Origin of the sequence: Psychrobacillus lasiicapitis (genome assembly GCF_006861795.1) — a bacterium.
GTDB classification, from domain to species: domain Bacteria; phylum Bacillota; class Bacilli; order Bacillales_A; family Planococcaceae; genus Psychrobacillus; species Psychrobacillus lasiicapitis.
The window spans coordinates 57,672-115,342 of the sequence record NZ_VDGH01000001.1 but is presented as its reverse complement, the minus strand read 5'-3'; the positions used below and the strand labels follow the sequence as shown (position 1 = coordinate 115,342).

Below are 57,671 nucleotides of genomic sequence, written 5' to 3'. Positions count from 1 at the left end.
GAAAAGATGATTCGCATCCCAAATAGCCTGTAAAGCTTTCTCCATCATGTCATTTTCTATATAAACAATGGATAAACAAACCAAAATATAAGCAGATAGCCAATAGTCATTCCCTTTATTTGTTTCTACTAGGCCACTTTCCCCGTAAGAGAGGGCTTCTTGAAACAATCCTTGCCTCGACTTTAAAATAGCCAGACCCATAAAAGGCTCTGCTTTTCCTCTAGATACATTCAATTCTCCCATACCTTGAACTGCTCTTAAATAATAATTCTCGGGGGTTTCTAAGTCGAAGGGATTGTCTAATATTTCGGCATGTCCTCGTCGTATCCAACCGACTGCCTCGACAAAGCTAGATTTTTCACGGATACCTGTATCAATCCCTTTCATAGCAGAACGTTTTGCCTCTTCTATATTTCCTGTTAAAGAGTATATAAAGGAAAGAAGTACTTCCGTTTCTCTATGTGAATCCGGTAAGTTGATCTCATCATTAATTCTATTTCTTAATAGTACCTCGGCTTCATTCAGTAACCCGGTTCTAAGGAGGATGCGTGCATCTAAGTTCCCTTCTTTAAGTATCGAGGCATCCAATTCCTCTTGTCGAACCCAATCACTTGCCTCATTTGCCTTACCTAAGTTCACTAGATTTTCAGCTAACAAACGTTTTAATACAATTCTTTCGTGACTCTCCATTTCTGGGCTGTTTTCTGCCCACTTCACCGCTTCCTCTAAATAAGGCTTTGCAAGAGCAGGTTGAATCGTATCTAAATAGATATGGGCCAGCCCTACATTTGCCCGGCTTAAATAGAGGGCATTTTTGTTCTCCATCGCAAAAGCTAAGCAAGTCTCATAGGCTTTTCTAGCTTTCTCATAAAATGCCCTATAACGGTGGCATTCCCCTTCATAAAAGAATAGCTCATAGAACTTTTCTCGTCTTTTATCCGAAAGATGCTCTTTTAGCAAATCTAAAAACCAATCAAATTGCCCATCTTTAATGATGAATTCGGCAAACTGAGTGATTATTGTTCCGAGAAAATAATCATCATTTGCTTTTACTGCATGATAAATGGATTGAATAATATTTTGCTGTTCGCTAAAATAATAAGCAGCTCTTTTATGGGTTTCGTAATACAAAGTATAATCTTTTTGCAGCCATTTCGTTTCTAAAAATTGCTGAAACAATGCGTGAAAGCGATAAGATCCTGGGTTACTTAAGGTTTGAATAAATGCATGACTACGTGATAACCTCTCTAGATCTTTTGCTGCATTTTCACCAAAAAATGCCCGAATTTCTTTTTCCGTGAATATCGGAAATATGCTAAAGTTCAACAACGATTGTTTATCCTCTTCACTCATCAATAGAAATACTTCTTCAGACAGATAAGAAAACAAATCTTTTAAAGTGGGGTCCACTAACTCGTTGATATGTTTGTCTGTCTCCGCAAGCTGCATTGCGATTAAATGAATGGCGATCGCCCAACCTTCTGTCAGTCTCATAATCTCCGCTGCTTCTTCCTCCGTAATCGTTTTTTCAAAATAATCTTCCAAAAATACTTGTATTTCTTCCTCTGTAAACATAAAGTCCTTTTCCGTGATTTCCACTAACTGGCCTTTTAGTTTGAGTTTTAATAGGATTGACCACTTAGGGCGAGTTCTAGAAGCGACTACAAGATGAATATGAGCTGGAAGAAACTCAATTATTTTTTCGATTATATAATTTATATGAAAGACATGATCAATGAGATGAAAGTCATCTAGGACAATAGTAAAGGGTTGCTCAATCATTGCGAGTTCATTACTAAATAATGAATACCACTGCGTCAATTCCTCTTCTTTTGGATACATAGAAAGCAAATCTCGCTCCATTAAACTTGCACCGAACTTCGGGATAACTTTGCGAATACTTTGAACTAGATACCGAAGAAAAGGATGAATATTATCGTCTTCCTCCGATATCGAATACCAAGAATATGATTCTTTTGAATCGGCATACACTTGAGCTAATGCAGAGCTTTTACCAAAACCAGCTCCACTATGTAAAATAGATAATTTGCTATTCGTATTCATTTTTAATTTCTTGATAAGGGATGATCTTCTCATGTAAAAGGAAGATGTAACAGGCGGGGTCAATTTTGATGTAATTATCGTTGTTTGTTCCATCCTCTACCTCCGATCATGATTAAGTAGCATCATCATTTATCTCGCATTAACGGGCATTAAGACTCACTTCAAGATTGAAAAAAAGCGAAAAGATAAAGGGGAGATCAACTGCCCGTAAAAGCCCGATGAAATGATCCCAGACTAAGTACGCAACGTCGTGTTGCAACGTCTGTGTGACCCACATCGTGTGGGACACAACTAACAATCAGCGGGGGATGAAGAACCCCCACTGATTGAAGTTTCACTTTATACTAATTCTACCATATTAATTGTCTTAATTAAATGATAATTCAGATGTATCATGAAATATAGAAGTATGTTAAGATATTCTTCAATAATATATGCGACAAAGAAAGGGACCATTTAAATGGAATTTCCAATTTTAGAAACGGATCTACTGAAACTAATTGAGATTACTGAAGTTCATATCAATGATGTTTTTTCAATTTTTTCCGATGAGAGAGTTACAAAATATTATGGCATGGCGCAGTTCACAGGCATAAACCAAGCGATGAATCTAGTAAACTCATTTCAGAAAAATTTTCAAGAAAAGCGATCTATCCGATGGGGTATAACACTTAAAGATACAGAGGTATTTGTAGGAACGATTGGGTTGAACAATCTTCAAATAACTAGTAAAAAAACGGAAATAGGATATGATTTAAAGCCAGATTACTGGAGAAGAGGTATTATTAGCGAAGCTGCACAGACGGTTATTAAATATTGCTTTGAAAAATTAGATTTATATCGCATAGGAGCAATTACTTTTCCGGAGAACGAGCCTTCTTTTAAGCTACTATTAAACTTAGGCTTTCAAAAAGAAGGGCTATTAAGAGGATATATTTATCAAAATGACAAATCGAATGATGCCTATATTTTTTCGATTGTTAGACCAGATTGGAAGGATCAATAGCAATGCATAATAAAACACCTTTTGAAGATGAAAGGTGTTTTATTCGTCACCAGTTTGTACTAGTGTCATTACTTACTTTCACATCAAATGTTTGGGTGTTTAAGTTGTTTTTTTCAATATAATCATGAAAAATATCCATAATTTCTTCCTGTCTTTTGTCGCTAGCTTCTTGATTCTTAAGCACAAATTTGACTAATATTTTATCTTTTTCTGTTATCCCTCCAAGAATATCGTGCTCGAAGCCTTTTTCTTTTAATCTTTCTCCGACTTGGTCATACAATCCACCTTTCTCCATAAGCGTTAGCTGCATCATTTGCATTTCTAACGATCCATTTTGAAATAGTGGTGAACAAATCTCAAGTACTGCCTTTGGAACATTTGTAAAGAACAGAAAAGAAAGAGAAGCAAACAAAATAAGTGTACCCACGACAAAACCTTTTTTTCTTTTTTTCGCCTCAGCCACTCCTACACCATTTACTCTGATAATATGCCAACAGTTAAAAAGCTATTCATACCAATGAAAATCAGCAATCCACATTAAAGAGCCTGAGACGAATCCAATTAATGGCTAAGAGCAACCAACAAGTCATTGAAAGCAATCAAGTCTTCTTGGAAAACAACCAAAATAGCGCATGAGCAACCACTTTTTTATATACCAAGTTTACTTGGATTGAGATACCAATAATTTTAACTATCTAGAAATATCAAACCTTCACTTTTTAAATAGTGACGGAAAGCCTTCTCCCTAATGCAAAAAGCATCCGCTTGATTGGCTTGGTCGTAAGAGGGATAAAAAGCGGTGGTCACCTGTTAAAACTTTACCGCACAAACTTCATAAAAAAAACCTAATTCACAGGAAAAGTGAATTAGGCTCTTTTCTATTTAATTATGCTTCTAATACTTTGTTACGAAGTACCATTTGAAGGATACCACCGTGACGGTAGTAGTCAACTTCTACTTCAGAGTCAAAGCGAGCAAGTACGTTGAATTGTTTTTCCGTACCATCTTCTGCTTTAGCAGTAACTTGTAAAATATCACGAGGTTTAACACCTTCTGCAATATTAATACTAATCTCTTCTTTACCAGTTAAACCTAGTGTATCAGCATTTTCACCTGGTAAGAAATTAAGTGGTAAAACACCCATCATTACTAGATTTGAACGGTGAATACGTTCAAAGCTTTCCGTAATTACAGCTTTAATACCTAAAAGGTTTGTCCCTTTAGCTGCCCAGTCACGAGATGATCCCATTCCGTAGTCTTTACCGCCAAGAACTACTAATCCAGTACCCTCTTCTTGATATTTCATTGCAGCATCATAGATTGCCATAATTTCGCCAGTTGGCCAGTAAGTAGTGTATCCACCTTCTGTACCTGGAGCAATTTGGTTACGAATACGGATGTTCGCAAATGTTCCACGCATCATTACTTCGTGGTTACCACGACGAGATCCGTACGAGTTGAAATCACGGATTTCTACACCATTTTCGCGCAAGTATTTACCTGCTGGTGTATCTTTACCAATCGCACCTGCTGGTGAAATATGGTCAGTAGTGATTGAGTCACCGAATTTCGCAACTACGCGAAGTCCAGCAAGTGTTTGAATATCACCAGGCTCCTTAGATAATCCTTGGAAGAATGGTGGGTTTTGAATATAAGTGGATGTATCATCAAACGAATATAGAGACTCAGTTGATGTTTCAATTGCGTTCCATGCTTCGTTTTCATCAAATACACGTGCATATTCTTTTTGGAATAATTCACGAGTAACTACTTTATTCAACACTGCATTTACTTCATCAGTTGAAGGCCAGATGTCTGCAAAAAATACGTCATTGCCATCTTTATCTTTTCCTAATGAATCTTTTTGTAAATCGATATCTACAGTTCCAGCAAGTGCATAAGCAACAACTAATGGTGGTGAAGCCAAGTAGTTAGCTTTTACAAGTGGGTGTACACGTCCTTCAAAGTTACGGTTACCAGAAAGAACAGAAGTTACGAAAAGATCTTCGTCAACGATTGCTTTTTCAATTTCAGGAAGTAATGGACCTGAGTTACCGATACATGTAGTACATCCGTAACCAACTGTATTGAAACCAATTTTATCAAGATATTCGTTTAGTCCTGAATCTTCTAGATAACCAGTTACAACTTTTGAACCTGGTGCTAAAGATGTTTTTACGTATGCAGGAACTGTTAAGCCTTTTTCAACTGCTTTTTTCGCAACTAAACCAGCAGCTAACATAACGTATGGGTTAGATGTATTCGTACAAGATGTGATTGCAGCGATTGCTACAGCACCTGTTGGAATTGTTACATCACCTTCTGCAAATTTAGCAGTTGCCGTTTTGTCGAATTCTTTTTCTGATAAACCGAAACCTTGTGTACCTTGAGGAGCAACAACTGCTTCATGGTAACGAGCTTTCATGTCAGAAAGTGGAATCAAATCTTGCGGACGTTTTGGTCCAGAAAGGTTTGCTTGAATATCAGCTAGGTTGATTTCAATTACATCTGTATAAACAGGTTCTAATGTTGGATCAAAGAACATATCATTTGCTTTTAAGTAAGCTTCTACTACAGCAATATGATCTTCTTCACGACCAGTTAGTCGTAAATAGTTAAGTGATTCTTCATCAATTGCAAAGTAACCACAAGTTGCACCATATTCAGGAGCCATATTTGCAATTGTTGCACGGTCAGCTAGTGGCAATTTAGATACACCAGGACCGAAGAACTCAACAAATTTACCAACCACGCCGCGTTGACGCAATACTTGCGTAACTTTAAGCGCCAAGTCAGTAGCAGTTGTTCCGTTTGGAAGATCTCCCACTAATTTAACACCGATTACTTCCGGAATCGGGAAATATGAAGGTTGTCCAAGCATTCCTGCTTCTGCTTCGATACCACCTACACCCCATCCTAATACACCTAGACCGTTAATCATTGTTGTATGAGAGTCAGTACCTACTACTGAATCTGGGAAAGTTTCTAATGTGCCATCCGCATCTTCATTCACATGCACGATTGGCGCTAAGTATTCTAAGTTTACCTGGTGAACAATACCTGTTGCTGGCGGAACAGCGCGGAAATTGTTGTAAGAAGTTTGTGCCCATTTAAGGAAATTATAACGCTCTGCATTACGTTCAAACTCAAGATCCATATTTACTTTTAATGCTGTATCTGTACCATATTTGTCTACTTGTACAGAGTGGTCAATTACAAGGTCAACTGGAATTGCAGGGTTAATCTTGTCTGGGTTGCCACCCATTTCTTTCATCGCAGAACGTAGTGATGCTAGATCTACAACTACTGGAACCCCAGTGAAATCTTGTAGTACTACACGTGAAGGTTTAAATGGAACTTCCGCTTCTGTATTTGCATCTTTTCCCCATTTTGCTAATTGGTTTACATGATCATCTTTGATTACATAGCCGTCATATTGACGTAAAACTGATTCTAATAATACTTTGATTGAATAAGGAAGGCGTGAAACATTTGCGATTCCAGCTTCTTCTAAAGCTGCTAAACGGTAGTAGTTATACTCTTTACCATTTACAGAAAAAGAAGCACGGCTGTTGTGTAAATTACTTTTTGCCATAACTTTTCCTCCTAATGTCTATTGAAAAGACTCTATTCTAGTGACTTCTCTCCAACTTCAATCATACTCGAATAAAGTCGATAAGTAAATTACATTAAAATTATTATAAGTGATAACTATTCCTTATGACCTTTTAATTTCTCAATCGTATTTTCTAATTGTTTTAAATGTCTTTTCTCATGCAAGCCTACGAAAGGAAACCATTGTATGAGGGGAACTTTCCCAAAAACAGGGTGCTTCAATGATTTTGTTTTTAAAGCATTAGGATGGCTAGATGTGTAGACAGAAAGCAATTCCATTCTAGCTTCATGAAGTAACAGCTTCATCTTTTCCTTCGTTTCGTAATCTGAGGTAGGCACTGTATGGCTTGGTGCTTTTACTTTTATGAATCGTAATGTCGAAAGCTGTATTGGTTTTTTCTTTGCTTTCGGACTTTCCGGATTAGCTAATTGAGCTTTTATCCCTTTGGTAATCGTTTGTTCCATTTTCACCAAATGATCGATGATTTCTTTTGGAGACCAAGATTCGGGGTCTGGTTTTTTGTTGAATTCTAAATCCGTCAATGTATCCACTTGCTGAAAAAGGGCAGCTCTAATTTCATTATTTTTTCCAATAAACATGTAATTCCTCCACTCTTATCTGGTTATTTATCTTATACCCCATCGCTCCTCCGTGCAATCTTTCTGCCGAGTTATATTTTCATTTTCATAAGAGTATGAGACAATATTATATTGGAAAGGAAGATTTACATGATAACAAAAAGCAAAATGACACCAACCAATGATCCGTGGGAAGCTTATCGTGATATCGAAACGCACGGTAAACTTACATTATCCAATATTGAATTCACTACAACTAATCTTTGTAATATGCGCTGTGCACACTGTGCAGTTGGATATACACTACAAACAAAAGATGATGAGGCTCTTCCTATCGAATTAATTTTGACGAGACTAGAAGAAATACCTCACCTAAAAACAATTAGCATTACAGGCGGAGAACCCATGCTCTCCAAGAAATCAGTTATGAATTATGTACTACCACTTTTAAAGTACGCTAAAAGTCGGGGTGTCCGAACACAAATAAACTCCAACCTTACGTTAGACACAGATAGATATTTACTGATCGCTCCGTTCCTAGACGTCTTACATATATCGCATAATTGGGGTACAATTGACGAATTTGTTGAAACTGGCTTTGCGATGATGGATAGAAAACCGACATATGTACAACGCGCGAAATTGTTCCAGCGAATGATCGACAACAGTCGAATGCTCTCAGAAATGGGCGTTATGGTTTCAGCAGAGACCATGTTAAACAAAAAAACGCTCCCATATCTTGAGCATATCCATAAGCAGGTAGTGGAAGAAATGAAATGCGCAAGGCATGAAATTCACCCTATGTACCCTTCAGACTACGCCAGCACACTATCAACACTTACGTTAGAAGAAACGCATGATGCGATTGAGCAATTATTAGATTATCGTGATGAAGATACATGGATGCTATTCGGGACCTTGCCGTTTTATCCTTGCAGTCAAAATGAAAGAAGTCTAGAGCTTTTAAGTAAACTAAAAAAAGCAAAAAATGTTTCAGTTCGAAACGACCCTGATGGCAGATCTCGTTTAAATATTAATATTTTTTCGGGTGAAGTGATTGTAACGGACTTTGGAGATGCACCGAAGCTTGGAAATATTCAAATGAATACCCTTCCTGCTATTTTTGATAAATGGCTCGCTTCCCCATTATCTAAGTCATTGAACTGTCATTGCCCAGCAGTAAAATGCTTAGGCCCTAACATTCTAGTAAAAAATATGTATTATAAAGAAACAGAGTTTAAGAGCGGTTCTGTAAAATAACAGTAAAACGACCAAATGAGTTGGATGCATTTGGTCGTTTTATAATTATAAATTATTTATCTAGTGTAATGAAAATATGTCTATTGCTAAATTTAAGATGAATACTGTATGGAGAATCGCGAACCATACCCCTTGCTTATTTAACTTCTTTGTCACTTCAATGTCCATATTCTCCACTCCCTTTTTTTGTTATTATACACGCCGCAACATCAAATTGCAAAATATTTTGAATAGTAACTTTATAGTATACTATAGGTTTTTCATTTTATTCATTCTTACCAATAGTTATTTAGGAAGAAGTGTTTTTAGTTGAAAAGCATACTATTAGCTCATTTTCGCTTTAGATTTACACAAAGAAAATAAACCATTCCATCCAACGCATATATTATTTCCTCTTCATAATATTCGACACACGACAGGACGTGCATTATATAGTGAGTATTATTTAAATGTACAAAAATCAATACAGTTCTTTTGTTTACTAATTTGCACCTTCTTTCTATATGAACGTCCAATTGAAGAAATTCATATGTCAGGATATTTATGTTGCATACACCTTCATGCTTTTCTATAGTCGCTCATGAGTCAGCCGTTGCAGCTTCAATCCTAAGAAGTAGCATTGATGATAAGGTACAGGCCGAAATAAAAATAATGATTGCATGTTTAATTTTTCTCACGCTTGGTTATATAAAGAATGTACAACAATACAACATTCTTACAAGGAGATGAATGAAAATGGGATTCATTTTATATTTGATAATCGGTGGTATTATTGGATGGTTAGCAGGATTAATATTAGGTAAAGACATTCCAGGTGGTATCATCGGTAATATCATTGCAGGTATTATTGGTGCTTGGATTGGTGGACTAATATTCTCAGACTTTGGACCAATAGTTTGGGACATGGCTATTATTCCTGCATTAATCGGTGCCATTATTTTAGTATTCATTTTAAGTCTTATTTTAAAATCCACACGTAAATAAGCAAAAGGATGGGCTCCATTTAGAGTCCATCCTTTTTTCCTGTTTGTAAAGCAGATGCAGATTGGAGTGCTTCCAGCTGACTTTCGTATAAATGATAAAAATACAACACGTCTTCTACGTATTTATCGCTCCGGTTGTAATTAAAAATCGCCTTTTCTAATTCACCATCTGCTGCTCCGCTTGCTGCTAAATAATTTGCCGCACTGAAAATGGCATCTTCTATATCATAAGGATCAGCCACTCCATCCTTATTTGCATCCACTCCATATCCTCCGTACTCCGCAATTATTTCAGGATTTACTTTGTCCTTTTCAGGAATATCGCCTTGTCCTAACCCGCTACAGCTGGGATGCGACCAGCCTACAAAGGTACATGGCATGAACTGCATATGCCCCTCTGCTCCTACAGGAGAAAGCAGTGGATCCATGGTTGAAAATATAGTTTCCATTCGGTGATGGGCAGCGAGTAATGTCCATGGCACACCATAAATCTCTTCTGCTTCTTTGTATATGGTAATATATTCTTCGGGGATATCTAATTTTTCTTGAGAAAATGATTTAAGATGAATGGATTCCGCCCATTCCATTACTACCGGTATTCTCTGTAATTCTTTCCACCCGATGATCAACAGTATATATACGGTAATCGTAATGGGGAGAAGTAAAATAATTATCCAAGCTTTAGTTTTATAGGATGTGTTCTTCTTTTGCTTCATATAGCTTTATTCACCTATTTCACGAAATACTTTTGTGTCCTCGTCTATCTTACCCGTCTTTTACTCAAAGAAAACAATAGCATGTTTTCTCGCAAAAAAGTAGTCTAAACATATCGAAATATGTCGAAACTCACTATACATTTATATCATTTTTTTGTAGTATGGCACAATGGAGGTGATAATATATGTGGAAAGACTTTAAAGAGTTCGCTTTCAAAGGAAATGTACTAGATCTAGCTGTAGCAGTTGTTATTGGAGCTGCTTTTGGAAAAATTGTATCTTCATTAGTAGAAAATATTATTACTCCGTTAGTTGGACTTCTATTAAATGGTGTTGATTTCACTTCCTTATCATTTAAGTACAAGGAAACAGAAATTTTATACGGCAACTTTATACAGTCTGTTTTTGATTTTATCGTCATCTCTTTTTCTATCTTTTTGTTTGTTCGCTTATTATCTAAATTTAAACGAAAAGAAGACGTTGTCGAAGCTATAAAAGAAGCTCCACCTGTAGATGCGAAAGAAGTATTATTAGAAGAAATCAGAGACTTACTTAAAAAGCAAAATGGTGCATAAAAAAAAGAACCCGCTTTGGGTTCTTTTTTACTTTCCATCTGCAATTAATGCTTCTACATCCATCACTATCTCTTCTTTTGGCACATCTTGATAACCATTATAGTTTTTTACTACGACCCCGTTTTGATCAACCAAAAAGAAGGATATGCCATGCATTACTTCATTCGTATTTGGATTTTTTATAGCAGCTGTTTTAAAATTATCCGCTGCAAATTTTTTAATATCTTCTTGGGAGTAACCAGTTAAAAGATTCCATTTGCTTTCATCTGGAACTTCATAATTACTAATATATTCTTTTAATACTTCTGGTGTATCGTACTCAGGATCAGCTGTAAAGGAAACAATCTTATAATCTTCTATTCCTTTATCGGCAAGCTCTTTTTGAACATCACTCATATTAAAGGTCATTAATGGACATTCCGTTGTACAATTTGTATAGATGAAACTTGCTAACCACACATTTCCTTTTAAATCATCTAGTGAAACAGCTTCCCCACGTTGGTTTTTGTAATTGAAATCTTCCACTTTCCAATTCGTCTGTGCTTCAAAATTACCTCCACTTCCGCACCCTGCAAGAATAAGCAAGGTAATCGATAGCATTGCTAATAATTTTTTCATGGAATGAGACCTCTCTTTTCTATTATAGCCTTATCTTAACGAAACAAATTGTTTGATTCAACTACATTGGCTCTTATTAATTCAACAGTTTTGTGAATAGGAATGCTATTTTAATGATAATAATGCATTTTTAATTTCCTCAAGTTTGTGTTCCACTCTATGCATCAAGTAAAATGATACAAAAATAGGAAAACCAACATCTTGAATAACTGCAAGCCATTGTTCCATTCTTATGCATCTCCCTTTTAAAAAATGACTCTCCGTCGAACGGAGAGTCATTTTGTATTAAATAATATCTGTTACGTTTCGTTCTACTACTTTTGCACTTTTGGCTAGTGCAAGGGTCGATCCTTCCACTTGAAAAACATTACTACTGATAATTGCATCCATGCCTGTTTGTATTTCTTCTGAAGTTAGTGATTCTTTTGGTTCGTCAACGGATATCATCATGTTTTTTCCATTTGCTGCTTCAAATTGTAACTGCAAAGTTTTAGCCATACTGTCTCCTCCCTGTCATTATTAGTTTAAGTTTAATGTCTCAATTTTCTCAGCCCCAATATAAGGACTATCTGTAAAGCTTGTTAATGCGGTAGCTACTACTTCTAATTGATCTGCCGTTGCAGCAGCTTGTAAATTGCGGTAAGACTTCGACTTTGTCTTCATCTTGCCGTCTTCTGTCAACCCTGCCTCATAAATCAGCTTTAATACTGCTTCTTTGTGTTCTAAGTTCGCCATGTGTATCACCTCCTTTCAAGTAGTAGATAGAAACTATTTGATCGAAAGGATACATTCCTAGTGAAATATTCTTGAGAACATCTTATACTATTGGTAAGAAGATTGAGGTGAATAGATTGTTAAATGGTTGGTTTTTATGGTTTATAATTTTTTGGGTGGTTGTATTAATATCATTGATGGCAATTGGCGGATTCTTTATGTTCCGAAAGTTTCTAAAAGCTTTGCCAAAGGATGATGGAAAGTCTGTGCTAGATTGGGAAGAATATTATGTCAACAATACGATACATTTATGGAATGAAGATCAAAAAGTACTGTTAAATGAATTAGTAAGTCCAGTCCCAGAACTTTTTAGACCAGTAGCAAAGCAAAAAATCGCAGGTAAGATTGGTCAGTTGGCATTAGAGGAGAAAGCAAATTCTATTACACGGGAGCTGTTAATCCGTGGTTATATTATTGCGACGCCTAAGCGAGATCATAAATTTTTACGCAAAAAACTAGCGGAACTAAAGATCGATGTTACACCATATGAACGGTTTTTCGAACTATCAGCAGACATGCCTAGAGGCAAATAAAAAAGCGAGCATTCCTATTTAGGGAATGCTCGCTTTCTATTTTATTATTGATCCAGCTCCAGCGCCTTGCCCCTCGGGGTCAAATGTGAAAAAGCTGTGGTGGCTGAGGAACTGCCTCCTCGCTTTTTCCCATTTGCCTGTCGGGGCAGAGATAGGCTCTTGCGCTTTTCTTATAAACTTACTTCTTTTTGTATTTTCCTAAATTGCATATACATCGCAATTCTCCATGGAACAATCATACCAAATGCCAATATCCAGAACATGCCACTAAGTGCCCCAACATTAATTGTAGAGCTAAGCACTAGCTTTCCAATAATACGTATGATTAACAATCCGAACAGGATAAAAATAAATGCTTTTGATTGCTTCAAATAAATTTCACCATCTCTGTGTTCAAATTTGGAAGTCCAAATTAGCACAGTGGAAAATAATATTCCAGCAACTATCGCCTCTAAAAATTCTAACCCTGTTACTCGAAAAAAGGGAAAGATAAACATCAATGCTCCAGTAGACATAAAAAGTGGAGGCAACAATATTTTCTTTACACTTGCCGGTCGTTTGGCAGATTTCGCTCTAATGGTCGTAACCGCTATTCCCATTCCGATAGCAAACACCGTAGAAACAATGATCATTACGTTTGGTGAAATTTTTTCAAATATCATATATATCATATCCTTCAATTCTAATGCATCTATTCTGAGTCGGCTGTCACGTTTTTTAGCACTTGCACGATTTGTTCAGGGTTAAATGGTTTAGTTATGAAATCTTTGGCGCCGGACTCGAGTGCATCTACTATTAGTTTTTGTTGTCCGAGAGCAGTAACCATCACTATTTTTGCATCTGGGTGCTCGGAGATGATCGCTTTGACTGCATCAATCCCTGTCATACCCGGCATCGTAATATCCATCGTTACTACATCTGGTAATAATTTTCTATACATTTCCACTGCTTCTTGTCCATTAGCTGCTTCACCAATTATGTCAAATTGATGTTCTTCAAGCATTCTTTTAATCGTAGTTCGCATGAAAATTGCATCATCCACTACTAATACGGTTTTCATACCGGTGCCCCCTTACCAATGAAATCTAAAATCCTTCAAACGGTTAAAACCCTGTAAAATCACCAAAAAACGGACTTAAAACACGTATAATATATTCTAAACCGTCAAAAAACAATAAAATTCCTAGGGCAATCATTATATAACCGCCTACTTTTACGATTAAATTGCTGTTTTTACGAATCCAGTTAAGTCTTGTAACAAAGAAAGATAAGACGAAAAATGGAATCGCAAATCCTAATACATAAGCTAGCATATACCATATACCAACATCTGGATTTGATCCTGCCATTACGATTACTGCTGCTAAAATTGGTCCTGTACACGGTGTCCATCCTGCTGCAAATGCCATCCCAATCAGAATGGTTCCTAAAAATCCGGAAGGACGATTTTTAAAGTGAAGGCGTTTTTCTTTCATTAAAAATGCTGGATTAAATATACCAACGATGATCAATCCAAAAATAACAATAAAAATTGCACCAATTTGGCGTAGCAAATCTCCATATTGGATAAAGAATGTACCTACTAAAGAGGTGGCGAACCCTATTGCAACAAATATAATTGAAAATCCTAACAAAAAGAATAATGTGTGTAACATTCCTCTTCTTTGCATCAATTTTTTGTCTGTTTTGATTTCTTCTAGTGACATTCCCGTAATATAAGATAAGAATGCAGGATATAATGGCAGTGTACAAGGAGAGATAAAGCTTAAAAATCCGGCTCCAAACGCCAATAAAAGATTAATGTCGGTACTCACGGCTGTCTTCCTTTCCGATTTACTGTCCCTATCGTACCAAATTTACCTCGCTTTGACTCTACAATTGCTTGTGACAGCTTTTTGACTCTTTTAATCACTCTTCTCTTTCTTACCATTATGAAACAAAAACATCTTCATAGGTAGTTGCTTGTAGTACTCCAATATAGTTAAAATATGCTTTCTCAAAATATATAATTCAGACTTTTTAAGTTTAGCAAATGTTGAACTTTTACGGAAGGCTGGAAAAAAATTATTCCTTTTTGCATTCACTCTCCAGATGTACAAAATCCATTATAAAAAATCACCTACTGTAAGACAAGTTAGGTGAATTTTAGATCGATATAAATTATTTTTCATTTATGTGTTTCCTCGATAAAGTGAAACTTCAATCAGTGGGGGTTTTTCGTCGCACAGGACGTGCTAGTGGGGACGTTGCGACATGGACGTCGCGCTTCGAGTCCCCGTCATCCCTCACTGATTGTTAGTTGAACCAATCGGGCTTTTACGGGCAGTTTCCCTCCCACTTATCTTATCACTTTTCCTAAATCTTGAAGTGGGAGTCTTACTGCCCGTTAATGCGGGATAAAGTGAAACTTCAATCAGTGGGGGGTTCTTTATCCCCCACTGATTGTTAGTTGAACCAATCGGGCTTTTACGGGCAGTTTACCCCCCACTTATCTTATCACTTTTCTTAAATCTTGAAGTGGGAGTCTTACTGCCCGTTAATGCGGGATAAACTGGAGCGCATTTCTCAATTCTTGTAATGCTACAGCTAAGTCTTCATACGCTTTCGTTGCTTGTTGCGCATTCACCTCTGCCTCATAATCTATTCGGGTATCTACAAAAACTGCTCCAAATAAAACTATTTTTCTTTGAAATACTTGAACCTCAGCTAAGTGTTCAATTGTAGAATTCATATATGTATATACATTGAAAGAATGTTGATTTGCACAATATCTTTCATATAAATTAGAGCGCTCCTTCCCTGATTTCATAGCTAGCTGCTCTAATTCTTTTGCACATGCTACAACGTTTTGACCTTGCTCTGTAACCATTTTTGTACATTCTATTATTGAATACATCTTCTCTTACGACCTTTCTTGTTTCCACAACTATTGTATCATAATAGAAAAATAGTCGGTTACTTGGTGATTGGTCTTTCCACATATTGATATCTTTGATAATACGTAAATTTAACAACCCAGCAAAAGTTTTTTAACTCTTGCTGGGTTGTTAGGCTATATTAATTAGGCGATATCATCCACCACATTGTTTTGTAATAGATACATTTTATGATATAAACCTTTTTGGTTAAGAAGTTCTTGGTGAGTACCACGCTCCACTATTTCCCCGTGATGCAGAACAAGTATAAGCTCCGCATCGGCAATCGTGCTTAAACGATGGGCAATAGCAATCGTAGTACGTCCTTTTCGCATCTTTTCTAAACTACTTTGAATGGCAACTTCCGTTTCGGTATCAATATTTGCAGTTGCTTCATCCAATACTAAGATTTTTGGGTTCGTTGCGATTGTACGCGCAAAAGCAACTAATTGTCTTTGTCCACTTGAAAAAGTAGAGCCTCTCTCTGTTACTTTTTGCTTGTACGTATTTGGAAGCTTTTCGATAAATATATTGGCTTGCACAAATTCTGCAGCTGCTTTTACTTCCTCATCACTCATCTCTTGATCATGTAATCGAATATTATTCTCAATATCTCCGTAGAACAAAAACGGATCTTGTAGGACAAGGCCTACTTTTTCCCTGATTTCTTCCTTCTGAAAGTCTTTCACAGAATGCCCATCAATTTTAATATCTCCTTGTTCAAACTCATAAAAACGCATCAACAAGTTGATAATGGAACTTTTCCCACTTCCTGTATGCCCTACTAATGCTACCGTTTGGCCAGGTTCTGCAGTAAACGAAATATTCTTTAGCACATCTGTTTTCCCATCATAAGAAAAAGTAACATTTTGAAATTCGATTTTTCCTTGTTCAATTTTTGCATTCGCTATATCTTTTTGCGAAGGTGCCAAATCTTCTTCATCTAATAATTTAAATACACGTGAAGCGGCAACAATCGCTTGTTGGAATATAGACAATCGTTGCATTACTTGATTGATAGGCTCAAAGAATCGGTCTATATAAGTAACGAACGCATAAATAACCCCTACTTCTACTACATTATTCATTGAGATAATCCCAAAATAGCTGAGGACCATAATAATTGCTAAGGCGTACACTAAATCGATTGCTGGTCGAAGCAGCAAGCTATCTAGCTTGATATTGCGTTTACCTGCATTCCAGTGCTTATCATTTATTGCATTAAACTCATCTTGCAGTCTATCTTCTTGTCTGAACGCTTGTATCATTGTCATTCCCTGTAAAGATTCCGCTAGCTTTGCATTTAATTGGCTCAGCCTTTCTCGCAAATCTTGATACACAATCGAGCTATGTTTTCGATACGTTGTAATGATAAAAAATAATATTGGCAACAAAACAATGGTAACCAGTGCTAATTTTACATTCATGATGAACATCGCGATATATACACCGATTACTAAAAATCCGCTTTGTACAAATGCCACTAATACACTCACGAACATATCTTTAATCGCTTCCGTATCATTCGTTACACGAGATACAATGCTTCCTGCAGGGGTTTTGTCAAAGTATCGCATGCCCAATTTATGCACCTTTGAGAAAACATCGATTCTCATTTGTTGAATAATTTTTAACGCAATTTCTTGAAACCTTAACAATTGAAAATAGCTCACGATGACATTTCCAACTTGTATGAAGACGTAGCCAAGTGCTAAACCGACAATGGGACCTGTCGGGAAATTTCGTGGAGTTAAATAATCATCCATAAATACCTTGATAAGAAATGGGCCTAAAATGTCTCCTATCACCGTCAAAATCAGTAAAAATAAAGCTAAAGCAATAACTTTCTTATGAGGCTTTAAATAGGTGAGCAAACGTTTGAAAACCTTCCACTGATCTTTTCCGCTTAACTGTAGCTGTTTTTCATCCATTATGCTTCACCTCCTTGTTCCACTAATGATTCAAGTTGTTGTAATTGATACATTTCAAAATACATTCCCTTTAACTCCATTAATTGTTCATGGGAGCCTTTTTCTTTAATGGTCCCTTCACTCATAACGATTATTTGGTGTGCATGTTGAATCGCACTCAATCGATGAGAAGTGATGATCGTCGTTTCATTCTGTCGTTTTGCTTTTAAAGCTTCTAGTATGGCCTCTTCCGTCCGTGCGTCTACTGCAGACAAAGAATCATCCAGAATTAGTAGCTCAGGATCCATCATCAAAGCACGCGCAATTGAAATACGCTGTTTTTGACCACCTGATAAAGACACTCCTCGTTCGCCGACAACCGTGTTATAACCATCCGTAAACTGCAATATATCTTCATGAATATATGCAAGTTTCGCAGCTTCATGGACCTGTTCCATAGAAGCGCCTGCATTAGCGAACGCAATGTTTCCGGCTACCGTTGTGGAGAACAAGAAATGATCCTGAGGAACATACCCGATTGCTTCACGTAAACTCCGTTTTTTGTATACATCTATTGGGTGTTCTCCATATAAGATTTGCCCTTTATATCCTTCGAATTCTCGCATTAATAGTTTAAGTATCGCTGTTTTACCAGACCCCGTTTTTCCGACGATTCCTAATGTTTCACCGCGTTTAAGCGTAAAGTGAACATCATGTATGGCAGATCTTTCGTCACCTGGAAATTTAAACTCATCCACATGAAATTGTATATTTCCCTCCGGCTTTTGTTCAAGAGCATTTTCTTTATCATCAATTTCAATCTCTTCATCCAATAAATTCATAATACGGTCATACGAAGCACGTCCACGCTCAACAATATTAAATAACCAGCCGAAAGCAAGCATCGGCCAGACGAGTAGTCCCAAATAAGAAGTGAATGCAAACAAGTCTCCAATTGACATCTCATCCGCTAATATAAATCGAGTTCCAAATATAATCGATAAGAAGAAACAAATTCCAACAATGAGTGAAATCGTGGGATCAAATAAGGCATCCACTTTGGCAACGCGAATGTTTTTATCTACTACGTCTTGCGATAATTGCACGAAATCTTCGGTATCCTCTTTTTCTTGTCCGAATGTTTTAATGACTTTCACACCAGAAATACTTTCTTGTGCTTTATCATTTAAATTGGAAAATGCTTCTTGCGCATAACGAAAACGTTGATGCAATAGCTTACCATAATAGCTCGTTAAGATAGCCATAAGTGGTAATGGGATAAGCGCGATTAACGTCAGCTTCCAGTTAATTGTTATAGCCATAGCCGCAATAACAAAGCCACCTGTTGTGATGGAATCGATAAGAGTCAGTACACCAGCTCCTGCCGTTTGTTGAACAGCAGACAAATCATTCGTAGCATGAGCCATCAAGTCTCCCACTCGTTTTTTCTGATAAAACGAAGGAGCCATTTTCGTAAAATGACGAAACAATCTTTCTCTTAGCTGTCTTGCTAGAAAAATGGCTGAACCAAAAATCATGATGCGCCAGTAGTAACGCAATGCATACATACCGATTGCAGCTACCGCTAAAATTCCAAGCCATTTTAATAAGGTAGCACTCGTTAAAGTGCCCGCACTTATTTCATCTACAACATACCCAATAATTTTAGGAGGGATCAGCTGTAAAAAAGCAACGAGCATAAGCATAACAATCCCCAGTAAATATTGCTTTTTTCTTTCTTTAAAAAACCATCCTAAATCCAAAAATACTCTCACATTTTTTCCCCCATGTTTCTATATTAAGACTAATATAGTTTAGCAAATGTTCATACATTTCGGAAGATGAATAGTAGAATTTATTTCGGAAGTTGAAACTTTATTTTAATTATGTGAAAGTGCACTCAAACGAGAAAGCAAGCGGAAAAATAAATTGCCATTTTTCTGCTTGCTTCTTTTATATAGCGTATTACAAAAACTTCTATTTCATTTCCATATTCGCTTAAAGGTTCTTTCCCCTTCTAGCACTTCAATCAAGTAAATATCAGGATTCGATAATGATTGCCACTGTTCAAAACTAAATCCTTCATCCATGCTGTTTAATAACAAAGACATAATAGCCCCATGTGTGACAAGAATAACATCTTCTGCAGAAGAATTTATAACTTCCTCCAAGACTAAACTGATTCTACATAGTGCTTCATCGCTAGATTCTCCCCCCAAGAATGTTAATGATTTGTCTTGAAAGGTCATCTTAAGCTTTTCCAGCCAATTGGAATAATTCGCCGTGCTGAGTATCCTTTCAGAGAGTCTAGCATCTTTTATAATGTCCATTTCTTTGCTTTCAGCCAAAGGTTTAATGGATTGAACTGCTCGTACATAAGGGCTAGAAATTATTTTGTCGATCTTCATATTTTCAAAGTAATCCCTCAGCATCATTGCTTGATTGTAACCCTCAGAAGTTAAGTTAGCATTTTCTTCCTGTCCTTCTGCTTTACAATGCCTGATTATGTATATTCTTTTCATTGTTTAAACACCTCGTCAATCTTTTCGATTGTAATCTAGTATCCAATTATTAAAACTATCTTACATTTTTCGTATAGACTCAGGAGAAGTTGCTAGCAAATCACATCCATGGTCGTCATACACATGTTAAATCATTTTCTGATCGAACATATCATATATAGTGATGTTTCTCTTGCATGTTAACGCCAAGTTCAGACCGAATTCCAATATCCTATTCATAAAATAAAGGTGACCTCAATTTCAGATTTGGATAGTTAGCCTTCATAAAGTGTTCAATATCCATCTCTTTATCTCCAATTTACCTCCCTTCTAAATTTATGGTGATGTCTACTAATAAATATAACGAAAAAACACACGAAGAAAAACATTCTCTTCTTCGTGTGTTCAATTTAAGAATTTATCCCCTCTTTTATCTCAGCTACATAAACAGATTCGGGACGGAATATAGTGTTGTCATTAATCTGCTCAATAGCATGGGCAGTCCAGCCAACCATTCTTGCTACACTGAACGTAGGAGTGAATAGCTCTGCCGGCATATCAATCGAGCGCATAATGGCCGCTGCATAATATTCTACGTTCGTATACAATTTACGTCCCGGCTTGTGCTCAGCGAGTAAATCGATAATCTCTTTTTCAGCTATTGTCGCTAAGTCTAACCAGGCGTCTTTTCCTTGTAGCTGCAAACATTTTTCGCGCAAAAGAATCGAACGTGGATCTTCTGTTTTGTAAACGCGGTGGCCGAATCCCATTATTTTTTCTCCATTCTTGATTTTATTCTCTACAATTGCTCGAATGGAGGAAGGGTCCTTAAACTCATTTAGTAAATCGATAACGCCAGACGGGGCACCACCGTGAAGTGGGCCTTTCATCGTTCCAAGTGCGGAAGTAATGGCTGCTGTTAAATCAGATTCCGTCGAAATCGTTACTCTTGCTGCAAATGTGGAAGCATTTAAACCATGCTCCATCGTCAGCTTTAAATAGGTCTCCAGTGCTTCCACTTGTACTTCACTTGGGACTTCTCCATTTATCATCCATAAATAGTTGGCTGTATGGGATAAATTCTCATTCGCTTCCACTATTGGGAGATCATGCTGATTTCGGTAATGTCTTGCCACAATGATTGGTAAAGCAGTTGTTAGTATGATAGCTTGTTCCTGTATCGTTTTTTCTTTGAATTCCTTATGAGCATACGCAGATATTGCTGTTCTCATGGCATCCATTAATAGAGTTTCTTTTGGTAGCGAGTCAATAATATTTTTGATATGATTCGGAAGTTCTCTATTGTTTTGAAGAGTGGCGCTTGTCCGTTTTCCAGTCCAAAGAAAGTTTGCTAGCTCTTCAAACGAAAGATTAGGTACCAATTCATCGACTTTAACCCCTCTATACCTTAGCTCCCCTATGTTTCCTTCGACAGATGCGATGCTTGTATGCACCGCTACTATATCCTTTAGTCCTCTTTGATACATATTTAACCATCTCCTTTAATTTTAGTATATGAGCGTTAGTTGATAATGAAAATTAAATATATATAATTAAATTAATTAACATTATTAATCGAGTAGGTGAAAGTATGGAGTATCAATGGCTTAAAACATTTTGCATTGCGGCAGAAACGCTCAACTTTCGAAAAGCTTCCGAAAAATTAATGTTATCCCAACCGAGCGTTACTGTTCATATTCGGTTATTGGAAGAACATTTAGGTACCCCGCTTTTTGAGAGACAAAATAATCGAGTGTCACTAACAGACGCAGGAAAGTTCTTTTTACCAGAGGCGCAGCAAATAGTGAACCGAATTGAAAATAGTGTAGGCAAAGTACAAGCATTTGCCCAGGGATATCGCCGTAACTGGAGTATTGCCATTTCACCACTTATGGCGGAAACGATTTTACCAAATGTTTTACGTTCTTTTATGAAACATCATCCGGATGTGGAGATAAGTATTCGTATAGAAGAATCGCATCATATAGAACAACTGGTGGAGCAAGGAGAGGTCAATATAGGCGTTTCAGCACTGGAAGCACAACAAAGAAATATACAATCTATTCCAATCTATGAGGATCCTATATTATTTATTATGCCTTTTGATGAATACGATGAAGAAAGTGGTCCACCTATTGATATAAAAGACGTTCTGCAGAAAAATTATCTATTTACGCATCATCATCCAGTCTTTTGGGACGACCTTTTATTGCAACTGAACAAAGATATTGTCAGTCTTCGAACGATGAAAGTAACACAAGCCCATATAACTAAAAGATTCATCCAAGATGGACTAGGAGTTTCTTTTTTGCCACACTCCATTGTTAGACGAGAACTAATCGAAGGTAAAATGATGCAACCACACTTTGATTTGTTTAAATTACCTTCCGTCTCTACTTACATTATTGTAAAAAGACAAGGGGACTTGGAAATAGACTTCATCGACCGGATTTCGACTTATTATTTTCGATAGTAAAACAAAAAAGGGGGGCATCATATTACATATGTGCTCCCCTTTTATATTCATTTAAAAGCTTAAATAGACGTATTCTTTTTGAGAGTAAATGTTGTGAAAGGAAAAATGCAATGGTAGCAGCTAAAACTGCACCTACTAAATAAATGGGTGATGCATTTCCAAAATCAACTTCAGAATACATACCTGCGCCAGTCGAAGTTATTTCTGGTGTATTTAGTAGCGTAAGTAACATCCCCGATCCTATTTGCAATATAAAAAATAATACAGCAAAACTCATCATGAACAGCAAATATTTTTTCAAGTGCTCACCTCCCAAATAATGTTTACGATTCATTCAACAAAAAGTTTCAATCTATCTAACAAGTGAATGATTGCTTCAGTCAGCTGTAGCTCACAATTTGGGAAGTTAGGTATGGATGCTCCGTTTAGCATTTCATATGATGGATTGCTTTTATTTACTCAAACTCTTAAATGATGTTATAATCGTAGTAGACACAGGATAAAATAAAAAGAACGCTTGGTGCGACAACACCAAACGTTCCTGTAATGCCATAGCATCGCTTCAAAGGCGATCAGCAGTGAAGATTAGTAAACCACCCAATTGCCGGTAAGCTCAGGGGTGGTTTACTTTTTTTCTTTAGTAAAAGTAAGTATGGAAACGATCAAACCAGCGAACGCCACTGCGAACATTAAAGACTCGAAAGTTGTCATATAGCAACATCTCCTTTCCTATTTTGGAAAAAATCCAAAAATAGTGAATTGGAAATGCCGACCACCCTTGAACACGCTATTTTATTACTCTTCTATTATACCACACATACGTTCTGTTTTTATTGTACAAGCTATGATTCAAATCAACCATTTATCCTCTTAATTCTTTGGTTTTATTGTACTAATAATTATGTATCTGAGTGGAAGGACAAATACTTCCGCTGTACGCTGAAAAGCATCCCTCTCTAGAAAATTAGTAAAGTTAGATAGAGCCCGCATAACGTAATAAATAAAATTGGGATCGTTAATACAATTCCTGTTCTAAAATAAGTAGCCCATGAAATTATAATGTCTTTTTGAGATAAAACATGTAACCACACGAGTGTCGCAAGCGAACCAATAGGAGTAATCTTAGGACCTAAATCCGATCCAATCACATTTGCATAAATAAGTGCTTCACGTATCGTCCCAGAAGTATTCGTTTCCGCGATTGCTAATGCATCAATCATGACAGTAGGCAAATTATTCATTACGGAAGATAAAAATGCTGCGATAAAGCCCATTCCAATCGTCGCAACAAATAGTCCTTTGTTTGCTATAAATTGAACAACACTTGCCAAAGAACCTGTTAGCCAAGCATTTCCCATTCCATATACAACGACATACATACCGATAGAGAAAAAAACGATACTCCAAGGTGCTCCCTTTATAACCGCCTTTGTATTTACTGCGGCACTTCTTCTCGCCATCAATAAAAATAAAACAGCGATGACCCCTGCGATAATGGATATCGGCATATCAATAAATTCACTAATAAAGTATCCGACAAGCAAGATACATAACACTCCCCAGGATAAGTGGAACATTCCAACATCTTTTATTGCTTCCCGAGGCATGCGCAATTTTGATAAATCATAAGTTTTCGGGATACTTTTTCTAAAATAGATATATAACACCGTTATTGTTGCAATTAAGGAAAATAAATTGGGTATCAACATTCGATAAGCATATTCCGCAAATCCAATACCAAAGAAATCAACCGATACAATATTCACTAAATTACTCACGACAAATGGTAAAGAGGTGGTATCCGCAATAAATCCACTTGCCATAATAAACGGAAAAATCATCTGCTCTTTAAAATGCAAATGTCGCACCATTGCAAGTACAATTGGCGTTAGTATAAGTGCCGCACCATCATTAGCAAAAAAAGCTGCCACAATCGCACCTAATATACTTACATACACAAACATCTTCACACCATTACCTTTAGCAGCTTTCACCATATGAAGCGCCGCCCACTCAAACAATCCAATTTCATCTAAAATCAATGAAATGATAATAATTGCAACAAAAGTCAATGTTGCATTCCATGTAATTCCTATTACTTCTTGTACATCTTGAAATCCCACCACTCCAACTACTAAAGCAATCAAAGCCCCGCCACACGCAGACCATCCAATGGATAAGTTCCAAGGCTGCCAAATAACTAAAGTGAGTGTCAGAAGAAAAATCAAAGATGCCAAAATCGCATCTGTCATTCAAAAAGCCCCCATTTTGGTGCCAGGCACCTATAATATATTTGTAACATTCGATGTTTTCCTATCTTGCAATTTTTATATGCTGCTTAAGTGTTCGTGGATTAGCTTCCATTCGCCATTAGCTTCTTTTGTGAAGATGTTCGTGGCTCTTCCACTACCTTTCACAAATTCCCCATTGTAATATCCTTCGTATCGATAGGTGTAAATACATGTCGCGGATCTCTCATCATTTGTCAACCACTTAATATCTTCTGATGAATAGACCTCTTCTTTAATAACATTCCATGCATTTTCAAAATAACTTTGAATCTCACGGCTAGTTGTACAAGTATTGTTTGAAAACCAGTAAATTGCATCTTCGTGAAGAACGCTTCTCACATTGTTGAAGTCATGGGTATTTGTCGCACTTATATATTGTTCCAATGCTCTTTCGTGGCCCATCATCAATCCTCCTGTATTTTCATACTTCCTGTTCTTTTGTATTCACACATAAAGCGTTCAACTCCTAGGTATTTTTCGCCTAGGCTCGTAATAGTAAATCCCATTTTTTTATAAAAATTCACTGCATCTTGATCTGTTTCTGTAAAAATCTTGGAGTGAGCATAGTTTTCAATTATAAAATCTATCATTCTCTCCCCTATTCCCCGACCTCTCATATCGGGAGATACGGCAATCTGTTTAATAATACAAGTATTCTCCACTGTCAATTCAACTCCAATACAGCCAACAAATTGCTCAGCTTGCTTGTATCCATACAATTTTCTGTTTTCCTGTTCTTGATAAAGTTTATACTCCGCGTCAATTTTTCTTACGGACGTAGCGTACGCTAATAATTTTCTAATTGATGTTAGTAGAATTTCCATATTTATTTCTTCCACATTTCATCTCCCCTTATTCACCTTGAATAATGTACTTTGTACGTAATTAAGTAAGTTAACAGACCAATTATCGATTGAACTGCAACTGGAAATATCAAATAAGCTATTAGTTCATCGAAAAATATTGTTGTCATTGGGAAAAGGGACAATAAAATACTATAAATATTGAAAAGACCTCATGGATTCCCCCTATTCTATCGAGCATGAAAGTACTTAAACGTTATTAAATAAATGATCAAACCAAGAATAGGTATCGAAGCGGTGGTAAATATAGGATACCAAGGATAATCGAGAAAATAATTTGGTATAAACATATACGACGCTAGAAGAACAATTGTGTAAAAAATAATAAAAACAAATGCATAACGAACAGCTTTGCCAGTGATTTCAACAGCTCGCTCATCCGAGACATCATATTCAGAAAGAATATATTCCTTTAACAGAGCATTTTTCTTTTTCTTAACTACGATAAAGTCAATCACATTAAAAATAATTAATAATATAGTAACAATAGAAAGAAAAGTTCCTCTCCATGTAGTGACATATAAAGAGAATTCATCGATATAACCGCGCCCGAACAGTTCGAAATATTGATTAATTTTTACATAATCATATACACTTAGCGCCATTGCTGCAAAAAGCAAACATCTCAAAATAACTGTGATATACATCCTCATTTTGTTGCATCGTCCTCCTTATAAAAAATTTGTTCAATGGGTTCTCCAAACACTTCTGCTATGTTTATTGCGAGCAGTAATGATGGGGTGTAGCTGCCTTTTTCTAACGAAACAATTGTCTGTCTTGTTACGCCCGTTTTTTCAGCAAGATCCCCCTGCGTCAAGTTGAATCTAGCTCTTAATTCCTTTACTCGATTTTTTAGCAAACTGCTCCCTCCAAACGTTCTACATTTATTGTATAGTTTAATTGTCTTTTTGTATAGTTTATTTTACTTTTTGAATACTTCGTTTTACTTTTTAAACAAAATAAAAGGAAGATATTCAGCAAACAATACTGATTACTTCCCATTTCTAAACTATTCAAGTGCAATTTCCGGTTCGATTAGACAGCCGTTCATTCATTGCGCATTCTTACACTATAATTCCATAGCGATTTAGGTATTCCTTTTATCTCGAGAAAGCCACTATATATTAAATGCCGAATCCTATATTCCAAAAAGAAAATATCAACAAACCCATCCATTTGTACAAAAAATTCTTCTAATAGTTTTCCAATTTTGATAAAATCATTGTTTCCTTGCTGTTTTTGGAGATCTTCTATCATATGTAAGATGGTCGAATCAGTGTGATTTTCAGGCACGCCTTTTATTTCACCATTGCTCCAAATACGCAGGACTTCTTTCGTTTTTGCTAATGCTTCCCAATCCAATTGTAAATGGCTCCGTTCTTTTTCGGATAATGCAGTAGCCTTTTTATTTTTTTCAAACAACATTTTTAAATTTGGGGATTCCATTTGGCTGGTATTGGAAATGTATTGCTGTTGTTTTTGAGTATTTATGTGTTTTTCATACAGTTCGGTGGAATTAATTAAAAATATCTCATTTGTTTTTTCATTCAATAGATAGATTAGGAATCGCATACATATTTGTTCATTTGCATTGTTTCCATACCAAATATAGATAGGAACTTCATTAGGTATATCTTCTATTTCTCGGAGTGTATTTGAAAATTTTACGGGATATTCTACTTCCTGTTCAATGTTAATATTTTCGATTAACCAATCTTTTCGAAAAGTTTGCCCTGTTTTTTTATCCAGTTCTCCCAATGGCCCAATAGAAAGGAAATCGGGGAAGCCAATTACAGTCTTTGGCCTTTCTAGACCCGCTCGTAAAGAACCCGCCGCGGATTCAGAGGAAACGATATGTACCGGGCCATCTGTTCGTAACTGACGATTTTTTTGAATCTGTTGATTAATGGATTCTACCAGCAAGACCATGTCATCCTGATTTGCAAAAAAAGTTCTGCCTTGAATAGGATTACTTTTGTAATGATCGAATGTTTCAAATTCCTCTTCTTGTTCTAATTCAAATGTTCCCCAAGCTTCCGTTCTACTTAAATCCAAAACAGATATGTAATTTTGTGTTTCGATTTTATAAACAAACACTATATTTTGATCCATCAAGAAATATATAAATGGATAGTTGACTTTAGTTTTTATGACCAATACCTCCTATGCAATAACATTTATTAAACGCGAAAACCTGCTGAAGGTGACTTTTTCATAAGAGCTTTAAATAATTTTCCATTAAGTAAAGATTCTATAAAAAATATACATAATGAAATTTAACAGCATTAAAATTAACAACTGTACGGATGCTGTGATAAAAATAAATAAAACATCCGCAAATAATACCACTTCACCAGGTGGAAGTTCCTGAGGGTCTAACCCTACTAATAGTAGAAATGAAGAAACAATAACCGAAACAAAGAAAGCGCCTTAGACGAATAGCGCATGTTGATAAAATTTTAGTTTGAACTTGCTGAACCAAAGAATAGTATTTATTAATACAATGATTAAAGGAAAAACTAAAAATTGAAAAACTAATGTATCCATAATTTCGGCTAGGATTGACGAATAAGTAATTTGAGCCAAACAAAGAATAACGGTATTTGTAAAAGCCACCCAGAAGTAGGAACATTTATTTTTATACATTTTTCACTCCTTCTATTATATACATATTCAACTTAAATTCTGTTATCTCCTTCTATAATAAGACAATACCGTTGCCAGCAAATGCATACTATACAAATTACTACTGCAAAGAATTCGATTTGTCCAACCCTTGCTTCCACAATACAATACTTGTATATTGAAGATTAAATATATTCCAAAGAGTGATCTCATTGACTATAAAAAACGAATACATCAATTTATGTTACATTAAAATTAGGATAGCCTATGTAATTACAGTTGCCACTACCATTTTCTTGGGGCTAGCCTCTAGGAGATATAGCCATGAACTTCCGCCGTTTATAGCAGAAAACGCTGGGGATGTTATTTGGGCTATGATGGTCTATTACGGACTCCGTTTCCTTTTGGTGCGTAAAAGGTTAGTCTTAGCTATTTGGATTAGTTTCCTTTTTTGTTATAGCATTGAATTCAGCCAGCTATATCAAGGAGAGTGGATAAAGCAAATTCGTGCTACTTCACTCGGAGCTTTAATATTCGGCAAAGGATTTCTGACAGTAGATTTATTTCGATATGCAGTTGGGATTCTGTTAGCTGCCTTCTTCGATAAAGTGATACTTTTATCCATCCAGCGAATACACAATAACCCCCGCCGCTAAGGGGGTTTAATTCCTTATAACGGTGGGGGTTTATTACGTAAAGGTGAAACACTATTCATAAAGAGGTATATCAATTTCTAGCTTACCGTCCAAATACAGTGGATAGCTATTAATATGGAATCGAATTGGATTCACTACCTTTTCAAAATCAAATGTAGAGACTTCTGTGACATATGGTTCTTCTCTGCTCATATGCGTTTCAATTAGATTATTACTTAAACTTTTGCCTTCTTGATCCACCATTTGAGAAAACAGCAGCCAACCGCCAGATGGATAAGTGACTTCCAATGTATTATCCGATGGTACTTGAACAGTAATATCCAAATCACTTGGCATATAGAGGACTTTCTTTTGCTCAAAATCTACTTCGATATAGTCCGATCCTTTTGGAAGTGCTTGAATTCTATCTATTTCTAGTGTTATTTTTTTCGGCTGTCGGAAGTAATTACTTTGTAAGAATAAGTTCACGTCACCGTCTTCCAAATTGCTGACTCCTCCCGAGTCATTTCTTTGTTGCCCCCATTCTTCGCCATTCTCATCAATCAACCGAATTGATGTGAATTTTAGTAATTGCATCGTGTTTTGTTCGTCAGCAGCTAGACGAATTTCTGCACGTAACGGTGAAATTTTCAACTGTTTAATGTCTATTGTTTGTCCATCTACGACAACAGTTTGATTCACCTCATATACTTTTGGTTGTTCAATAGGCTTAGTGAGAGTGAACGGTACGGCGAACTTAGTTTCTGCTACATCACTCAAACTTAAATTAAATTCAAATTTCTTATTGTCATAAGATAAATCATTAGTAGACGTAATTTCAACTTTGTCTTCATGTACCTTCCTTTCACCAGAATGAGAGGTAATGTAGGAATTAATTACACCAAATGGGATGCCTTGTTGGGACACTTCTATAGAAGTTATACTCAAATCGGATAGATCAAAGGGAGATTCCAGCTTATAGAATATTGTCATCCCGGAATGGTCAGCCACGACACCTTGTAAAGTCAACGTATAATCGCCTTCCGTTACCTTAATTCCAAGTTCCTCATAGTAATTATTTTCAACAATATCACCAATTCCTTTATCAAAAGAAATCATGTGCACGATAGAATCAAATCCTGGAATCTTGGCCATCGTTTGTGCAAATACGGGAGATACACGAATGGATGCTACTAACAGTACCAGCATAATAGCAGCTACACTTGCACCTGAATACAGACGACGTTTTCTCTTCTTTGTTAATCGATGCTGTTGCACTGCTTTCATACGTGCTTGATGTAAGGCTTCTTTCGGGATTTCAATTGCTTCTAACTCCTTGGTAAGCTTATGCAAGTCCTGCTCGTTCAAGTTAGTCATTTACAGTTCCTCCTTTTCAATAAGGACGCGTAATCTTTTTAATGTCGTGTGTAGCCTTGATTTCACAGTACCTTCGGGAATTTGCTTAAACTGTGCAATGTCTGTGTTCTTCATATCTTGGAAATATTTTAAGTAAATTAGTTCTTGTTGTTCTGGTGGTAAGCTTGCGATGATATCAGCCATTTCGAATGGTTGCTGATCCGTTGATGCAATTTCCACATCATGATTATAGATAAATTTCTCTTGCTTCTTTTTCACGTCTAAACAAATATTAATAATAATTCGGACAAGCCATGTTGCTATGTATGCAGGTTCTTTTACGGTATGAATCTTTTTTAAAGCTCGATACGTCAGCTCTTGTACCGCTTCAACTGCATCATGCTCATTTTTCAGATATGCAAAGGCCGTCCGGTAAAGCGTTTCCTCATGTCGGGTTAATAACTCCAATAATGCTTGTTCATCACCCGCGATTGCTCGTTTTTCCAAATTCATGCTCCCACCCCCTCGTTATCTATTAGACAGTTTGAAATCGTAAATCGTTCATTTTATTTTGGTTAATAAAAATAAAGTTCCATTTCGAAGGTGGATATGCTATCCAAACCCTTAATCAAATTGTACTGCTTATTTAATTATTGGAGTAGATAAACTATTTCTTATGACTCTGCAGTCAATTTTATATTCACTAGTTCAGTTTCCAATTGCACCTAATAAAAAGAAGGGCCACTCCCCTAAATTTTAAATTAGGAGAAGCTGCCCTTTGTTTGTATGTTGTATTCTACAAAATAATCGCTCTTTATTCTTACTTACTTCGTTTCTTTTGATCTATTGATGTGCAAATTCCTTCTTTAGTAGCTCTTGTATCGATTTAAATGCATACCCAAGGTCTTCCGCCACCGCCTTGTACGTCACATGACCATCTAATATATTGACACCTTTTGCTAAGGGCTCATTATCAAGACAAGCTTGAACGTATCCCTTGTTCGCAATTTGTAAAGCATATGGTACGGTCATATTTGTTAAAGCCATGGTTGATGTATAAGGAACTGCTCCAGGCATATTGGCAACGGCATAGTGAACAACTCCATGCTTTTCATATGTCGGGTTATCATGCGTTGTAATTCGGTCCGATGTTTCAAAAATACCACCTTGATCAATCGCAATATCAACAAGTACGGAACCAGGACTCATGGACTTGATCATCTCTTCCGAAACGAGTTTCGGAGCTCGTGCACCCGGAATAAGAACTGCTCCAACAACCAGGTCAGAATCTTTCACCGATACAGCGATATTATAAGGGTTGGACGCGAGTGTCTGCACATCATTCCCGAAAAGCTCTTCCAATTGTCGGAGTCGATCTACACTTAAATCGATAACAGTTACCTGTGCTCCCATACCAATTGCAACGCGTGCCGCATTTGTTCCAGCAATTCCACCTCCGATAATGGTCACCTTGCCGCGTGGTACACCAGGAACTCCTCCTAATAGAACCCCTTTTCCTCCGTGAATTTGTTCCAGATATTGTGCACCGATTTGTGTAGCCATACGACCAGCTACTTCACTCATCGGTGATAACAATGGCAATGTATTATTCGGCAATTGTACTGTCTCGTAAGCAATTGCAACGACTTTATTGTCTATTAAAGCTTTTGTCAAAGCTGGCTCTGCCGCCAAGTGTAAATAGGTGAAAAGGATTAACCCTTCTCGGAAATAACCGTATTCTTCTTCTAACGGTTCTTTTACTTTCATTACCATGTCAGCTAGCCATGCCTCTTTTGCTGTTGCAACAACAATAGCTCCTTCGCGGTTGTAGTCCTCATCTGTAAAACCTGATTTCAAACCAGCTCCTGTTTCGATGTAGACTTCATGACCAGCATTCTTTAATGTAACAACTCCACTAGGTGTCATTGCTACTCGATTTTCGTTGTTTTTTATCTCTTTTGGAACACCGATTTTCATTTATACTCCTCCTCGATCTACGTGTAGTATTCCTTGATTTGGTTTAGCCTTTGAAAGACTCGTTTTCTTTAAATACTTTTTTTAGTACCGCAAGGATAAAATCAACATCTTCATCCGTACAAGAAAGCGGTGGGCTAAGTGCTAGAATATTGTTATAACCGGCAACTGTATCCCCATTTCGTCCAATAATGAGTCCGTTTGCCTTACACTCACCAATAATTTTTGCAACACGTGCATTAGTCGCTGGCTCTCTTGTTTCCTTGTCCTCTACAAGCTCAATCCCAATTAGGAAACCAAGACCGCGGATATCTCCAACAAACGGGTGGTCTTTAAGAGTTTCTAACTCTTTTAGCACACGTTCCCCAATTTCCGCAGAACGTTCAAAAAGATTTTCTCTTTCCATAATTTCTAGGTTTTTTAAAGCCACCGCACAAGCTGCTGGATTTCCACCAAACGTATTCACATGACGGAAGTGGCTGTTTTCTTCTCCAGTATCGAATTTTTCGTATATATCTTTGCGAATCGCAGTTACAGATAGCGGCAGGTAAGCACTTGTCAGACCCTTCGCCATCGTAATGATATCCGGCTTCAAGTTGAAATGCTGATGACCAAACGATTTTCCTGTACGACCGAAACCACAAATCACTTCATCTACAATAAGCAATACACCATGACGGTTACAAATCTCTTGGACTTTTTCCAAATAAACAGGATGTGGAATCAGAATACCGCCACCTGTAATGAGCGGTTCCATAATAATTCCGGCAATCGTCTCTTTTTGCTCCCAAATAATCTTTTCTTCAAATTCCTGAGCACGTTGAATGTTATATTCTTCGATGGATTGTCCTGCTGGTCTACGGTAATTATCTGGCGGTGCTACATGTAAGAATCCAGGTGCAAGTGGCTCATATTTATATTTACGCAATGCTTGACCTGTTGCTGCTAGCGCGCCCATTGAACTACCATGATAGGCACGATAACGAGAAATAAATTTATAACGAGAAGGTTCCCCATTTTGCTGATGATATTGACGTGCCAGCTTAAACGCTACTTCATTAGCATCAGAGCCACTATTCGAATAAAAAATCTGATAATCGTCGCCAAGCATTTTATTTAGCTTTTCTGCTAATTCAATTGCTGGTCCGTGACTTTGAGTCATCGGTACATACGCCAGTTTTTTCATTTGCTCGTATGCTGCTTGCGCAAGTTCTTCGCGACCGTAGCCAACATTCACTGCCCACAGTCCAGACATTCCGTCTAGAAAACGGTTGCCAGCATGATCTGTAATCCACGCTCCCTCTCCACTCTCGACAACCATCGGCGGATTCTTTTCGTTGTATGCAGAAATGTGATGCCATACATTTTCACGGTCTTTTTGCACTAATGACTTTGTCGTCTCTTTTGCAGTTGTCATTTTCTCCACTCCCTTTTTTTAAATGAAGCTTGCATTTGTAAGCTTCAGCCTATTTATCCTTGCTTGAACAAATACTTTACACTCAGTGACGTGCTGTTAACATTTTCTTACGCGTGTAAAACTCAATCCCATCACGCCCATTGGCATGCAAATCTCCGTAGAACGATTTTTTATAGCCAGAGAATGGGAAGAATGCCATTGGTGCTGGCACACCAAGGTTTACACCAAGCATTCCAGCATCGATTTCCTCTCTGAACTGACGAATTGCTTTGGCGCTATCTGTAAATAAGCAAGCTCCATTTGCGAACTCCGATTTATTCGCAAACTCAATTGCTTCCTCCAATGTTTCCACCCTTACAATAGACAATACTGGTGCAAAGATTTCTTCTTTCCAAATCTTCATTTCCTGTGTCACATGATCGAAAATGGTCGGTCCAACAAAATAACCACCTTCTGAAGTGGATTTGTCGCTACGGCCATCACATAAAAGTTTTGCGCCATCTTCTATACCTGATTCGATATAGCTTAATGTTTTGTCTTTATGGGAATCTCGAATGACTGGTCCAAGGAATACCCCTTCTTCTAAACCATTACCAATTGTCATCTTATTCGATTCTTCTACTAACCTTTCAACCAAACCGTCCGCTACGTCACCAACTGCAACGACAACTGCACAAGCCATACATCTTTCCCCGGCAGATCCAAATGCAGCATTAATAATATTGGTTACAGTTAAGTCCATATCTGCATCTGGCATAACAATGGTATGATTTTTTGCACCTGCTAGTGCTTGAACGCGTTTGCCATTCGAGGTTCCTGTTTTGTATACATATTCAGCTACTGGCTGAGAACCTACAAACGATACAGCCGGGATGTCCGGGTGGCTAAGAATGCCATTCACAATATCATGTGCACCATGGACGATATTGAAGACACCATTTGGAAGACCTGCTTCATGCAGTAACTCCGCAAGACGATTTGCCAAAAGTGGCGTACGCTCTGATGGCTTTAGGATGAACGTATTTCCACTCGCAATCGCTAGAGGGAACATCCAGCATGGCACCATCATTGGGAAGTTGAAAGGGGTAATTCCTCCAATTACTCCAAGTGGATAACGGAACATACCAGACTCAACATTCGTCGCAATATCAGGTAGTTGTGTACCCATCATGAGTGTCGGAGCACCAGCCGCAAACTCGACACATTCAATACCACGTAACACTTCACCATACGCTTCGTTATAATTTTTTCCGTTTTCCATCGTAATAAGTTTCGCCAGCTCATCCCAATTTTCAGTTAGTAACTGTTGATATTTAAATAAAATCCGAGCACGTTGCGGAACAGCTGTTTTTTTCCATTTAACAAACGCTTTTTTTGCGGCTTTTACTGCATTGTCCAAATCTTCCTTTGTAGAAATCGGAACTTCCGCAAGAATTTCTCCGGTCGCCGGATTCGGCACTTCTTCATATTTATCTGTCGTTGACTTTACCCATTGTCCATTGATGAAATTTGTGAGCGTTTTCTTTTCTACTGCTGTAGTCGTCATATTTTATTCCTCCTATTCTATTTCTCTTGCTAGTTCATGCTATTTTCGATAGACTTCATAGTATACTTTACAAAGTATTTAGACTATTGTCACTTTACACTATGTTAAATCATGACCTTATTATTTTTACGTTATGGGGAGGAATCTTTTGATGAATGAATTGAAATTGACAGTTCGAGACGTGCTTGCTCGTGATTCGTTCAAATGTGCAAAAGTTATTGCGGGAGAAAGTGGATTAGAGCGGCAAGTGAAATGGTCACATGTGTTAGAAGTTAATGACTTTGAATCATTGATCAACGGAGGGGAAATGATTCTTACAACAGGTGGCGGTCTGCAGCTCGACCTTCCTAAGCAACTAGCATATTTAAAAAAGTTAATCGAAAAAGATGTCGCATGTATTTGCATAGAGCTAGGAATTTATTTTAAAGAAATCCCTTCAGAACTCATTGATCTTGCAAATAAGCACTCTTTTCCTATTGTAATATTTGAACATACCGTAAAGTTTGTTGATATCACCCAAGACCTACATACATTTATTATCAATCAACATCATCAAATGCTTTCCCAGCTTGATGTGCTATCACGAAAATTTAATGCTTTGTCTCTTACTCCCAATGGTATTTTAAAGATTCTATTAGAGTTGCATCAGTTTTTCCGTGAGGATGTTATATTCATTACAGATAATGGAAAATCCTATTATTACCCAACTGAAACTAAGGAATTAGAAAAAACTATTCGAACTTATCTCGAAAATTCCATGTTGCCCCATTCGGAACAAATACTTATTACGATTGATGAGCAGTCCTTCGCCCTCATGCCAGTTGATGGACTGGGACAAACTTGGGGATATTTATGTCTTCAATTAAAACAGACAATACCTGACGAATTTACCTTTCTTATGTTGGATCGTGCTGCGCTTGCTATTGCCCAGATTTTATTACGTAATCGAACGATTGAAGAGCGGAAACAACATAACGAGGATGAGATTGTCCGCAACCTCTTGAACGGTCGAGATGTCGATCGAGACGATCTCCAAACTTATTTGCCTGCTACTAGTCGCAATTTGTACTATAGAGTTTTTATAATCCGCACAGATTTTCCTGAGTCGAGATTCAGTGAGGAAGATTGGGAAGAAATTAAACTTCAACGATCGATGATGATCCGTTCACTCTTTAAACGTCAAGGTTTCTTTCCTGCCGTTTCTACAAGTAAAAGTGAAATAGCAGTTATCGCTTCTTTTATAGCCGCAGACTATTTAAAAATGGAGAAGAATCGATTTTCTCAAATTATCCAACATATTATTAGTATGCACGATAATAACTTCCTCGTTGGAAGTTATTGTTCTTTCGGGGTGAGTAAAGTTTATAAAGAAGTTGGAGATGTTAAAAAAAGCTATGAGGAAGCAAGTAAAGCTTTGAAAATGCGCGTCTCCGGAATTGGCAAAACCCACTTCTATGAAGAGCTAGGAATCTATAAATTACTTCTTCTATTAAAGAATAGCAATTACCTAGAAAACTACGTTCAGGATTACTTATCTGCCATACTCGATTACGATGAGAAAATGGAAAGCAATCTTTTTGAAACGCTTTGCGTCTATCTCGAATGTAGCGGATCAAAAAAAGAAACAGCAGAGAGCCTTTTCATTGTCAGACAGACTTTATATCACCGACTTGAAAAGCTGGAATCTCTTCTAGGCGAAGATTTTATGGAACCATCTAATCGCCTTGCACTTGAGGTTGCAATAATGGCATTTCGATTGTTAAAAGAGGACGAAGAGAAAACCGGTCTTGCTCACTAATGGAGAACCGGTTTTCCTAATTTATATACTACTTCTTTTCCAGTATTACATTATGAAATGAGTTCACTCTTTCAAGTTTCTTGTTATAGTTGCTAATGTTTTCATTAGCCTATTCACGTTTTCGATTTCTACATTACTAGGCCTTCTCATATATCTTAACGGAGGAATTAACATCCAAATAAAATCACCAAAATTTGGCCAGATTTCAATTGTCCACTGCTTGCGCTTCTCGACATATTGAATTACCAATTTCTCGAAATCCACTTCTTTACAGATTTCGATTAACTCTGTGTCTTGATTAAATTTTTTTGCAAATGATGCATTCTCTTTTGATTGAAAAAAAGGTTTTTTCTCTTTAAATTTCCCTCTATACTTAAGGGAAATTGTAAAATCACGACTATTTATAGTGGAATCAATTACACCATGAATACCAAATATATAAATTCTTCCCATCCACTTGTTAATGATTTTATAGGATGTGTGTAATTTGTATAAACCTATATTTCGCCCATTAAGCTCTATATTGTTATATTCACGATTTTCTATTTGGCAATATTTTTGAAAATCACTCGTAACAATATTTAAAGAATGATCAGCACGATTATCTACAAGCGAATAGATTCCCATATTTTCCCCACCAATTCTCTATTTCTGTCATTGTGACTAAATTTAATTGACGGCTTTACTTTCAACCTCAACTAGTCCTTTAACTTTTCCTTGACGATCCTTATCTTCAGTATCATCAAATTCGCTACGTCCTTTAATTTTATCAAGCATTTCATCCAACGGTACTGGCGTGAACAAATCTTGTTTATTTTTCTTTAAGTACACAATGCCAAATACTAATATGACGGAGATAACCAATAATGAAATTTTTAATACTTGTAAATCTACATAAAGTGTATAAATCATATAGACACATGCTGTAATACCAACAATTTGTGGCAGTGGGTATAATGGCGTTTTAAAAGGACGTTTTGCCTCGGGATATCTTTTACGTAGTACAATGACATTCAATTGTGTAATGATATACGACATCAGCCAAGTTGCACAGGCTACAGAAATCATCGTTGTGATAAAACCAATGTTTGCATTGTTGATAAATGCATAGGTTAAAACAATCAAGATGAGTCCAATAACAAAAAATATACCAAACCAAGGTGTTCTCGTTTTGGGATGTAAGTAAGAAAACACTTTGGGCAATAATCCTTCTTTTGATAAGCCATAGAGCATTCTAGGCACGCCAGCTAAATATGTGTCACATGTAGTAATTGCAGCTAATATAGAAACAATTCCCATTAGCACTAGTCCTGGAGTACCCAACATTGCACTTGCACCATCAACATGTGGAATAGTGGATTGCGCTAATACATCTAACTCGATATATTTTGTGATCCCCAATCCAAACAACAAATCTACCAACCAGATTGAAAAACAACCAAACAACATTGCCAATGGGATATTGCGGCCTGGGTTTTTAATCTCTTCTGCTAACGGCGTAACAAATTCCATACCTATAAATAGCCAAATAGCTATACCTAAAGTACCTGCCTGTTGCTTCCAAGTTAAAGGTGAAAATACAGGTTGTTCTGCAAGTTGTTCTACAGTTCCTATGCCCAATATTCCTGCCACTCCTAGCAATCCCAAAATAACCATCATACTAATCGCTAATGTGGTTTGAATTTTACCAAATGCTGAAACTCCTATCAGATTAATAGCAGTAAGAGTTACCAAAATAAAGATAACCCCAATATACCAAGGAATACCAGTTAACGTTTCAAACGATTGTCCGCCCACTATCATATTTGTTCCGCCGTCTGTTCCTACAAGAACAATATATCCAGCTAATACTGCAAATAGAGCAGGTAACTTCCCGAACGAAGGTAGCGTGTATTCACCTACCATTCCGGCACCAGGAAGCATTGCTGCCATTTCCGAGTAAGACAAAGCAACACATAAAATAATAGCTAATGAAATAAACGCAATGATACTAAATGCAGGACCGCCCACTCCATAGCCATTCCCTAGAACAACCATAGCTGTTCCTGATACTACTAGACCTACCGAAGCAGAGTATGCAGTCCAAAATCCTAACGTTCGTTTTAATTTAATTTCTGACATCCGACTCACCCACTATTTCTAAAGATAGTTCTTCATTAAATGCTTTATAGAACAAGTTTAAATAGTCATCTTTAGTTGCTATTCTCGGATTGCTAGAAGCAGACACATTTTGTGTTGCTGCTTCTGCCAGATACTCAAAATCATTCGTATTTACATTTTCGATATCTTTCATTTTGGGGATTCCTATTTTTTCTGCTAGCTCTGCAAGTATTTTTACCCCCTCTTTTGCAATGCTTTCATCTGATGAATGTTTTTGGGCGTCAGCACCGAGAAGGAGGGCTACTTTTGCATGTTTAGAAACATTGGATGGGATATTATAATCAAAAACGTATGGTAGTAACATTGAATTTGCAATTCCATGCGGTGTATCGTATAACCCACCCAAAGCCTCCGCCATACAATGCACCCCACCAACATCCGCATTACCAAATGCAATTCCAGCAATTAGACTACCTACCAGCATATTTTCTCTCGCTTCGATATTATCGCCAGATTGCACTGCTTCCTCCAAGTTTTTCACAATAAGCTCAATTGCATATAGTGCTAACGCATCCGTAATCGGCTCAGCTAAATTGCAAGTGTATGCCTCCACAGCATGAGTCAAGGCATCCATTCCGGTTGAGGCTGTAATAAGTGGAGGCAGACTCACCGTTAATTCGGGATCGAGGATTGCAATTTTCGGAGCTACGTTAATATCTAGAATATTCATTTTTAGTTTAGTGACTGTATCTGTTATTACAGCAAAGAAAGTAATTTCACTTCCCGTACCTGAAGTTGTAGGTATACAAATTAGTGGTGTTATTGGATGTTTTAACTTATCTAGTCCATACCAATCGCTAATTGTGCCACCATGGCTGAGTAGTGTTCCAACTGCTTTCGCTGTATCCATAGAGCTACCGCCCCCAACAGCAATCAATAAATCGACATCCATTCTTTTTGCCATTTCGTATGCTTCCATGCAATCGACATCTCGGGGATTCGGTTTAACGTTGTCATAAATATGGTATTCAATTTTTTCCCGTTCCAATATCCTGAAAATATTGTCTAGAACGCCCGCATTACGTAATCCCTTATCTGTGACGAGTAAGACTCGTTTGCCTTTTAACTCTTTTATAAAATATCCAAGTTTTTCAATTTTACCGTTTCCGAATTCGATTTTTGTAGGCAAGTTAAAACTATAATCTTTTAACATTACAATATCCCCTTTATAATTAGTTTTATTCTTTACTAATAAACATTCGTTAATAATGATATTTTCAACTATATAGGCACATAGATTCCTCACTATCCCTCCTAACTAATTGAAATTTAAGAATATACTAATTATATATCTATTAAGAGTTTTAGTCATTTCACAGAAAGTAAACACAGAAAGCGTTTTCAGATACAGATTGTCCAAGTTATTACTTCGATGCATTTAGAAACGCTACAAACATCCACTTATTTTTTTATAAGTAAAAAAGGAAACGGTTGTCTACCATCACCGCTTCCTTTTTCATTTTTATCCCTTTAGTAAAGCATTCTTAATGAAGGTTAACTCGACTCACATAAGGAAATGAAGTCACTGTCCCTCGTTGGGCAACTTGATTTTCGATGTATATGATAGCAATACTTAAAAGTAAACTTCTATGCTTCATTACTTATCACCCTTTGTACCATCCAGAAGGTTGCACATTAAGAGCGATATTAATCTGTTTTGTCAGCAAATATTCTTCAAAACCGTATGTTCCTAAATCTGCTCCGATTCCACTTTGTTTGTAACCGCTCCATGGCGCTTCGTTAAATGTCGGGTGATAGGTATTAATCCACGTAATACCTGCTTGCAAACCACGGATAACACGCTGTGCTTTGGCCCCATCATTAGTAAATACTGCGGCAGCTAGTCCAAAGTCGGTGCCATTAGCCAACTCGAGAGCTTCTTCCTCCGTTTCAAAAACTTGAATCACTAAAACAGGACCAAAGATTTCTTCCTGAACAATACGCATATCCAGTTTTGTATTTGTAAAAATTGTTGGTTCAACAAAGTTGCCTTTCGCAAGTTCACCATTCATTATTCGATTTCCACCGCATAAAAGTTCTGCTCCCTCTTCCAAGCCAATTTTCACATAAGTTAGCACGCTCTCCATATGAGCTTCCGAGATGAGTGGCCCCATTTCTATACCTTCTTGCCAGCCTGGTCCAATTTTAATTTTTTTCGCTCGGGCCACAAGTTCTGGGACAAACTTGTCGTAAATACTCTTCTCAATAAGGAGACGTGAACCCGCGGAACAAACTTGCCCTTGCCCTGCAAATATCGCAAGTAATGCATAATCTATCGCCGTCTCAAAGTCAGCATCCGCAAAGACGATATTCGGTGATTTCCCACCAAGCTCCAAACCTACCTTCTTAATCGTATTCGCGGCGTCTTTCATAATTTGCTTACCCGTAGAAGTGCCGCCAGTGAAAGAGATTTTATCAATATCAGGATGATTAACAAGGACATCGCCAATAACTGAACCTGAGCCGAGCAGAAGATTCACAACACCATCCGGAAAACCAACCTCATCTATAATTTCAAACAAACGAATGAGTGTAAGCGGTGTCTGTGAAGCAGGCTTGATGACAATCGTACAGCCGGCTGCCAACGCCGCAGACATTTTCTGTGCTGCCATCACTAGCGGATAATTCCAAGGGACGATTTGTGCGACAACACCAATCGGTTCGCGGACCACCATCGCTTGTATATCATCCGGTACCTCATAGGTTTGCCCATGTGGTTTCGTGGCAATACCAGCATAGTAACGAAATTGATTGATCGCATCGTCGACATCAGCGAGGGAATCCTCATATACTTTTCCATTGTTTAAAGTCTCTAACATGGCAAACTCTTCTTTGCGGCCTTCTAATTTACTTGCAACCTTCAAGAGTAAGTCAGCTCTGTTACGGGCATAGGTTGTTTTCCAACCATTTTTATAAAAAGCATCTTTGGCTGCTTTTACAGCCGCGTTAACTTCTTCGTCTACCCCTTCTGTTACCAACGCTATGACTTCATTATTTGCCGGATTTACGATTTCTCGTGTTTTATTTGAAATGCTTTGAACCCACTTTCCATTTATATACATCTTTTGCACTACTTTTTTTGCTCTTAGGACCGGCTCAAATCTCTCAATTGCGATTGTCATATCGATTTTCCCCCTTCTAGTTAGAATGTTTTACTTTGTCACAAATAGATAACCCTACCTCATCAATCTATATATAGATCGATGTGAGAATAATCTTTTAAGTTATTAGATAAATCATACACTAGTGGATGCGAAAATAGGTAGACGTTTTGTAAGTTGATAGTATTTTATATTATACGGATTGTAAATAGGAGGAAGATTAAACTGTTTCAATCGTGGTTGGTAGGTCCCATCCTTCAACTTTCATTTGAGCGGTTGAAGTATTCTTCTATGTGCGCTTTATGTTGATGTCCTGTAAGCTCTTGACACTGGGAGCCCGGTTGTTTCCTTTAACTTTCTAGAGCTCTACATAAGTAGCTATCTTTCGATACCATGATGTCTACAGCTCCCTGTAATTCAAGATTTAAAAATGTTTATGCAAGCGATGCGATGACACCTTATGCGGACTTTACATATGACTGTATTGATTTTTCTGGGGCAGATATTGGTTTTCACTTAGTTATTAGGAATTAAAGGCGGTTTTTTTGGATTTATGAGAACTAAGATAGTTGTCATTGCAGTTGGTATATCTGACTTACTTGGAAAAGCTGTTCGTATTGCCACAGATAGTTTTATTTAGTGAAATCTTATCTTCTACATTGGGTCCATTGGTATTGTTGTTACAATTTTGCTGTAGAACTCAGCCAATATTCTTGTTAGTCCTTTCGTTGCGTAAATCGATTAAATTGGAATAACGGCAACGGGCAGGATTATGAACTTTGTCGTTCTGACCGCAGCTATAATATGGAAGGATCAGGTTAGTGAATTGAAGGAAGGTATATTACAAGCTTCCTCCAGGACGATCCGCTAAATAAAATGGAAAAGACGATATCTGCCTCGTGTAGCGATATCGTCTTTTTTGATTCATCTGTTTTCCGGATACGCTGCAGCACCAAAATATCTGTCTCTTATAATATTGCAATGATGAAGCTCGTGACCTATTATAATTACTATTAACGCACGAACAGTTACTTCTGAATTATTTGCATTACCGCGACGAAGTAAATCTTTTTCTGCTAAGCTTTTAATTAGGTGAATGGTTGATTGGCGCACAATGTTCAAATTTTGAAGAAGATCTTTTACTGACTGTTTATCAAATGATGCGTGTTGGGCATATTCTTTCTCCTCAAAACCAGGAAGAGAAGCCGTATCCCCACGCGCAATGGCTAATAGTCTATATGCCATTACTCGTTCTGTATCTGCCATATGGCCAATCACTTCTTTTACACTCCATTTTTCAGGTGCATAACGAAAATGAGCTTGTTCATCCGAAATGTCGAGTAATAAGCCAATCGTTTTTTCCATTTGCTTTGTTAAAGTTTGTATAAAATCTTCATCCGGTACTAACTTTACATAGCTTGAATAATTTGGTGCGTATTCGTCTTCCTCTAATAATTTGTACATGTATATACCCCTTTATAGTTAATACTTTTACATATTCGGAGAACCATCTATTTATTCGTTTTCCTATTAAATCGAGTACCTTTAGATAAGTTGAAGATCTTCTTTTAAAATGGAGTACATATACAAATCTTCAAATTTACCATTTGCGAATTCATAATGTCTTAACAATCCTTCCCTTTGAAATCCTTGTTTTTCTACTAGTTTTTGTGATGGAATATTCGTTAGTTCGATTAATGCCTCAATTCTTTCTAACTGGAAATGCTCAAAACCATATTTGCTAACTGCCTTCAATGCCTCACTTGCTATTCCCTGACCCCAGAAATCACTGCTTAATTCATATCCAATTTCCGTTCGATAATGTTTAGGATGTCTATTAAGAAAACCACAGCTTCCTATAACCTTATTAGAATCTTTTAGGGTGATGCCCCATCTAATCCCTGTCCCTTTTTCGTATATTGATTGATACCATTTAATTTCATCCCATACGTCTTCCTCTGTTTCAAAAGGTTCTAATCCCATCGGTTTTACCACATCTTGATCAGACAAATATGTATACATATCTTTAGCATCGTCTATTGATACTTTTCTTAAGATTAATCTGTTCGTTTCTATTGTAGGAAATTCTTTTTCCATTGTATTTAACTCCTTTTAATTCTTTTGGTGTATTCCTAATTTTAGAGCTTCCTTTAAGATTTGTAGCGATAGCTCATGATCATTCATCACATAAGGAAGTTCTTCTGGTTCCACCCAAATCCGAGACTTTGTTTCATTCTCTCTTAAAAAAGGAAGACACTCTTCAATGTCCATTCTATAGAATAATTGATAGCCAATTAAGGGATATGGTCCATCTTGGATAAAGTGAGGGTTATCTTGATGGTTCACTTCCACTGCACCAACGTACTTTATCTTCCCCTTCACATAACCTTCTTCATATGCTTCCCTATACATCGCTTCTTCAGGAGTTTCACCAAACTCTATATGCCCTCCTGGAATGTTAAAGCCTCTTTTTTTCACTTCAACCAACAAAACTTTTTCTTGGCTAAAACAATAACTATGAACACTTGTCACGATATCACCTGGACCTATGCTTTTGTGAGGATGCCATTGAAGACTGATCTTATGTCCTCCCCAATCTACATATATTTGTTTATTCATGAAAAACCTTCTCCCTTTCTACCTCGAAGCTCTCTATTATATCCCAATTAAAGCTGGGTATTATAACAAACGCCCCTTAAAATTTGTAATTGGTGAAATAGATTGAAAATTAATGCTACTACCCTATTATACCAATATTAGTTGAACGTTCTACTTCGAATTCTCCTTACTATTCCATAAAAGCTATTGAACTGTGGACTTCCATCAAAAGGAAGGAATGTCTTCAGAAAGGGTTAAACCTTTGTCGGAACGGGTAAAAAGACAAATAGATGAATTGATACTCTGTAAAAACGCAGTCACTAATATGAGGGCTGACGCACATAGGAGGTGAAGTCTTACTTTCAAGTAAGACAGCTTATTGACTATATTAAATTTAACAATATTCATTTTTTTATTGGTATTAACCGGTTTTTTCGTGGCGACAGAGTTTGCTATAGTTAAAGTACGAAATTCGCGAGTTGACCAGCTTGTTGCAGAAGGACGTAAAGGATCTCTTGCAGCAAAGCATGTAACCACACATTTGGATGAATACTTATCAGCGTGTCAGTTAGGGATTACTGTAACCGCTTTAGGAATTGGGATGGTAGGTGAATCGACATTTGAATTCATCTTACATCCATTATTCGAAACTATTGGGATAGGCACGGATTATATCCACTTCTTTACGATAGGGGCTGCTTTTGCAATCGCCACTTTTTTACATGTAGTCGTTGGAGAACTCGCACCTAAAACGGTTGCCATTCAAAAGGCAGAATCAGTGACACTTGCTTTTGCAAAGCCAATTATGATTTTCTATAAAATCCTATATCCATTCATTTGGCTCTTAAATGGTTCCGCTCGTGTGTTAGTTGGTTTAATAGGGATGAAGCCAGCCTCAGAACATGAGCTTTCACACACGGAAGAAGAACTTCGACTACTATTAGCGGAAAGCTTTAAAAGCGGCGAGATCAATCAAAATGAATTGAAATATGTCAATAATGTTTTTGAATTTGATGAGCGCACTGCTCGTGAAATTATGGTGCCCCGAACAGAAATTGTTGGATTTGAAAAAAATGCAACGTTTAATGATGTATTAACCATTATTTCTGAAGAACGTTATACACGTTATCCTGTTTATGAAGAAGATAGAGATAATATTATCGGTTTTGTAAATATTAAAGACTTTTTAACGCAAGGTATTAGCAATCGAATTACAGCAGAATCATTCGACTTAGCAAAGTTTACAAACCCTGTGATCAACACTATTGAAACTACACCAATCAATAATTTATTAATAAAAATGCAAAAGGAGCGTATTCATATCGCTATTTTGTTGGATGAATACGGTGGCACATCGGGCCTTGTTACAGTAGAGGATATTTTAGAAGAAATTGTTGGTGAAATTCGCGATGAATTCGACAATGATGAAATAGTAGATATCCGAAAATTAAAAGACGACCATTATATAATCCATTCAAAAGTGTTATTAGAGGACGTATCCAAATTATTAAACATTGAAATAGAAAACCCAGATGTCAATACAATCGGCGGCTGGTATTTCACACAAGATACAGATCTAGCAGAAGATAACTATATTGAGCATGCTGGTTATGAATTCTCGATTTATGAAAAAGAAGGGCATCAACTGCATTTTATAGAAGTAAAAAAATAGCTACTTGCACATTAGCAGCGAAACTCCTAGGGCATAAAGAACCTAGGAGTTTTTTGCGAACGAATAGATTAGGTAATGATCGGTTTGATTGTTCTAAACATTGTTTTACAACTATCTGATTTTTAATATTATTTTTCCTTTTGCCCTTCCTGACTCTGCATATTCCATCGCTTTCTGAGCATCTTCAAAAGGAAAAACTTTATCAATAATAGGTTTGATTTTACCAGTCTCCATATAGTTTGCGATTATACGTAATTGTTCTCCACTTGGCTTCATAAACAAAAACGTATATTGAACATTATACATTTTCTCAAGTTTAGTAAGTGCCTTACTGGCTATTGAAAACAACAACGTTTTAAAAAATCCAGAACCATATTCTTTACCGAAACGTGCATTCGGTAATCCTGAAACGGAAACAATCTTCCCTCCGCTTTTTATTACTTCGAATGATTTTTCGAGTATCTCACCCCCAAGTGTATCAAATACGGCATCATAATTTTTCAGTATCTCTTCAAATTTTTCAGTCTTGTAGTTGATAATTTTATCAGCACCAAGTGATTTTACTAAATTCGCTCCAGCATCACTGGCTGTAGTTGTAACAGTAGCTCCCATTGATTTGGCCAGTTGAATAGCAAAGGTACCCACACCACCAGACCCAGCATGGATTAAGATATTTTGTCCTTGTTGTAATTGCAAAATATCTACTAGAGCTTGATAGGAAGTTAACCCGACCAGCGGGATCGATGCAGCTTCTTCAAAGCTCAAATTCTTAGGTTTTAAAGCGATGTCATCTTCATGAATAGCGATATATTCAGCAAAAGTACCGATTTTACTCTTACGTGGACGTGCATATATTTCGTCACCAATTTTAAAACGAGTCACCTTTTTGCCAACCTTTATCACGACACCAGAAAAGTCATTTCCTAAGATAAGAGGCATTTTATATTTAACTAACATTTTCACTTTCCCATCACGAATTTTAAAATCCACAGGATTAATACTAGCAGCATGAATTTCTGCGAGCACCTCATATTCACCAATTTCCGGTGTGGACATTTCTTCCAAACGCATTGGAACTTTTCCATATCTATCAACAACCATTGCTCTCATAGCCTTTACCTCCAAGTAAAGTTTGTTTATATTTCATCATTTCCATAATAGTTCTGCATGAACTTATCAATATCCGACATAAGTGTTCTTAATAAGCCTAACTCTGTGCGTACATTAATATAATAAAAGTTTTTTGTCCCATCTTTACGCATTAAAATAACACCTGCATCTCGTAAAACCTTCAGATGATGGGATACAGCAGGTCGAGAAAGATGTGTTTGTTCAGTGATTTCGCCCACACGCAATCCTGTTTGACAATCCGTCCCCATTAGAACTAGCAAGATCGATTGACGTGTTTCATCACCTATGGCCAATAATACTTTCTGACAATTAATAAAATCCTCTTTGATCGTATTTAGTTGTTCTTGTTTATTCATTCAGTAAAATACCTCCAATAATCTGTTTAATGGTTTAAGTTGATGAACCATAATGCTGAATACAACCATATACCATTGCTAGGTTAGGTGCAATATTGAGAAAGAAAATCGAGACGAATACATCTTAGAGAGAAAGCATTATTAACTTTTTATGTTTAGCAACTTTAATCCGTAAAAAAACACTAGATAAGTAATCTAGAGTTCTTCTAAAAAGAAATATCCCCTGAATCGTATAGTAAATTCATTACGATTCAGGGGGTACTTTTTACTTTTTCTATTTACTCCTGACAGTACTCCTATTTGTATAAGTAGGTAATGGAATGTTAGGTAAAACGGTAGTAGCCAATTCCTCCAAATGAAATGGCTTCATAGTTATATAACTGCATTTTTCTTTTTTGTTAAATGAATAAATGCTAGAAGTTATTTGACCAAATAAAATGTACAAATTTCAAATTTTCACCGTTCATTATGAATTCTTCTTTACTCGTAGAAACCTGTATAAAACCGTTTTTCTCCAGTACTTTTCGTGATGCAATATTATTGCTTGTTGTTTTTGCATAAACTTCTTTAATATTTTCTTTTGAAACTTCTATTAATAGTAGTTTTAAAGCTTTATTTGCAATACCTTTTCCAGTATGAATTTCTCCAACTCTATAACCAACGTGACCTATACTTTCAATTCTATCAATATCAGTCAGATTTATTCTACCTACAATGGATTCGGTTTGATCTTTTATTAAACAAAAATAAGATATCCCCTTCTCTTGTTCTTCCAACAAGTCTCTATGTCTTTTTTGAAAAGTTTCAAAATTATAATACTCTTCCCCACGACTGGGTACGCTTTTTTCAAAATAGGCTCTATTGTCACTTTCAAAATTAAATAATTCTTCTGCATCCTGCTTCTTTAACTTTTCAATTGAAATGTCCATCGTAAGACCACCATCTCGTTCTCTTATTTGCTTTTTACAGCGAGCTTGACCGATACATTAATTTGTTTTTTATAAATTCCAGTATCATCAATCGCCAATAATTCTTCTTTTAACTGCTGTTCAAATGACCGAACATTTTCACCTAAAAATCGTTTAGTACCATAAGAAGTAGAATATATATTACCGATAATAGAATCCACTGTCCATACCTGTTCGGAAGTTGGCATATCGTGAATTTCTAAGTCAAATTTGGAATTTGAAATAATCGTTTGATGGCTAATGGTCGGATGCGCATATGTCGTGTTGCCTGCTCTTCTTTCATTTCCATACCAACGCTTCACTACCTCATCCACTTTCTTTTGCCATGGCAGCTGCTCCTTATTTGGAGAGTAATTATCAATAATCGCTACCCCACCGCCAGGAATAATCATTTCGTCTAAAGTTTCGAGGACCTTTACTCTATCCATCCAATGAAAAGCCTTTGCAATTGTTACCAATCGAAAAGTTTTATCCGATTTCTCAATATATGTATCGAGATCGCCAGTAAACCATTCCAGATTTTCTGCTCTAAATTCTTTACTTAGGCGTATTGCTTCATCAATCATTTCAGGCTCCGTATCAATTCCAACTATCTCTTCAAACCAGTCAGTGAATCTGAACGCTAATTGGCCAGTTCCACAACCTAAATCCAGCATTCGGCCTCCACCATCCAAAGAAAACCTTTCAATTAAAAACCTGATTAATGAAGCTGGATACATTGGTCTAAAACGTGAGTAAAAATGAGCCGTCCCTTTGAATAAATCTTCCCCATAAGCTGTCATTGTTAATGCTTCCTCTCTTACTTGTATTAGGCTTTTAAAAAGCCTAATACGCTACTTACAAACTTTTCTGTTTCCTCTAATTCGGGAAAATGAGCACTATTATTAAATAAAATCCATTCACTGTTAGAAAGATTTCTATTTATAAGATTGGATATTGGAATCCCTGTATTCCTATCATAAACACCAGTGATGATTAAAGTCTTATGGTGAATATGGTTAAGCCTTTCATATAACGTAGGAGTTATTGGGTTTTCCTGCAGAGCCTCTAGCATCAGTCCTGTATTATGTAAATTACTTTCTGTTACTAACTGTCGGTACTTTGTAGCAATATCTGGATCCACGAAAAGTAAACGGTCAATTGTTTCCTGATCAACAATTTCCCATACTTGTTTGTATTTATGTTCAATCAAGGTATTTTCCTGAAGTATTTCTTCTATCCTATTTACTAGAGTTATACTTGCAATCGATAGAAAACCAGCTATTTGAATCATATACTGCGTCTTCAGATTGATTAAACTAGGTCCCGATAAAATTACCTTGTTTATAAGATCTGGGAAGTTTGAAGCGAACTCAAGCGCTAACTCTCCTCCAAACGAGTAACCAAGTAAGTCTACCGTTTCACTACCCGTCCAGTGAATAATTCCCCTAAAATCGTCTATCAATTCATTCATACTATAAGCATTATCGTCAATTGGTTTACCACTTCTTCCACATCCACGTTGCTCATAATATACTACTGTTCTATTTTGGGATAGGTAAGGACCTACAGTTCTTTCAAAAGTATAAAGATTTCCACCTGGACCGCCATGAATAATAAATAAAGGAATCGTATCATTTTCTTTTCCTGCTACTTTTATCCAATGTGTTATTCCATTGATTTCTATTTGATATTCGCCGTTTTCTCTATTCATAATTGCTCCTTATGCTACATGTTAATCTACTTTCTAAACAGTTCTATTCAATTTTATTTCAAATGTAGGATGAGTGACATAATCCATATACTTTATTTCCCCAACAAACTCTAAATAGGCTTTATATCGAGTACGAATAGCTGGAGCTGTTACTAAATCAAGCACTTTCTCTTTCACTATCCACTGACTATCTGATGTTTCCTCTGAAGTAGCCAGTTCTCCTCCTACTGGATTGCATACATAATCCATCATTACCTTCGTTGGAACATCCGTAATACCATCGTAAAATTTATGAATTCCTGTATTCGAATAAACACCAATCAGTTTAGATACAGCAACGTCTATTCCACTTTCTTCTTTTATTTCCCTGATCAAAGCATCCATTAAATTTTCTCCCGCTTCTACTTGGCCTCCAGGAAATACCCAACCGCCATGATGCGTCTTCACTAAAAGAATATTTCCTTGTTCGTCCTCTACGATACCGCCCACTGCTACTATATGTGTTGGCATGACCATTACTTTAACCTCCCTACTATTTTTCGATGAGCTATTTATTTATAGTGCACTTTCCAGTAAGATTTTTCTAATACATTTCGCTTCGTGTTCATTCATTAGGTAAATAAGGAGCTTTTGAACAATAAATAGCTGGTGGTCTTTCTAATTCACCTTCAATTTGATTATCCTTCAAATAAGAAGTCTGCAAGTTTGTGGTGAGCCTATTTTCTACATTTATTACTGTAAATTTACCATTCGTTTTTTACAAAAAAACTTTTCAAAACTCAATTCTCAGATACTACCCTTACAAATTCAGCATGACTCGGTAGGAAGTCCGTTTCAGGAACTTCGTTGTACGAATAATTCTTAAAAACAGCAACTATATCTAGTTGGTCCTCTTCAGGAAATTCGTCTAATTTGTTGTCTAGTGCTTTTCTTAAATCTTCATCATTTACAATATCAAAGTAGATTGTCCCTTTTTCAAATTGCTCTAATGTATGTGGCATTGTTTCTAAATTCTCTTTGACTATAAAGGAATACTCATTTTCACTACCCGTATCATGAATGATGGAGCCTCTCACCTTAAATTCTCCAGTAAATTTAATGAAATAACCTGTCGTGTCATTAACGTCCTCTTTTTTTGTTTCTGAAACAATTTGCCCCGCAATCTCGCTATCTGTTTTTACTTGATTGGGTGAAAAGATGCTTAAAGTATCAGCTATGGTACGATTATTCGAAAGTGGAAATTCAAATACTTTCACATAACGATTAATTAATTCTTTGTGCATTTCCAAATCCATTTGTAAGGAAGTTATTTCGCTAGTTAATTGATCATTTTTCCTAGATAATTCAGCGTTAGCTATTTTCAAATCTAACTCTAATTCCTCTTTAACTACTGATAAGCTTGCATTTTCCTGTTTTAACTGTTCAATTTCTTTTTTTAATTCTTCCTCTGCTCCATCGTTAGAACATCCACTTGCAATCCAAATGAGAAGAATGATATTCATATAGAAATATTTCATAAACACCCTCCAAAATTTTGATATCAAGCATTATTTTCTTATACTTAATTCCAATTTAGATACCATTGATTTGTATTCTTCAGCGATTATTCTTTTCAATCCTTATTATTATGGAAATTCATAATATAGCCACCTTCGGAAAAACTAGTAGCGAGGTGGTATAAATGCTATTACAAACAATCTTACTACTGGGTTTAATCTTGAATTTGCCAATCGATGCTAATTCGAAATATGTCCAATCTTCTCCTAAAATTGAAAAATTCTACACCAATATTCCTATAACAGAAAATTGGATAAGAGTTCCAGAAGAGACAAAGGAAATAACAATCTATGTTGAAGCACAAAGCACAGAAACAGTTTTGTACTGGTTAATACCAACTGGTACCGGGCAATGGGGTGAAAGAAAACTTATTGGCTATGATATTAAGGATGACGGGGATAATAAATTCTCCTTGGTTTGGCAAATAGAACGACCTTTACTTGATCATTTGGAAGTACAAGCACTAGGAGAGAATGCATTAACAAATGAACTTTTGAACATAATCTCAACCCCTTAAATCTTACAATTTGAAAGAAGAATTTCTTTTTTATTTATCTTTTACTGCTTTGACAATGAAAAAATGCGGGTTTCTCATTAACTTTTCATATTTTTCCGGTTCCTTCACTTGAAATTCTTTCGTCGGTTGAGGTTCTACTATTTTCTCCAAAGAAAAATAACTGATTGTTTCGCTTAGTATTTCTTGTAGCGGGCGACGATAAAATGGGACATCGATCAGTTTTCCTTCTCTTTTCCATTGATCGACAATATATTCGGTGGAAAAGTAGTCGCCATTCTCGGATAATTTTATATCCATAAATGGGTGATGTACGGAAAATAATAATGTCCCATTTGGTTTTAAAATTCGAAGAAACTCGCTAAAAGGATTGCTCCAATCCTTTATGTAATGCAGAACTAAAGAGCTCACAATGACATCAAAAGATTCATTTTCAAAAGGTAACTCTTTCTCTAAATCTAGACAGAATACTTCTGCTTTTTCGCCGATCCGCCTCTTTGTGGCCTCTACCATTTTAGGACTAATATCAGTTGCTGTGACAACAGCACCTAAGTTAACAAATTGGGATGTATACCAGCCAGCTGCACATCCAGCATCTAAAACATGCTTATCTCTTACGTCTGTTGGAAGTAATTTCATCATTGCAGGTCGCTCATATTCAGTGTTAAATAGACTTTTTGTATCTACATTATGTTCATAATCATTTGCCAATTGATTGTATGCTTCTTTTACTTTATCATTCACCATTTTACCTCCAAGTTTTACTAGGATAAATCAAATATGTTATAGCAAGAGGAATGAAGCTTAAACCTCCCCAATATATACGATTGTTTCGTTCGGCATAAGAAGCATACCGTCCACAGCATATTTATCAAACAAATTATTTAGTTCTGTTAGATAGAGTTCATATTGTGCATCATTTTCTTTTAATGAATAGGATGCAGACAGATTTCTTTCGATAAACTTTGATTTATCAAATGGTAAATTATTTGGAAAACGATATACGGTAAAGTTGTTAAAGAAATTTTGAATGCTTTCATCCATATATCCAATGCCTCCGCTGAAACCTTTGAAATCTAGACAAAATCTCCGAAAAATTTGCTCGTTCTCTTTTACCATTGGACTTTCCATTATTCGGGAGTTCCATATTAATATAACCTTCCCGTTCTCTTTGATGATTCGCTTACATTCCAATTTGAATCTCTCTGTATGAAACCAATGAAATGCTTGCGCCACTGTGATAAAATCTACGCTTTTATCGGGCAATGTTGTATTTTCAGCCGCTCCATTCACAGGATGAAACGTCGTAAACTGTGCCAATTTCTTTTCAGATTCTTTCCGCATATCCTCATTTGGCTCCACTCCATATACATGGCATCCAAGATCAAGTAAAACGTTTGAAAAAATTCCTGTGCCAGAGCCAATATCGGCAACAAACGAATCTTTTCCGACACCACTATCCGACAACAGACCAACCAACTCATTTGCATATCCAGGTCTAGCTTTAGCATAAACAACAGCTTTTCCGTCAAATTTCTGTGTATTGTCCATTCCGTTCTCCTTTCTTATTTCCGTATCAATCTACCAATAAATGATACGCAATCAATTCATTTTATATATTCCTATTTAATATTCACTAGTTTCCATCTTTTTAATTAATTCTTCGAAAATTTATATACCCCAATCAATAAACATAGCATGCTTATAGCCCATATAACGCCGGCAATCCCTATACGAAGTGAGATCTCTTCAGATGCCATTAGATGGTTATTATTAAAGGAAATCGCCTCTAATAAAAAGTAAACGGCTACTGAGAAAAGTAATAGATGCAATAATATCCAAGTGTATACATAACTTTTATGTTTATTTTTATACCATAGCAATAATGTTGTGATTATTACAATTCCCATAACAATTACAAAGCCACTTATTAACAAACCCATTACTTCTTGTTCTAATGGTATTAGAAAACTCCTTTTAATTTCACGCTATAAAAACGCATCGCTTTTGGAACGCCTTCTATATCAAAAATCCCTTGTAAAATTAATTCACGCACTCGATATTCGAAAAAAGCATCGCCAACATATTGATCTGTGTTTCCAAGTACTTCCCCGATTAGTCGAGCTGATTTCATAAAGTCGAGCTTCATTTGTTTAATATGCAAATAACGCAATTGTTCAATAATAAATGTATCGAAGTAATTTTCTGACACACTTTTAATTTGGTCGTTCTCCCAAATACGCAGTACTTCAGTTGTTTTCGAAAGTTTTTCCCATTCTTCTGCAAGTTTGTTTCGAAGTTGTTCTGTTAATGGCTGTTCATTTTTGTAGGTTTTATAGATCCTATTTAATTTATCATGTCCCAATTCCCCTGTATGAACTGGTATGATGTTTGGCCATAGATGTTGATAAGCTGTACTAATGTTAAGGAGCCGAATGTCATTTTTCTTTTCTTTCAGGATTTGCAAGACAAGTCGTGCGCCGGTTTGTTCATGGGCATTGTTTGCTGTCCATATATAAATTGGTATGTGCTCAGGTATTGCCTTTATTTCTGATAGCGTTTGTACAATCTCTTCTATATAGGTATGCGTGGTCTCTTCGTCCAAATTAATATGTAAGAACAACCACTTTTTTCTTTGTATAAGTCCTTCTTCGGTGTGTAGTTGGTTCACGGGACCGATAGAAAACAAGTCGGAAAATCGAATTACCTTCTCCTCACTTGGTAGTGCTATTTTTAAGCTACCTGCCGCCGAATCCCCAAACACGATATGTATTGTATGATAAGGCTGTTGTTTTTGTTTGGAGGAATACTGTAGCAATTCCTGATACTCTTTTTTCATGTTTTCCGCAAATTCACTTTCTGAATAGCTTTTTTTCTGTAGCAATTGAATTTGTAAAAAATGTTGGAATAACAGCGATCTTGCTTCTCGCTCCGATAATTGCTCTATGATTTTTTTTATTTCCTGTATCATTCCTGTCTCGCTCCTTCTGTCTGACTAAGAAATGTAAAGTTGAATTGCTTTCCACGCAAAGGTTAATGAAGTGAGGGGAAGCAATATACAAAAGATAAGATTACTTCGAAAGAGTGACTTCCACATGCCCGTTCCATTTCGCATATACATAACCATTAAAGTCGTTGATATACTCACCATTAAAAAAAGTAAACATAGGAAATCTTTTGTCTTTCAATCTGATATCCAATCGCTTCCACTTTCCATTCATATTCACTCGAAAATGATATGTTCTGAATACTTTTTTCTACCCCAATTAAATTAAATGATTCAATCGTTATTTCATTTTCAGTTGCTGAAACGATTTCATAACCATTTGGTGAAAAAGAAGCATTGTAGACGAGAAGATATGATAAAAAGATAAAAAAGAGCATAACGAAAAAATATGGTACAAATGCTTTTATTTTTTGTGTAAAAGTTTCCTTCACATGAACACCTCTAAAGTTTTCCATTTAAGAATTTGTTAATTTCTTTTCGAAACTTACCACTTCTTTATAGTTGATAAAGAACAAATAAAGAGAACGATTAAAAATGTAGTAGTGATTACTCGTTTCCATTTTATATTTCTCTATATATTTCTTTTCCATAGATTCCCTCCTTATAATTGTTCTGCTTTGAGACTAGAAAGTCCTTCTAATATTAGGAAATAAAAAAGACCAAACGCATGCAAACGTTCAGCCTTCCCTTATTTCTTATGTCCTCCAAGCAATCCAGCACGTTTTCTTGCAGTTCCCGCTTCCGTGTAAGAAACAGCGCGCAATATCGCATTGGAGCCGTATTTACTTCGCAGGTAATCCATTGTTTTTCCCAGTTCTCGAACCTTCCATTTGTCTTCTTCAAACAGGCTTAGCTGCATCGAATATTCGGGTTCTAGATTAGTAATGGAAATCGCTAACTTGCGAACAGGTCTGTGATCATAAAATTCATCAAAGATTTGTTCACATACTTTGTATATGGTCATCGTTGCATTTGTTGGTTCATCGATTGAACGGGAACGACTAAACCCTCCACCAAACGCGTTATGACTATAACTAATGGACAGATGAATCGTTCTTCCTGCCATTTCGGCTTCGCGGGCGCGTCTTGCCACGTCTTCACACATTTCTAATACAACCGTCATAATCTCCTCTTTGGAACGGTAATCACGAAATAGCACTTGCCCCTTGCCGTAACTAATTTGCCCTTCTGCTAACGGTGCACCTAGCTCTGACAAATCGATTCCCCGTGCATGGTGATATAATTGATTGCCCATAACGCCAAACTTAGCCTCTAATGTCTCAAGCGATGTGTTCGCTAGATGCCCAACACTTATAATTCCCATATTATTTAATGTTTTTTCTAAACGCGAGCCAATTCCCCACATTTTGCTTAATGGAGTAATCGGCCATAATTTTTGGGGCACATCTTTATATGTCCATTTTGCGAAGCCTGTTTTTTTCGCTTCTAGGTCAAGGGCAAGCTTCGCCATCAGCATATTTGGTCCCATTCCAACTGCGCATGGTAACTGAAACTGATTAAAAAGTCCGTCTTGTATTCGCTTGACCGTGTTTTCTACTGGTCCCCATAATTTTTCGGTTCCTCCCAAATCAGCAAAGCATTCATCGACGCTGTACACATGAATGCATTCACTTGGAACGAATTGATTTAAATACCGTGTGATTTCCATGGAAACCCTAACGAAAAACTCCATCTTCGGCTCGATTAAATGAATTGATGGATGGTCCGGAATTTCAAAGAGCCGGGTTCCTGTCTTCACTCCAAAATTCTTTTTCATCAAGGGAGATGCCGCAAGCACGATGCTGCCTTTTTGTTCTAAATTTCCAATAACTGCGATCGGCGTACGCATAACGTCAAGTCCAGCATCTGCAGCCGCACAGCTTG

59 protein-coding genes (2 of these 59 cut by a window edge) are annotated in these 57,671 nt (G+C 36.7%); 10 read left to right on the top strand and 49 right to left on the bottom strand.

Annotation, left to right across the window (positions count from 1 at the left end; translation table 11 throughout):
• On the bottom strand, positions 1 to 2,157 hold the 5' portion of the coding sequence (locus FG382_RS00610) for an AfsR/SARP family transcriptional regulator (RefSeq protein WP_142536942.1). The gene continues 1,053 nt to the left of window position 1, outside the view; only the first 2,157 of its 3,210 coding nucleotides appear in the window; its start codon is at positions 2,155 to 2,157; its stop codon lies off the left edge, out of view.
• A gap of 367 nt (positions 2,158 to 2,524) precedes the next feature.
• Between FG382_RS00610 and FG382_RS00605 the strand changes: the two genes are divergently transcribed.
• A complete protein-coding gene (locus tag FG382_RS00605; protein WP_142536941.1) occupies positions 2,525 to 3,070 on the top strand; it encodes a GNAT family N-acetyltransferase in 546 nt (181 codons plus the stop codon).
• 46 nt (positions 3,071 to 3,116) lie between these two features.
• On the opposite strand, the gene FG382_RS00600 is transcribed toward FG382_RS00605, so the two are convergent.
• The 3 genes from FG382_RS00600 to FG382_RS00590 all read right to left on the bottom strand — a co-directional run bounded on the left by FG382_RS00600 (position 3,117) and on the right by FG382_RS00590 (position 7,285).
• On the bottom strand, positions 3,117 to 3,533 hold the full coding sequence (locus FG382_RS00600) for a hypothetical protein (RefSeq protein ID WP_142536940.1): 417 nt from the start codon (positions 3,531 to 3,533) through the stop codon (positions 3,117 to 3,119).
• 423 nt (positions 3,534 to 3,956) lie between these two features.
• On the bottom strand, positions 3,957 to 6,665 hold the full coding sequence (gene acnA / locus FG382_RS00595; RefSeq protein WP_142536939.1) for an aconitate hydratase AcnA: 2,709 nt from the start codon (positions 6,663 to 6,665) through the stop codon (positions 3,957 to 3,959).
• Positions 6,666 to 6,781: 116 nt separating this feature from the next.
• Entirely contained in the window at positions 6,782 to 7,285 is a 504-nt protein-coding gene (locus FG382_RS00590; RefSeq protein WP_142536938.1) for a DinB family protein, read from the bottom strand.
• Positions 7,286 to 7,414: 129 nt separating this feature from the next.
• On the opposite strand from FG382_RS00590, the gene yfkAB reads away from it, so the two are divergent.
• Both yfkAB and FG382_RS00580 read left to right on the top strand, forming a co-directional pair.
• Positions 7,415 to 8,524: a radical SAM/CxCxxxxC motif protein YfkAB gene (gene yfkAB / locus FG382_RS00585; protein ID WP_142536937.1), complete on the top strand. Its 1,110-nt coding sequence runs from the start codon at positions 7,415 to 7,417 to the stop codon at positions 8,522 to 8,524.
• A 735-nt stretch (positions 8,525 to 9,259) separates the two neighbouring features.
• Positions 9,260 to 9,508: a GlsB/YeaQ/YmgE family stress response membrane protein gene (locus FG382_RS00580; RefSeq protein WP_142536936.1), complete on the top strand. Its 249-nt coding sequence runs from the start codon at positions 9,260 to 9,262 to the stop codon at positions 9,506 to 9,508.
• Positions 9,509 to 9,527: 19 nt separating this feature from the next.
• On the opposite strand, the gene FG382_RS00575 is transcribed toward FG382_RS00580, so the two are convergent.
• Positions 9,528 to 10,223 (bottom strand): lytic transglycosylase domain-containing protein, encoded by a 696-nt coding sequence (locus FG382_RS00575; protein WP_142536935.1) that lies wholly within the window; start codon positions 10,221 to 10,223, stop codon positions 9,528 to 9,530.
• Positions 10,224 to 10,408: 185 nt separating this feature from the next.
• On the opposite strand from FG382_RS00575, the gene mscL reads away from it, so the two are divergent.
• A complete protein-coding gene (mscL, locus tag FG382_RS00570) occupies positions 10,409 to 10,798 on the top strand; it encodes a large conductance mechanosensitive channel protein MscL (RefSeq protein WP_142536934.1) in 390 nt (129 codons plus the stop codon).
• A 27-nt stretch (positions 10,799 to 10,825) separates the two neighbouring features.
• On the opposite strand, the gene FG382_RS00565 is transcribed toward mscL, so the two are convergent.
• From FG382_RS00565 to FG382_RS00550, 4 genes are all read right to left on the bottom strand, one after another.
• Entirely contained in the window at positions 10,826 to 11,416 is a 591-nt protein-coding gene (locus FG382_RS00565) for an SCO family protein (protein WP_142536933.1), read from the bottom strand.
• Between the two features lie 105 nt (positions 11,417 to 11,521).
• The gene (locus tag FG382_RS00560) at positions 11,522 to 11,644 is read right to left on the bottom strand and encodes a YvrJ family protein (RefSeq protein ID WP_142536932.1); all 123 of its coding nucleotides are present in this window, start codon (positions 11,642 to 11,644) and stop codon (positions 11,522 to 11,524) included.
• A 57-nt stretch (positions 11,645 to 11,701) separates the two neighbouring features.
• Positions 11,702 to 11,914, bottom strand: coding sequence for a DUF2922 domain-containing protein (locus FG382_RS00555; RefSeq protein WP_142536931.1), 213 nt, complete (start codon positions 11,912 to 11,914; stop codon positions 11,702 to 11,704).
• A gap of 21 nt (positions 11,915 to 11,935) precedes the next feature.
• Positions 11,936 to 12,151 carry a DUF1659 domain-containing protein gene (locus tag FG382_RS00550; protein WP_142536930.1) on the bottom strand — a complete coding sequence of 72 codons (216 nt, stop codon included), beginning with the start codon at positions 12,149 to 12,151 and terminating at the stop codon, positions 11,936 to 11,938.
• Positions 12,152 to 12,267: 116 nt separating this feature from the next.
• On the opposite strand from FG382_RS00550, the gene FG382_RS00545 reads away from it, so the two are divergent.
• Positions 12,268 to 12,723, top strand: a complete 456-nt coding sequence (locus tag FG382_RS00545) for a DUF2621 domain-containing protein (RefSeq protein ID WP_142537383.1) — start codon at positions 12,268 to 12,270, stop codon at positions 12,721 to 12,723.
• 170 nt (positions 12,724 to 12,893) lie between these two features.
• On the opposite strand, the gene FG382_RS00540 is transcribed toward FG382_RS00545, so the two are convergent.
• The 8 genes from FG382_RS00540 to FG382_RS00495 all read right to left on the bottom strand — a co-directional run bounded on the left by FG382_RS00540 (position 12,894) and on the right by FG382_RS00495 (position 21,536).
• Positions 12,894 to 13,385 carry a CcdC family protein gene (locus FG382_RS00540; RefSeq protein WP_229677331.1) on the bottom strand — a complete coding sequence of 164 codons (492 nt, stop codon included), beginning with the start codon at positions 13,383 to 13,385 and terminating at the stop codon, positions 12,894 to 12,896.
• 29 nt (positions 13,386 to 13,414) lie between these two features.
• The gene (locus tag FG382_RS00535) at positions 13,415 to 13,783 is read right to left on the bottom strand and encodes a response regulator (protein WP_142536929.1); all 369 of its coding nucleotides are present in this window, start codon (positions 13,781 to 13,783) and stop codon (positions 13,415 to 13,417) included.
• A gap of 43 nt (positions 13,784 to 13,826) precedes the next feature.
• Positions 13,827 to 14,537, bottom strand: coding sequence for a cytochrome c biogenesis CcdA family protein (locus FG382_RS00530; RefSeq protein ID WP_142536928.1), 711 nt, complete (start codon positions 14,535 to 14,537; stop codon positions 13,827 to 13,829).
• A gap of 722 nt (positions 14,538 to 15,259) precedes the next feature.
• Positions 15,260 to 15,592: a hypothetical protein gene (locus FG382_RS00520; protein ID WP_142536927.1), complete on the bottom strand. Its 333-nt coding sequence runs from the start codon at positions 15,590 to 15,592 to the stop codon at positions 15,260 to 15,262.
• Between the two features lie 192 nt (positions 15,593 to 15,784).
• On the bottom strand, positions 15,785 to 17,569 hold the full coding sequence (locus tag FG382_RS00515; protein WP_142536926.1) for an ABC transporter ATP-binding protein: 1,785 nt from the start codon (positions 17,567 to 17,569) through the stop codon (positions 15,785 to 15,787).
• Positions 17,569 to 19,323 (bottom strand): ABC transporter transmembrane domain-containing protein, encoded by a 1,755-nt coding sequence (locus tag FG382_RS00510; RefSeq protein ID WP_142536925.1) that lies wholly within the window; start codon positions 19,321 to 19,323, stop codon positions 17,569 to 17,571. The genes FG382_RS00515 and FG382_RS00510 overlap by 1 nt, the downstream gene beginning before the upstream one ends.
• A 207-nt stretch (positions 19,324 to 19,530) precedes the next feature.
• Positions 19,531 to 20,070 (bottom strand): histidine phosphatase family protein, encoded by a 540-nt coding sequence (locus tag FG382_RS00505; RefSeq protein WP_142536924.1) that lies wholly within the window; start codon positions 20,068 to 20,070, stop codon positions 19,531 to 19,533.
• A 389-nt stretch (positions 20,071 to 20,459) separates the two neighbouring features.
• On the bottom strand, positions 20,460 to 21,536 hold the full coding sequence (locus FG382_RS00495; protein WP_142536923.1) for a citrate/2-methylcitrate synthase: 1,077 nt from the start codon (positions 21,534 to 21,536) through the stop codon (positions 20,460 to 20,462).
• A 104-nt stretch (positions 21,537 to 21,640) separates the two neighbouring features.
• On the opposite strand from FG382_RS00495, the gene FG382_RS00490 reads away from it, so the two are divergent.
• Positions 21,641 to 22,522, top strand: a complete 882-nt coding sequence (locus FG382_RS00490; protein WP_142536922.1) for a LysR family transcriptional regulator — start codon at positions 21,641 to 21,643, stop codon at positions 22,520 to 22,522.
• Positions 22,523 to 22,547: 25 nt separating this feature from the next.
• On the opposite strand, the gene FG382_RS00485 is transcribed toward FG382_RS00490, so the two are convergent.
• The 7 genes from FG382_RS00485 to FG382_RS00455 form a co-directional block, all read right to left on the bottom strand.
• Positions 22,548 to 22,826, bottom strand: coding sequence for a hypothetical protein (locus FG382_RS00485; protein ID WP_142536921.1), 279 nt, complete (start codon positions 22,824 to 22,826; stop codon positions 22,548 to 22,550).
• A 655-nt stretch (positions 22,827 to 23,481) separates the two neighbouring features.
• Positions 23,482 to 24,777: an arsenic transporter gene (locus FG382_RS00480; RefSeq protein ID WP_142536920.1), complete on the bottom strand. Its 1,296-nt coding sequence runs from the start codon at positions 24,775 to 24,777 to the stop codon at positions 23,482 to 23,484.
• A gap of 75 nt (positions 24,778 to 24,852) precedes the next feature.
• Positions 24,853 to 25,218, bottom strand: coding sequence for a YybH family protein (locus FG382_RS00475; protein WP_142536919.1), 366 nt, complete (start codon positions 25,216 to 25,218; stop codon positions 24,853 to 24,855).
• A gap of 2 nt (positions 25,219 to 25,220) precedes the next feature.
• Positions 25,221 to 25,655: a GNAT family N-acetyltransferase gene (locus tag FG382_RS00470; protein ID WP_229677332.1), complete on the bottom strand. Its 435-nt coding sequence runs from the start codon at positions 25,653 to 25,655 to the stop codon at positions 25,221 to 25,223.
• Positions 25,656 to 25,849: 194 nt separating this feature from the next.
• Entirely contained in the window at positions 25,850 to 26,332 is a 483-nt protein-coding gene (locus FG382_RS00465; protein ID WP_142536918.1) for a hypothetical protein, read from the bottom strand.
• The gene (locus FG382_RS00460) at positions 26,329 to 26,538 is read right to left on the bottom strand and encodes a helix-turn-helix transcriptional regulator (protein ID WP_142536917.1); all 210 of its coding nucleotides are present in this window, start codon (positions 26,536 to 26,538) and stop codon (positions 26,329 to 26,331) included. The genes FG382_RS00465 and FG382_RS00460 overlap by 4 nt, the downstream gene beginning before the upstream one ends.
• Positions 26,539 to 26,726: 188 nt before the next feature.
• On the bottom strand, positions 26,727 to 27,791 hold the full coding sequence (locus tag FG382_RS00455) for a DUF1835 domain-containing protein (protein WP_211356351.1): 1,065 nt from the start codon (positions 27,789 to 27,791) through the stop codon (positions 26,727 to 26,729).
• Positions 27,792 to 28,507: 716 nt separating this feature from the next.
• On the opposite strand from FG382_RS00455, the gene FG382_RS23345 reads away from it, so the two are divergent.
• Complete coding sequence (locus FG382_RS23345; RefSeq protein WP_268238257.1) at positions 28,508 to 28,960, top strand: ribosomal maturation YjgA family protein; 453 nt, start codon at positions 28,508 to 28,510, stop codon at positions 28,958 to 28,960.
• Positions 28,961 to 29,011: 51 nt separating this feature from the next.
• Here FG382_RS23345 and FG382_RS00445 read toward each other — a convergent pair whose 3' ends face one another.
• The 5 genes from FG382_RS00445 to FG382_RS00425 all read right to left on the bottom strand — a co-directional run bounded on the left by FG382_RS00445 (position 29,012) and on the right by FG382_RS00425 (position 35,232).
• Complete coding sequence (locus FG382_RS00445) at positions 29,012 to 30,316, bottom strand: DUF4179 domain-containing protein (RefSeq protein WP_142536915.1); 1,305 nt, start codon at positions 30,314 to 30,316, stop codon at positions 29,012 to 29,014.
• On the bottom strand, positions 30,317 to 30,808 hold the full coding sequence (locus tag FG382_RS00440) for a sigma-70 family RNA polymerase sigma factor (protein ID WP_142536914.1): 492 nt from the start codon (positions 30,806 to 30,808) through the stop codon (positions 30,317 to 30,319).
• 330 nt (positions 30,809 to 31,138) lie between these two features.
• On the bottom strand, positions 31,139 to 32,272 hold the full coding sequence (ald, locus tag FG382_RS00435) for an alanine dehydrogenase (RefSeq protein WP_142536913.1): 1,134 nt from the start codon (positions 32,270 to 32,272) through the stop codon (positions 31,139 to 31,141).
• Between the two features lie 43 nt (positions 32,273 to 32,315).
• A complete protein-coding gene (locus FG382_RS00430) occupies positions 32,316 to 33,686 on the bottom strand; it encodes an aspartate aminotransferase family protein (RefSeq protein ID WP_142536912.1) in 1,371 nt (456 codons plus the stop codon).
• A gap of 82 nt (positions 33,687 to 33,768) precedes the next feature.
• Entirely contained in the window at positions 33,769 to 35,232 is a 1,464-nt protein-coding gene (locus FG382_RS00425; RefSeq protein ID WP_142536911.1) for a CoA-acylating methylmalonate-semialdehyde dehydrogenase, read from the bottom strand.
• Positions 35,233 to 35,383: 151 nt separating this feature from the next.
• Between FG382_RS00425 and FG382_RS00420 the strand changes: the two genes are divergently transcribed.
• Complete coding sequence (locus FG382_RS00420; RefSeq protein ID WP_142536910.1) at positions 35,384 to 37,030, top strand: PucR family transcriptional regulator; 1,647 nt, start codon at positions 35,384 to 35,386, stop codon at positions 37,028 to 37,030.
• 63 nt (positions 37,031 to 37,093) lie between these two features.
• Here FG382_RS00420 and FG382_RS00415 read toward each other — a convergent pair whose 3' ends face one another.
• The 7 genes from FG382_RS00415 to FG382_RS00385 form a co-directional block, all read right to left on the bottom strand.
• Positions 37,094 to 37,657 carry a DUF3156 family protein gene (locus FG382_RS00415; protein ID WP_142536909.1) on the bottom strand — a complete coding sequence of 188 codons (564 nt, stop codon included), beginning with the start codon at positions 37,655 to 37,657 and terminating at the stop codon, positions 37,094 to 37,096.
• 42 nt (positions 37,658 to 37,699) lie between these two features.
• Positions 37,700 to 39,151: an APC family permease gene (locus FG382_RS00410; protein ID WP_142536908.1), complete on the bottom strand. Its 1,452-nt coding sequence runs from the start codon at positions 39,149 to 39,151 to the stop codon at positions 37,700 to 37,702.
• On the bottom strand, positions 39,138 to 40,343 hold the full coding sequence (locus tag FG382_RS00405; RefSeq protein WP_142536907.1) for an iron-containing alcohol dehydrogenase: 1,206 nt from the start codon (positions 40,341 to 40,343) through the stop codon (positions 39,138 to 39,140). Before FG382_RS00405 ends, FG382_RS00410 begins: the two co-directional genes overlap by 14 nt.
• Positions 40,344 to 40,794: 451 nt before the next feature.
• Positions 40,795 to 42,312 (bottom strand): aldehyde dehydrogenase family protein, encoded by a 1,518-nt coding sequence (locus tag FG382_RS00400; protein ID WP_142536906.1) that lies wholly within the window; start codon positions 42,310 to 42,312, stop codon positions 40,795 to 40,797.
• A 903-nt stretch (positions 42,313 to 43,215) separates the two neighbouring features.
• Positions 43,216 to 43,755 carry a DinB family protein gene (locus tag FG382_RS00395; protein ID WP_142536905.1) on the bottom strand — a complete coding sequence of 180 codons (540 nt, stop codon included), beginning with the start codon at positions 43,753 to 43,755 and terminating at the stop codon, positions 43,216 to 43,218.
• A gap of 81 nt (positions 43,756 to 43,836) precedes the next feature.
• A complete protein-coding gene (locus tag FG382_RS00390; protein WP_142536904.1) occupies positions 43,837 to 44,388 on the bottom strand; it encodes a GNAT family N-acetyltransferase in 552 nt (183 codons plus the stop codon).
• 15 nt (positions 44,389 to 44,403) lie between these two features.
• Positions 44,404 to 44,910 carry an NUDIX domain-containing protein gene (locus FG382_RS00385; RefSeq protein ID WP_142536903.1) on the bottom strand — a complete coding sequence of 169 codons (507 nt, stop codon included), beginning with the start codon at positions 44,908 to 44,910 and terminating at the stop codon, positions 44,404 to 44,406.
• A 358-nt stretch (positions 44,911 to 45,268) separates the two neighbouring features.
• On the opposite strand from FG382_RS00385, the gene FG382_RS00380 reads away from it, so the two are divergent.
• A complete protein-coding gene (locus FG382_RS00380) occupies positions 45,269 to 46,561 on the top strand; it encodes a hemolysin family protein (RefSeq protein ID WP_142536902.1) in 1,293 nt (430 codons plus the stop codon).
• Positions 46,562 to 46,672: 111 nt separating this feature from the next.
• Here FG382_RS00380 and FG382_RS00375 read toward each other — a convergent pair whose 3' ends face one another.
• The 7 genes from FG382_RS00375 to FG382_RS00345 all read right to left on the bottom strand — a co-directional run bounded on the left by FG382_RS00375 (position 46,673) and on the right by FG382_RS00345 (position 52,226).
• Positions 46,673 to 47,671: an NADP-dependent oxidoreductase gene (locus FG382_RS00375; RefSeq protein ID WP_142536901.1), complete on the bottom strand. Its 999-nt coding sequence runs from the start codon at positions 47,669 to 47,671 to the stop codon at positions 46,673 to 46,675.
• 26 nt (positions 47,672 to 47,697) lie between these two features.
• Positions 47,698 to 48,048 (bottom strand): ArsR/SmtB family transcription factor, encoded by a 351-nt coding sequence (locus FG382_RS00370; protein WP_142536900.1) that lies wholly within the window; start codon positions 48,046 to 48,048, stop codon positions 47,698 to 47,700.
• A gap of 413 nt (positions 48,049 to 48,461) precedes the next feature.
• Positions 48,462 to 48,977, bottom strand: coding sequence for a GNAT family N-acetyltransferase (locus tag FG382_RS00365; RefSeq protein WP_142536899.1), 516 nt, complete (start codon positions 48,975 to 48,977; stop codon positions 48,462 to 48,464).
• Between the two features lie 23 nt (positions 48,978 to 49,000).
• Entirely contained in the window at positions 49,001 to 49,798 is a 798-nt protein-coding gene (locus FG382_RS00360; RefSeq protein WP_142536898.1) for a class I SAM-dependent methyltransferase, read from the bottom strand.
• 26 nt (positions 49,799 to 49,824) lie between these two features.
• On the bottom strand, positions 49,825 to 50,709 hold the full coding sequence (locus FG382_RS00355; RefSeq protein ID WP_142536897.1) for an alpha/beta fold hydrolase: 885 nt from the start codon (positions 50,707 to 50,709) through the stop codon (positions 49,825 to 49,827).
• Between the two features lie 33 nt (positions 50,710 to 50,742).
• Positions 50,743 to 51,225, bottom strand: a complete 483-nt coding sequence (locus tag FG382_RS00350) for an NUDIX hydrolase (RefSeq protein ID WP_142536896.1) — start codon at positions 51,223 to 51,225, stop codon at positions 50,743 to 50,745.
• Between the two features lie 263 nt (positions 51,226 to 51,488).
• Positions 51,489 to 52,226, bottom strand: coding sequence for a hypothetical protein (locus FG382_RS00345; RefSeq protein WP_142536895.1), 738 nt, complete (start codon positions 52,224 to 52,226; stop codon positions 51,489 to 51,491).
• 164 nt (positions 52,227 to 52,390) lie between these two features.
• On the opposite strand from FG382_RS00345, the gene FG382_RS00340 reads away from it, so the two are divergent.
• The gene (locus FG382_RS00340; RefSeq protein ID WP_229677333.1) at positions 52,391 to 52,783 is read left to right on the top strand and encodes a hypothetical protein; all 393 of its coding nucleotides are present in this window, start codon (positions 52,391 to 52,393) and stop codon (positions 52,781 to 52,783) included.
• Between the two features lie 30 nt (positions 52,784 to 52,813).
• Here the strand turns inward: FG382_RS00340 and FG382_RS00335 are convergent, their stop codons facing one another.
• The 6 genes from FG382_RS00335 to FG382_RS00310 form a co-directional block, all read right to left on the bottom strand.
• Positions 52,814 to 53,524 (bottom strand): class I SAM-dependent methyltransferase, encoded by a 711-nt coding sequence (locus FG382_RS00335; protein ID WP_142536894.1) that lies wholly within the window; start codon positions 53,522 to 53,524, stop codon positions 52,814 to 52,816.
• 60 nt (positions 53,525 to 53,584) lie between these two features.
• Positions 53,585 to 54,331: a class I SAM-dependent methyltransferase gene (locus FG382_RS00330; RefSeq protein WP_142536893.1), complete on the bottom strand. Its 747-nt coding sequence runs from the start codon at positions 54,329 to 54,331 to the stop codon at positions 53,585 to 53,587.
• 104 nt (positions 54,332 to 54,435) lie between these two features.
• The gene (locus FG382_RS22860; protein ID WP_244950511.1) at positions 54,436 to 54,723 is read right to left on the bottom strand and encodes a hypothetical protein; all 288 of its coding nucleotides are present in this window, start codon (positions 54,721 to 54,723) and stop codon (positions 54,436 to 54,438) included.
• A gap of 20 nt (positions 54,724 to 54,743) precedes the next feature.
• Complete coding sequence (locus FG382_RS00320) at positions 54,744 to 55,751, bottom strand: DUF1835 domain-containing protein (RefSeq protein WP_142536891.1); 1,008 nt, start codon at positions 55,749 to 55,751, stop codon at positions 54,744 to 54,746.
• 179 nt (positions 55,752 to 55,930) lie between these two features.
• Positions 55,931 to 56,242: a hypothetical protein gene (locus tag FG382_RS00315; RefSeq protein WP_211356350.1), complete on the bottom strand. Its 312-nt coding sequence runs from the start codon at positions 56,240 to 56,242 to the stop codon at positions 55,931 to 55,933.
• 233 nt (positions 56,243 to 56,475) lie between these two features.
• On the bottom strand, positions 56,476 to 57,671 hold the 3' portion of the coding sequence (locus FG382_RS00310; RefSeq protein WP_142537378.1) for a Y-family DNA polymerase. Its footprint extends 58 nt past the window's final position; the window shows 1,196 of its 1,254 coding nt (coding positions 59-1,254); its start codon lies beyond the right edge, outside the window; it ends in the stop codon at positions 56,476 to 56,478.

Excerpts from the sequence above, each read along its gene's own strand:
- FG382_RS00605 (WP_142536941.1), top strand. The coding sequence starts at position 2,525 with ATGGAATTTCCAATTTTAGAAACGGATCTACTGAAACTAATTGAGATT.
- acnA (WP_142536939.1), bottom strand. The coding sequence starts at position 6,665 with ATGGCAAAAAGTAATTTACACAACAGCCGTGCTTCTTTTTCTGTAAAT.
- FG382_RS00590 (WP_142536938.1), bottom strand. The coding sequence starts at position 7,285 with ATGTTTATTGGAAAAAATAATGAAATTAGAGCTGCCCTTTTTCAGCAA.
- yfkAB (WP_142536937.1), top strand. The coding sequence starts at position 7,415 with ATGATAACAAAAAGCAAAATGACACCAACCAATGATCCGTGGGAAGCT.
- FG382_RS00580 (WP_142536936.1), top strand. The coding sequence starts at position 9,260 with ATGGGATTCATTTTATATTTGATAATCGGTGGTATTATTGGATGGTTA.
- FG382_RS00575 (WP_142536935.1), bottom strand. The coding sequence starts at position 10,223 with ATGAAGCAAAAGAAGAACACATCCTATAAAACTAAAGCTTGGATAATT.
- mscL (WP_142536934.1), top strand. The coding sequence starts at position 10,409 with ATGTGGAAAGACTTTAAAGAGTTCGCTTTCAAAGGAAATGTACTAGAT.
- FG382_RS00565 (WP_142536933.1), bottom strand. The coding sequence starts at position 11,416 with ATGAAAAAATTATTAGCAATGCTATCGATTACCTTGCTTATTCTTGCA.
- FG382_RS00560 (WP_142536932.1), bottom strand. The coding sequence starts at position 11,644 with ATGGAACAATGGCTTGCAGTTATTCAAGATGTTGGTTTTCCTATTTTT.
- FG382_RS00555 (WP_142536931.1), bottom strand. The coding sequence starts at position 11,914 with ATGGCTAAAACTTTGCAGTTACAATTTGAAGCAGCAAATGGAAAAAAC.
- FG382_RS00550 (WP_142536930.1), bottom strand. The coding sequence starts at position 12,151 with ATGGCGAACTTAGAACACAAAGAAGCAGTATTAAAGCTGATTTATGAG.
- FG382_RS00540 (WP_229677331.1), bottom strand. The coding sequence starts at position 13,385 with ATGATATTTGAAAAAATTTCACCAAACGTAATGATCATTGTTTCTACG.
- FG382_RS00535 (WP_142536929.1), bottom strand. The coding sequence starts at position 13,783 with ATGAAAACCGTATTAGTAGTGGATGATGCAATTTTCATGCGAACTACG.
- FG382_RS00520 (WP_142536927.1), bottom strand. The coding sequence starts at position 15,592 with ATGGTTACAGAGCAAGGTCAAAACGTTGTAGCATGTGCAAAAGAATTA.
- FG382_RS00515 (WP_142536926.1), bottom strand. The coding sequence starts at position 17,569 with ATGGATGAAAAACAGCTACAGTTAAGCGGAAAAGATCAGTGGAAGGTT.
- FG382_RS00505 (WP_142536924.1), bottom strand. The coding sequence starts at position 20,070 with ATGAAAAGAATATACATAATCAGGCATTGTAAAGCAGAAGGACAGGAA.
- FG382_RS00495 (WP_142536923.1), bottom strand. The coding sequence starts at position 21,536 with ATGTATCAAAGAGGACTAAAGGATATAGTAGCGGTGCATACAAGCATC.
- FG382_RS00490 (WP_142536922.1), top strand. The coding sequence starts at position 21,641 with ATGGAGTATCAATGGCTTAAAACATTTTGCATTGCGGCAGAAACGCTC.
- FG382_RS00480 (WP_142536920.1), bottom strand. The coding sequence starts at position 24,777 with ATGACAGATGCGATTTTGGCATCTTTGATTTTTCTTCTGACACTCACT.
- FG382_RS00475 (WP_142536919.1), bottom strand. The coding sequence starts at position 25,218 with ATGGGCCACGAAAGAGCATTGGAACAATATATAAGTGCGACAAATACC.
- FG382_RS00465 (WP_142536918.1), bottom strand. The coding sequence starts at position 26,332 with ATGAGGATGTATATCACAGTTATTTTGAGATGTTTGCTTTTTGCAGCA.
- FG382_RS00455 (WP_211356351.1), bottom strand. The coding sequence starts at position 27,791 with ATGGATCAAAATATAGTGTTTGTTTATAAAATCGAAACACAAAATTAC.
- FG382_RS00445 (WP_142536915.1), bottom strand. The coding sequence starts at position 30,316 with ATGACTAACTTGAACGAGCAGGACTTGCATAAGCTTACCAAGGAGTTA.
- FG382_RS00440 (WP_142536914.1), bottom strand. The coding sequence starts at position 30,808 with ATGAATTTGGAAAAACGAGCAATCGCGGGTGATGAACAAGCATTATTG.
- ald (WP_142536913.1), bottom strand. The coding sequence starts at position 32,272 with ATGAAAATCGGTGTTCCAAAAGAGATAAAAAACAACGAAAATCGAGTA.
- FG382_RS00430 (WP_142536912.1), bottom strand. The coding sequence starts at position 33,686 with ATGACAACTGCAAAAGAGACGACAAAGTCATTAGTGCAAAAAGACCGT.
- FG382_RS00425 (WP_142536911.1), bottom strand. The coding sequence starts at position 35,232 with ATGACGACTACAGCAGTAGAAAAGAAAACGCTCACAAATTTCATCAAT.
- FG382_RS00420 (WP_142536910.1), top strand. The coding sequence starts at position 35,384 with ATGAATGAATTGAAATTGACAGTTCGAGACGTGCTTGCTCGTGATTCG.
- FG382_RS00415 (WP_142536909.1), bottom strand. The coding sequence starts at position 37,657 with ATGGGAATCTATTCGCTTGTAGATAATCGTGCTGATCATTCTTTAAAT.
- FG382_RS00410 (WP_142536908.1), bottom strand. The coding sequence starts at position 39,151 with ATGTCAGAAATTAAATTAAAACGAACGTTAGGATTTTGGACTGCATAC.
- FG382_RS00405 (WP_142536907.1), bottom strand. The coding sequence starts at position 40,343 with ATGTTAAAAGATTATAGTTTTAACTTGCCTACAAAAATCGAATTCGGA.
- FG382_RS00400 (WP_142536906.1), bottom strand. The coding sequence starts at position 42,312 with ATGACAATCGCAATTGAGAGATTTGAGCCGGTCCTAAGAGCAAAAAAA.
- FG382_RS00395 (WP_142536905.1), bottom strand. The coding sequence starts at position 43,755 with ATGTACAAATTATTAGAGGAAGACGAATACGCACCAAATTATTCAAGC.
- FG382_RS00390 (WP_142536904.1), bottom strand. The coding sequence starts at position 44,388 with ATGGAAAAAGAATTTCCTACAATAGAAACGAACAGATTAATCTTAAGA.
- FG382_RS00385 (WP_142536903.1), bottom strand. The coding sequence starts at position 44,910 with ATGAATAAACAAATATATGTAGATTGGGGAGGACATAAGATCAGTCTT.
- FG382_RS00375 (WP_142536901.1), bottom strand. The coding sequence starts at position 47,671 with ATGAGAGCAATGGTTGTTGATAGATATGGAAAAGTTCCAATGCGTTTG.
- FG382_RS00370 (WP_142536900.1), bottom strand. The coding sequence starts at position 48,048 with ATGAATAAACAAGAACAACTAAATACGATCAAAGAGGATTTTATTAAT.
- FG382_RS00365 (WP_142536899.1), bottom strand. The coding sequence starts at position 48,977 with ATGGACATTTCAATTGAAAAGTTAAAGAAGCAGGATGCAGAAGAATTA.
- FG382_RS00360 (WP_142536898.1), bottom strand. The coding sequence starts at position 49,798 with ATGACAGCTTATGGGGAAGATTTATTCAAAGGGACGGCTCATTTTTAC.
- FG382_RS00355 (WP_142536897.1), bottom strand. The coding sequence starts at position 50,709 with ATGAATAGAGAAAACGGCGAATATCAAATAGAAATCAATGGAATAACA.
- FG382_RS00350 (WP_142536896.1), bottom strand. The coding sequence starts at position 51,225 with ATGGTCATGCCAACACATATAGTAGCAGTGGGCGGTATCGTAGAGGAC.
- FG382_RS00345 (WP_142536895.1), bottom strand. The coding sequence starts at position 52,226 with ATGAAATATTTCTATATGAATATCATTCTTCTCATTTGGATTGCAAGT.
- FG382_RS00340 (WP_229677333.1), top strand. The coding sequence starts at position 52,391 with ATGCTATTACAAACAATCTTACTACTGGGTTTAATCTTGAATTTGCCA.
- FG382_RS00330 (WP_142536893.1), bottom strand. The coding sequence starts at position 54,331 with ATGGACAATACACAGAAATTTGACGGAAAAGCTGTTGTTTATGCTAAA.
- FG382_RS22860 (WP_244950511.1), bottom strand. The coding sequence starts at position 54,723 with ATGGGTTTGTTAATAAGTGGCTTTGTAATTGTTATGGGAATTGTAATA.
- FG382_RS00320 (WP_142536891.1), bottom strand. The coding sequence starts at position 55,751 with ATGATACAGGAAATAAAAAAAATCATAGAGCAATTATCGGAGCGAGAA.
- FG382_RS00315 (WP_211356350.1), bottom strand. The coding sequence starts at position 56,242 with ATGGAAAACTTTAGAGGTGTTCATGTGAAGGAAACTTTTACACAAAAA.